Below are 56,036 nucleotides of genomic sequence, written 5' to 3'. Positions count from 1 at the left end.
TAAAGATGGGCATAGGAATGCGCCATGCTTTCAGTCGCTTTCTTGGTCGCCGCGTAAAAGGACATCTGCGTGTCGACCTTATCCGCTTCCTTGTATGGCATCTGGCTGTTTGCCCCAAAAATGGAAGAGCTTGAGGCCAGCAACATATGGGCGGGCGGGAATGCGCGCGCAGCTTCGAGCAGTTCAAAGGTGCCGATAATATTGGCATCCACATAGGCGCGGGGCACGTCGATGGAGTGCCGCACACCTGCCTGCGCAGCCAGATGGATCACCACCTCGGGGCGGTGTTCTTTGAAAAGAGACATCAGCGCTTGAGGCGTTTCCAATTTTTCGTTCACGACAGTGAACTCAGCATACGCGCTAAGCTGCGATTGACGCTGCAGTTTTAGATTGGTGTCATAGTAGTCTGACAGGCTGTCGATGCCGATGACACGCCACCCGGATCTAAGAAGCGTCAGAGAAACAAAATACCCAATGAACCCGGACGACCCTGTGACAATTGCGGTCCTCATTCAAAGCCCCTTTTTGCGGAGAATTTGGGAGCTTTGGATATGTGATAGATGAAGGGCATGACCTGTGAGGACTTCCATGTCACGGGGGGTTGGCAGGGTGAGCAGGATACGGTGTGCACCCGATAGAGTGGTACTTATAGAGCGGCAGAAAGGCAACTGGGTGCGAACCTGTAAAAGCTTAGCCTTGATGTCCCGCCATACGGAGTAGGTCAGGTCTGCCCTCCCCGTTGCACTTTTGAAGGGAAACAGCCAACCTCAACTCACGCGAACGCAAATGGGAGGAATTTTGATGAGACAGATTATCACTGGCGCGGTATGCCTGACGATGTCGGCTGCCCCCGCGCTTCATGCCCAAGAAGCAGCGATTTTTTCTGGGAATGACCGTGTTCACCCCGTCTATGCCGAGAACGGGATGGTGTCGGCCCAAGAAGCCGTAGCGGCCCAGATCGGGCTCGATATTCTCAAAGCTGGCGGCAATGCTGTGGACGCGGGAGTCGCCGTGGCATTTGCGCTGGCTGTAACCTTGCCGCGCGCGGGCAATATCGGCGGTGGCGGTTTCATGATTGTCCATGACGCTGAGAGCGGCGAGACCAAGGCGATCGACTACCGCGAAATGGCGCCTGCTTCTGCTGAGAGGGATATGTACCTCGACGCCGAGGGCAATGCCGACAGCGAGCTTTCGCGGTTCACCGGGCTGGCCGTCGGCGTGCCGGGAACGGTGGCGGGCATGCAGATGGCGCTGGAGAATTACGGCAGCATGTCGCTTGCCGAAGTATTAGAGCCAGCCATTGCTCTTGCTCGCGAAGGTATCGCGGTCACGCCCGGCCTTGCTGACAGCCTGAAAGGTCTTGAGGATCGGCTAAAGAAATGGCCGACCTCTGAAAGCATCTTTTTTAAAGAGGGCGGCGGTTTTTATGAGCCGGGCGAAACTCTCGTTCAGGCGGACTTAGCCAATACATTGCAAAAGATTGCTGACGCAGGAACAGACGGCTTTTACAAAGGAGAAACGGCAACAAAAATTGCGGATGCGGTACAAGCTGCCGGGGGCCGGATCACGGTCGAAGATATGGCCAATTACAAGCCGGTTCTGCGTGATCCGGTGCGCGGTACCTACCGCGGTTATGAGATCGTCTCTATGCCGCCGCCCAGTTCGGGTGGTGCGCATATCATTCAAATCCTCAACGTTCTTGAAGATTACCCGATTTCTTTCCTTGGCCATAACACGGCCGACACGATCCACCTTATGGCCGAAGCGATGAAGCGAGCCTATGCGGATCGTTCGGAATACCTTGGCGATAGTGATTTTGTAGATGTGCCTTTGAGTGAGGTTACTTCAAAGGCCTATGCCGAGGATATTCGGGGGGAAATCAGCCTGAACGCGGCAACACCATCCAGCAGCATCAAGCCGGGGGAACTTGCGCCGTATGAGTCCGATCAGACGACGCATTTTTCGATCGTGGATAAAGATGGAAACGCCGTTTCCAACACCTATACGATCAACTTTTCCTATGGGTCCGGTATGGTTGCCGATGGCACTGGCATTCTTATGAACAATGAAATGGATGATTTCGCCGCCAAACCCGGTGTGCCCAATGCCTATGGGTTGATTGGCGGCGATGCCAACGCTGTCGAGGGCGGAAAGCGACCGCTTTCTTCGATGTCACCTACAATTGTGATGAAGGACGGAGAGGTCTTCATGGTGACGGGTTCGCCCGGCGGATCGCGCATCATCACCACCACCTTGCAGGTCATTATGAATGTCATTGATCACGGGATGAACATCGCCGAAGCCTCTTTCGCACCGCGTATCCACCACCAGTGGTTGCCTGATGAGATCCGCGTCGAAGAGGGGGTCAACCTCGACACGGTGGGGTTACTTGAGCAGCGCGGTCATAAGGTCAGCGAAAAGTCGGTCATGGGCTCGACCCAGTCGATCCTCGTAGACAAAGAAAGCGGCTATCTGTTCGGCGCGTCCGACCCTCGGCGCGTAGATGCGGCGACCTTGGGACACTGACTTTAAAGAAGTAACTCCGGTGTTGTTGCCGGGGTTACTTGCCTCATCTCGCTTAAGGCAGCCCAACATATTACCGATCGACCCTAAGCATGGGTAGGCCCACGCCGGTCCCGTCAAATCCACCGTCAGAGGCGTTTAACTGTCCCGTAACATAGCTTGCGCACTCGCTGCAAAGGAAGCAGATACCGTCGGCGAAACCGGGTGATTTCTCGCACTTTGAATGGTCAGAAACCCGAAAAAACCATGTCGAGAGCGGCGCGAATTTCATAATCGAATTCGGAAAGATCAGCGACAGGTGCCCCTTTGAGCAGCGCAGACGGGATCGCGGCCATTTCAGCCGTGTGGAGCGCGTACGCCATGCCTTGAATGTTAAAGATCGGCTCCAGCCGGCCAATGGGCTTTGGCCCGGATGCTAGTGAGACCAGTGGAGCAACCACGCGGGAGCCAGTCTCGATCAGGTCGGTCTGGAGGTCGAGGACGAACCGATCACCCGCGATACGATAAACTTGAAATTGCGCCATTAGTCGGTCTTCAGAACCTGAAGATCAGTCAGAGGGGTTCCATTAGCTTCGATCCAGGCGCGACGCTCTGCGATGGCTGCGGCGTTCTGCTCAGTCCAAGCTTTCGTTTTTGCCATCCTCACAGCCTCTGCGACCGCAGCGTCACTAATTGCCGAAACATTGAGCCCCAGTTCCCGTGCGGCAGCTAGGTTTGCCTTAGTCAGCGTAACGTTCGTGCGCTTTTTTTCTACTGTGGCCTGATACATTGTACCCTCCATTTGAATATGGAGTATACACATGAAGAGTGTGGTTCGCAATAAACCCGCTTTACGTAATCGGGAACGGTATGGGTGGCGTGAAGTAGAGGTGTTCCAAAGTGTACTGACGCGAACAAGGCTTTGTAGCCCAAAGATTTAATATCGGTTGGCTGAGAAATGTTGCGGGGGCCAGCGGAAAAGGTGATGTCCCCCAGAAATCAGAAGGGTGCTACCGCCATCAGAATAGGCAGCTCGCCGCTCCGACCTTCCCATTTCCCGGCAGAGGAACCGGTGCGTTGGGGGGCCTAGTTGAACACGGCATCCTACGGCCAAGCGGCGTAAGAAGGGCGGCTAATCTCTAGCTTCAGTTCTCGACGTTTGTGGTTTGGGGACTGCCCGGTGATGCGCTTATAAAAACGACTGAAATAGGCGGGATCGGTGAAGCCGAGCTCTTCGGCGATCTCAGAAATCTGAAGGGTCGAGGCATCCAGCAAGGCCTCCGCTTCCAAAATAATCCGGGCGTGGATGAGTGCCATAGGCGGGCGGCCCGTCGTGCGCCGCATCGTTGCATTCAAACGGTCCGGCGTTACGCCAATCTCTGCAGCGTATTGCGCGACGCTCCAGTGATCGCGCAGGTGCAATTCAACTGACTGTAAAAACTGTAGTGCGATTGTGCGGGGTAGGGGCTGGGCCTCGCGTTGGGCGGGGCCGGACAACCGCCAAATGCGAATAAACATCAATGCTAGAAGGTGTTTTACACTCTCCTGCGCGCCGCTTTCGCCGCTTTCTATTTCTTCGGAGATGGTTTCCATCGACTGAGCAACACGTTGTGCCAGTTTTGGATCAATGCGCGGTTTTACGAGGGGTTCGCTTAGAATGCTGCGTATCTGCGAGGCCACAGGGCCGACAGATACAGCTTGTGCAATCCCCACTTCGGTCACCGACAAAGACATGCCGCGGCTGCCTGCGTTCAATACCAATCTTTCGGCAGTTCTTGAAGGCAGCCAGATTAGGCAGGGCGCATTGAAAGCCAGATCACCATGCTCAAGCACCACGCGCCCCTCGCCAGCAAGTAGCACAACGCAGCGGTGTGTTCGCTCGTGAATAGACCACTCTATGGCCCCCAACTGGCTTTTGATTTGCGTCACCTCGGCGTCCGGGGGGGCCACAAGATCGCTGAACTGACTCGCAAGTCGCATGGGTCGCCTTTTCATTCACTCCGTGAATAGTACAATTCTTGTCTGTATATGTCCATTCCTATGGAGAAGGATGCTTTGTAAGCTTTTTCTCGCGCTGACCGGCACAGGGGAGGAGACCCATGCAGGCTGCGTGAAACGCCGTGGCGCGGGAAACCTGTTCGCGCAGGCTATGGGAGGATATAAAATGATTAACAGACGCCATATTCTTGTTGGCGGCGCAGCCGCCGTTGCGATGCCAGCTTACTTGCGCAAAGCTTGGGCGCAATCGCCCGAAGTCGAACTGAAACTCCACCATTTTTTGGGGCCGAAAGCCCCCGCACACAGCCAGATGCTGGAACCGTGGGCACAGCGGATCATGGAACAATCGGACGGCCGGATCAAAATTGAGCTTTATCCCGCCATGTCCCTTGGGGGCGCACCGCCGCAGTTGTTCCGTCAGGTGGCCGAAGGCGTAGTGGATATTGTCTGGACGGTAAACGGCTACACGCCCGGCCTGTTCCCGCGATCCGAAGTGTTCGAACTGCCCACCGTTTTCACCAACGATATTACGGCGACGAACCTTGCGATGCGGGACGTCTTTGAAGAGCATCTGGCCGAAGATTTTGCCGATGTTGAGGTGCTGTTCATGCATGTTCATGCGGGGCAGGGGCTTCAGATGGCGAACAAACTCGTCCGTTCCCCAGCGGATGCGAATGGCCTGAAACTGCGGGTGCCGGGACCGACGGGCAACGCTGTTGTCGAAGCTTTGGGCGCAACGCCTGTGACGATGCCCGTGCCCGATCTACCGCAAGCGCTTAGCACAAGCGGCGTAGACGGTGCTCTGATCCCTTGGGAGATCATTCCGCCGTTGCAACTGTTTGAATCCACGCAATATCAGATCGAAGGGCCAGACCAGAACCGCTTTGGGACAACCACGTTCCAAGTGTCGATGAACAAGGCCCGTTGGGAAGGCTTGCCAGACGATCTCAAACAGGTCTTTACGGATAACAGCGGTGAAGATTGGCTGCGTGAGGTGGCGGATATCTGGCGCAATGCGGATGATTTCGGAATCAATATGGCCAAAGAAAACGGCAATGAACATGTTGTGTTGACCGAAGACGAAATGGCGGCCTTCAACGATGCGCTTTCCCCCGTCGTGGACCGCTGGGTTGGAGAACAATCCGGCTTTGATGGGGCGCAGATCGTAGAGGCGGCACGCAACGCTATCGCGGCCCGTAAACCGTGAGCGATACGCCAAATTTAGCGGCAAGTGGTGAACCCCCTGCCGCCGAAACGAAAACCCTCATCGGCGCATGGATTGTAAAATTCGTGCGCTGGTGGGCGTTGCTGGGCGGCATCGTGACTTTGGGTCTTGCATTGATGACTGCGGGCAGCGCCCTGTCAAATATCTTTGTCGGACGCCCTTTGCCTGCGGACTACGAGTTGGTCAAACACATCGTCGCCATCGCCATCTTTATGTTCCTACCCTACTGCCAGATCACCGGGTCAAACATCGCGGTCGATATTTTTACCGAAGGTTTGGCAGAGCGGCGCAAAGCGCTGCTGGACGTTCTGGCTTCGGTATTCGCCTTGGGGTTTGCGATTTTGATGTTCGTTCAGATGTCGGGCGGCATGCAAAGCTATCTTAAATATCGTGAGATTACGCCGGTGCTGAAACTGCCGTTATGGACAGCCTTTCCACCTATTTTGTTCTCGCTTGTCCTGTTGGGCCTTGCCGCCTGTGTGACCCTTGCGGCGCAGGTCCGCGCTTATCATGCCCTCTCAACCAAACGTGGCCCCCTATGACAGAAGAATTCCTGATCGGCATCGGCGGGCTATTTGGCCTGCTGGCCTTGATCGTTATCCGCGTGCCCATTGCCTATGCGATGATCTTGGTCGCGTTGGTTGGCATCATTTTGCAATCCGGCCCGACGATTATCCTGAATCAGCTCAAAGACCTCGCTTATGGGCAGTTCTCAAATTACGATCTGTCGGTCTTACCGATGTTCATTTTGATGGGCGGGCTGGCCGCGCGATGTGGATTGTCGAGCGATATCTTCCGGGGCGCGAATGCATGGCTAGGCCGGTTTCGGGGCGGGGTTGCGATGGCAGCCATCGCGGCTTGTGCGGGATTCGGCGCAGTTTGCGGCTCTTCCACGGCGACCGCCTCTACGATGGGTAAGGTCGCGATCCCTGAGTTGCGCAAATACAAATACTCCGGCGCGTTGGCGACCGGGTGCATCGCCGCCGGCGGCACCCTGGGGATCTTGATCCCGCCGTCTATCGTGCTGATTGTCTATGCAATCATTGTTGAGGTGAACATTATCAAAATGTTCGCCGCCGCCCTGATCCCCGGCCTGTTGGCAACCTTGATGTTCATCGGAACGATCGGGCTTTACGTGCGCTTTGCACCCGGTTCTGGCCCAAAGGCCATTCCCGTCACCGCACGCGAACTTGGCCAAGCAACGCTGGCGATGTGCCCTGTGCTTATCATTTTTGGTGTGGTCATCGGGGGCATTTACGCGGGCATTTACAGCCCCACGGCGGCGGCGTCGATCGGCGTGGTCATGGTGTTGATCTATGGCGGGGTACGGCGGCGGTTGACGTTCGCCGATACCCTCGACGCCTTACTTGAAACCGCACGGACGAGTGCGATGATCTTTCTTATCGTCTTTGGGGCGGAACTGCTAAAAATCTTCATGTCCCGCGCCGGGGTGCCGCAGGCCGCCGCTGAAATGTTGCAAAACAGCGGGCTTGCGCCCATGACGATACTAATTCTGATCATCGTTACATTCCTGATCCTCGGTTGCCTGATGGACAGCCTGTCTATGGTGATCCTCGCGATTCCGTTTTTCTGGCCGGTTGTGGCGGGCCTCGACTTTGGGTTGTCGCCGGATGAAACCAAATTGTGGTTCGGGATCATCATTTTGGTGGTGGTTGAACTGGGTCTGATCACGCCCCCGGTCGGACTGAACGTATTTGTTATTAACGCGGTCGCGCCTGATGTTCCCATGCGCGAAACCTTTAAAGGCGTCATGCCCTTTTTCGCGACCGAGATCGTGCGCGTGACCTTGTTGATTTTGCTTCCGGGTATCGCCCTCTTTCTTCCCCGGCTGCTGTCATGAAGGAAAACGTAATGAAACATGAGACCCCCACTGCCAGTATGACAGCCGGAGGCGCGCTTTTGGCCCGTCTGAAATCCGTCGGGGTGGACTATATTTTTGCCAACTCCGGCACAGATTTTCCGCCCGTCATCGAAGGCTTGGCCGAAGCCGAAGCAAAAAGCATCGACCTGCCCGAGGCGATCATCATCCCGCATGAAGCGGCAGCAATGGGCATGGCGCACGGCTATTACCTTGCCACGGGGCGGTCGCAGGCGGTGATGGCCCACACGAATGTCGGGCTTGCGAATTGTTCAATCGGCGCGATTAACGCGGCGATGGAGAACGTGCCTGTGCTGCTGTTCTCAGGGCGCACACCTACGGTCGAAAAGGACCGCTTTGGCGCGCGCACGGTGCCAATCGGCTGGGGGCAGGAAATGCGCGACCAGACGGCGCTGGTCCGCGAGGCAAGCAAATGGGACTATGAGTTGCGCTTTCCCGAGCAAGTGGCCGAGATTACGGACCGCGCGTGGGCCATCGCCAATTCGACCCCGCGTGGGCCTGTCTACGTCAGCCTGCCGCGCGAAGTCTTGTGCGAAACGACACCGACAGCAGGCCTGTCTAACCCGCCGAGTATGCAGCCCACGGTACAGCACGCCAGCGCAACACAGATCGAACAGGTAGCAGATGTTCTTGCCCGCGCTAAGAACCCCGTAATCTTTGCCCAACACGGTGCGGGCAGCCCCGAAGGTTTTGCCGCCCTATCGCAGCTGGCCTACGACTGGGGCATTCCGGTCTGTCAGTATTGGGCCGTTGCTCTTGCGATTCCGACAGATCACCCCATGGCGACGGGGCCTGATCCGGCGCCACTTTTGGAAAATGCGGATGCTGTTTTGGTGCTGGATGCATTGGCCCCTTGGGCGCCGGACAGCCATACCCCTGCGCCGGATTGCACGGTCATTCAGATGGGGCCTGACCCGCTGAAGGCGCGCACGCCGGTCCGGAACTTTCGCTCTGATATCACGGTCAGTTCCGAGTTGGCGCAGGGGATTCCTGCGCTTAAGGCCGCAATGGATGCACGTTTGCCCAAAGGCAAAAGCGCGGTGATCGACCGCCGCGCTAAAGTTGAAAAGAGCAATGCCCAGACCCGCAAAGAAACGCGCGATCGTGCCAATGCGGGCCGGGATGGGCAGATGACGAAAGAGTGGGTGAGCCTATGCCTGTCTCGTGCGATTGAAGGGACCAAATCCACGATCCTTTCGGAACTTGGTTGCCCGATGGCACCGATGTCGCTGGACCATCACCAAGCATGGTATCAAGAACCCCACGCCGGCGGTTTGGGCTGGTCATTCCCAGCAGCACTTGGGATGCAGTTGGCCGACCGTGACAGGCTGATCGTCGCGACCATGGGGGATGGATCTTACATGTTCTCCAACCCCGTGGCCTGTCATCAAATCGCAGAGGCGATGGAATTGCCGCTGTTGTTGGTGATCGTTAACAACGCCGAATGGGGCGCTGTGCGGCAATCGGTGCTGGGCATTTATCCCGACGGCTACGCATCGCGGACGAACCGGATGCCACTCACTCAGCTCTCACCGGTACCGGATTTTTGCAAGGTCGCCGAAGCCAGCCGCGCATGGGCACGTCGCGTGGAAACCGGACCAGAGCTGCCGGACGCATTGGGTGCTGCGCTTGAACATATCGCGACAAATCGTAGCCTCGCGCTGCTTGATGTGCGCGTTCGCCCCTAACCGAAGAGGACAAACCATGGCCGAGAAACCTACCAATGAATTCTGGCGTGACCTTAAGCCGATCACCAACGTATTCCGTCCCGACGCCAAGCCAGAAGTCTACATACCAGATGCCGCCACAGAAGATGAGCGTTATTACGTGCCGTTCACGGAAACGGTTTCGTCCCGGCCGCTTTGGATTTCCCCGGATCAAAACAGATGGGCCGATATCCTGATGGCGAAAGAGGCGGGCGTGGTGAACCGCCACTACCACCCTCATGAAGTCTTTGCCTATACGATCTCAGGCAAATGGGGCTATCTGGAGCACGATTGGACTGCCACCGCAGGCGATTTCATCTTTGAAAGTCCGGGTGAGGGGCATACGCTTGTCGCATATGAACACGAAGACCCGATGAGAGCGTTTTTCATCGTGACGGGTCCATTGGTCTGGCTTGATGAGGACGGTGAGCCGGAGGGATATTTCGACGTTCACAACTACATCGAAATGTGCCGCGCCCATTACGAAAAGGTCGGTCTGGGCGCAGACTACGTCGATACGCTATTTCGCTAAACGCTCATTCCGCCATCAACCATAAGGGTTGATCCTGTGACAAAACTGGAATCGTCGCCTGCGAGGTAAAGCACCGAGCGGGCGATCTCCTCTGCCGACCCATGCCGCCCAAGCGGGATCATCTGGTTGAATAACTCGGTGCCGTCAACACCCATCGCTTTGCCCAAGCCGTCTTCGACCGCAAGTTGGAAGCCATTATCTACAGGACCGGGGTGCACGGTGTTGACGCGAATGCCACGGGGGCCAAGCTCTTTGGCGAGGCAGCGCATCAGTCCCACCTGCGCATGTTTGGCGGTGATATAGGCATAGACACCTGCATCTCCGCGCACACCCGCCACGCTGGAGGTGATGATGATAGAGCAATCTTTGGTCATGTGCGGGGCGGCGTGTTTGGCCGCCAGAAACGCGCCCCGCACGTGGCCGGCCAGAACGCTGTCGAAGACATCGATAGGGTAATCCGCAATTTGCGCGACCGTCCCGAAGTTGCCAGCGTTGGAAAACAGCACATCAATTGCGTCGAAACGGTCCAATGTCGCGGCGACATAAGCGGCAGTGTCCACCTCGTCTGACACGTCTGCCACGCAGGTGGCGACCTGATCTGCGGGCAATTCGCCTGCCACAACGTTCAACGCATCGGCTTCGCGATCCACCAACATCACTCGTGCGCCATTCTGAATGAACAACCGCGCAGTAGCAGCGCCGAGGCTTCCGCCGCCGCCTGTGATGATGGCCACTTTTCCATCAAGCTTTAGCATCACAGTTCCTTAGATTGGGTAATGGATCGGACCATCTTGCATCGTGATCCAGCGCAGCTCAGTGAACTCTTGAATGCTGGCCTTGCCGCCGAACCGCCCAAACCCGGAGTCCTTGGTGCCGCCGAAGGGCATTTGCGCCTCGTCATGCACGGTTGGTCCGTTGATGTGGCAGATGCCCGATTCAATGCGCCGCGCCACGGACATCGCCCGCATGGTGTCACGCCCAAAGACCGCCGACGATAGCCCATATTCAGTATCATTGGCGATAGAGACAGCCTCGTCCACACTGCCAACTCGCGAGATGGCGAGGACGGGGCCAAAGGATTCTTGAGAGTAGATTTTCATGGAGGGGGTGACGTTATCGAGCACGATCGCCGAAATGATCGTGCCGTCAAAACCGCCTCCTGCGACAAGGGTCGCTCCCTTGTTGATTGCGTCTTTAACCAGCATGTCAATACGGTTTGCCGCCGTCATATCGACAACAGAGCCGAGCGGGGCTTTGCCCTCAGAAGGATCACCAGCCTTCAGACTGTTCGCTTTGATGGCAAGGGCTGCGACGAATTCATCGGCGATGCTGTTGTCGACGATCAGCCGTTCGGTGGCCATGCAGATCTGACCTTGGTTCATGAACGCGCCAAAGCCTGCCGCTGCAACGGCGGCGTCGATGTCGGCATCGTCCAGTACCACTAACGGGGCCTTGCCGCCCAATTCCATCAACGACGGTTTCAGATGGCGCCCGCATAGTTCGGCAATAATCCGGCCCACGCGGGTGGAGCCTGTAAAATTCACCCGGCGCACAGCGTTTTGCGAGATCAGGGTTTCGACAATTTCCGGCGCGTCATCAGGATCGTTTGAAATGGCATTCAAGACCCCAGCGGGCAACCCAGCCTCGTTCAGCGCGTCGATGATTAACCGGTGCGTGCGTGGGCATATTTCAGAGGTTTTCATGACCACGGTGTTGCCGCAGGCGATCGGCATCGCGAGGGATCGAACGCCGAGGATAACGGGGGCATTCCACGGTGCCATTGATAGGACAACACCCGCCGGTTGGCGGATTGCCATCGCCAGCGAACCGGGGCGGTTGGATGGGACCACGTCCCCGGTGATCTGTGTCGTCATCGCGCCCGCCTCGCGCAGCATGTCGGATGCCAGCGTAACGTTGAAACCCACCCAGCCAGCAGTCGCACCGATTTCTGCGGCCATAGCTTCAATAAACAAAGGCATCTTTTCCAACAGGATATCAGCCGCCTTGTTCAAAATAGTCCGCCGCTCTTTTGGGGAAGCGCGCGACCATTCCGGAAAGGCAGCGGCCGCGGCATCGACAGCGGCGATCGCATCATCGCTGGTTGCGGCGGCGGCTTTGGTCGCCACCTCGTTGGTGATCGGATTGTTGCGCTCGAACGTGGCACCATTTGATGCGGCAACGTCGCTTCCGTTGATCATAAGGTCTAGCGTTTGCATGTGAGTACTCCCCTTTAGGATTAGGCCGCGCTGCCCAGAAATGCATTCTGGACGGCAGGGTCACTTTTCAATTTTTCTGCAGTGTCATGTCCGACGATCCGGCCCGCTTCGAGCAGGTAACCGCGATCGGCGATCGAGAGGCTGATTTTGACGTTCTGTTCGACAATCAGCAGGCCAACGCCGCTGTCGCGGATTTTTGTTAGCGACTGGAACAGCTCGCCTACAAGGACAGGTGCCAGACCAAGGCTCGGCTCGTCGAGCAACAAGCAACGTGGTTCCGACATCAAAGCGCGGCCAATGGCGACCATCTGTTGTTCACCACCCGACATTGTTGAAACCATCTGCTGTTCCCGTTCCGCAAGCCGCGGAAACAGGCTCCTTACCTTGTCGAGGTTGGCGGGCTCACTGGCGCGCGCACGGGCGGGTAGGGCACCGAGCAGCAGGTTTTCACGTACGGTCAAATCACCGAAAATGCCGCGCCCCTCGGGAACCACCGCAATGCCGGTATCAACGACCTTATGTTGCGGCAAACCGATGAGGCTCTGACCATCCATCGACGCGGCAGACCCGGTGCTGGGCGCCACCAAACCGGCGATGGATTTCAACAGGGAAGATTTGCCCGCACCGTTCGCCCCAAGGATCACGACAACCTCGTCGTTTTCCATAGACAGAGTCACATTTTGCAGGGCTTTGTGTTTGCCATAAGCAACCGAAAGGTTGTCGATTTTAAGCATCTTCATTCCCTAGATAGGCGCGAATAACTTCGGGTTCTTTCAAGACGGCAGCTGTGGGGCCATCGGCGATCTTTTGGCCAGCACTCATCACGACACTGCGTTCGCAAAGCGCGCGCACGGCCTCCATCACATGTTCGACCAGCAGAACCGTCATGCCGCTGGCGCGCAGCTTTGCGATGATGTCGATGCCGACGCGCAACTCGGTCGGGTTCAATCCGGCGAGCCATTCGTCCAGCAGTAGAAGCCGCGGTTTTGCTGCCAAAGCACGGGCGAGCTCGACACGCTTTTGATCGATGTAGGTGAGGTTTTCGACCATCTCCTCGCCACGACCTGCCAACCCAGCATGAGCCAACAACCGATCGGCTTCGTCATGGGCGGCGGTGCCCCAGATGTGATCCTGCCGGTAGGCCAATGCCGCGACGGTGTTCTCGCGCACGTTGAGCGATGGGAGAACTTTTACCAGTTGGAATGTACGCGCGATGCCTTTGGCGGCGATCTTATGGGGCGGTAAGCCGGTGATCGACGTTCCATCAAGTTTGATTTGCCCGCTTCCAGCTACCAATGCGCCCGATATGATGTTCATCATCGTGGTCTTTCCTGACCCGTTCGGCCCCAACAGTGCCAAAACCTCGCCCTCGTTCACGTTGAACGACAGGTTATTCACCGCTGTCAGCCCACCGAACCGTTTGGTAATGCCAGACACTTCCAGTAGGGCGCTCATTCAAGTTGCTCCTTGGGTGCGGATGGCTTGGGGTTGCTTTGAAGCAAGTCTTCGAACAGTCCCACGACGCCGCGCGGCAACAAAAAGACGATCAGGATGAACAGGATCCCTAAGAGGATCGAATAGTGGTCGGGGAAATTGGCTGACAACCATTCGAACAATAAGAACAATGGGATCGCGCCCAAAGCAGGCCCCCACAAGCGGCCCGCGCCCCCGAACAGCGCCATGATCAGCGTCATGAAGGACACCGTTGGGTTAAATACAATGTTGGGTTCGATATAGGTCCAACGGGGCGCTTGGATGGCGCCAACAAGGGTGATGATCGTTGCACTTACTGCGAAAAGCGCGATTTTCGTCCACGAGATGCTTATGCCGATATGGGCCGCGACGGTTTCGTCGTCGGCGATCACCTTCAGCGCCAATCCGAGCCGCGAGCGGCCGATCCATGCCGTCAACCCAATCGTCACCACGGCAAGTGCAAGCAATTGCCAATAGATATGTTCTGGCCCCAGCGGCAGAAAGATATAGCGCCCCAAGGTCGCGTTGATGGTTGTTTCAAACCACGTCACCAATTGGCGCACCAGTTCGGCCAGCCCGAAAGAAAAGATGACGAAATAGACACCTGCCAAGCGCAGCGTGGCCAAACCGACGAGCAGCGCCACTAAAAGGCCGATCCCTGCGGCGATGAGAAGAACCAGAGCATAGGGCAGCTTCTCGCTCAGTACCGCGACGGTATAGGCACCAATTCCGAAGAAAGCGACCGTGGCGAGAGAGACGTAGCCCGTGCGCCCCGAAAATAGCGCCCAAGCAGAGGCTAATGTCACATAGCCCGCCAAGCCAATTAATAGGCCAAGCCAATAAGGGCCAACATAGAATGGCGCACAGGCCAGAAGGATGAGGACTGCCAGACCGCCCCCCCAAAGCAAGACGGGTTTCATCGGCTTACCTTTCCAAACAGGCCTTGAGGGCGCCACAGAAGGACCGCAAGGAAGATCAGATAGACCGAAGCAATGGTCAGGCCGGGACTGATGTAGGTCGCCACGAACGTCTCAGCGAGGCCCAGCAACAGACCCGCAAGAATCGCGCCAGCAAGGTTTCCGACACCGCCCATGATCACCACGATGAGCGCCTTCATGGTAAATTCAACGCCCGATGACGCGGTGAAGGTCTGATACATAGAGATCGCCACACCACCGCTTGCGGCTAGTCCTCCGCCAAGGGCAAAGGCAAAGCGCGCGGCACGGTTGGCGTCGATGCCGACCAGTGGTGCTGCGGCGGGGTTCACCGCGACTGCTCGCAGGGCCGTGCCCCAGCGGGTGCGGGTCAGCACCAAGTAGAGCCCGCCACCCACGGTGACCGCAAGAAATAGTGCCAACAGTCGGTTCGCGGCGACGCGGGTGCCAAGTACATCGACCCCGTAATTCATGAAATTATAGCTGGTGTAGTTGCCGCCAAAGATGACCAGCATCACGCCTTGCACGACGAAGAGCAGGCCAAAGGTTGCAAGGATCGAATTGATCTCAAGCGCGGCGGTGTTTTTAGACCGCGCCACCAGCGGGCGAAGCAAGAGGCCATAAACTATCCAGCCAAATGCAAATCCAATGGGGGCGATGATCGTCAGCCCCAAAATAGGGCTGACCCCAAGTACATTATAAATCAGATAGGCAGCGAACGCCCCTGCTATTGTGACCTCGCCATAGGCCAAATTCATGGTGCGCGCGATCCCGTACTGGATCGTGAGCCCCATTGCGACGAGGGCATAAGTCCCCCCCAGCACAAGCCCTGCGACAAGTGTCGACATCAGCATAAACGTTCTCCGCTTTTTAGCTGTGGGGTTACTGGCTTTGCCATTCTGGTTTTGGCAGCATGACAGTGCTTGCTCCCTCACGATCGGCAGGGGCTATGGCCACGAACTGCCCGTCCTGCCACTGGCCTGTGAACCACAGATTGCGAAGTTGGTTGTCTTCGAGCGTGATCTCACCCGCCGCTGTTTGGAAGGTGCCCGTGGACAACTCTTCAGCGACGGCTTCGCGATCCAGCCCCACCCGCTTGATGGATTCCTGCAACATTTGCAGGCTGGAGAAGGTGATCACAGAACCCCAAAGATCGGGCGCTTGGCCGGTTACTTCTTCGTGGCGGGCGCGGTAGGCCATGGTCTCGTCGTTGCTGTAATCAATACCGCCAAGGCTCATGATGCCCTCTGCGTTTGCGCCATTATTGGCCCCGTAGACAGGAAACCCGGTGCCAACGCCGAGATATAGAACCGATGGATTAAAGTCGGCAACCTGTATCTGTTGGGTGAGTGCGAAGGTTTCCGGAGGGTAGGAAAAGGCAACAAAGCTATCCGCGCCACTTGCGGCGGCTTCATTGATGATCGACGTGAAATCGGATGTGCCCGCGGGGTAGGTCTGGTCGAACACGATCTCAATGCCTGCCTCTTCCATTGCGGGGCGGGCGGCATTCACGAGGTCGATGCCAAAGCCATCGGCCACGGAAATCATCGCGACTTGGCTGTTGATGGTGCCGTCCGCGGACGCGGCCCCAAGCACATCCGCCAAAGCATTGGCATAGTCATGTCCGCCGCCCAGCAGCCAGAAACTTTTGTCCCAGCGTTTTACGAAATCAGGCGCGCGGTCTGTTACTGCCGACACGGCAAGTTGCGGATATCCGTAGCGGTCATAAAGCGGTGCGACCGCAAGATTAAAGCCGGTGCCCCAAGGCGGCAGCATAAAATCAACTTCATCCTGCGTGGCCATACGCTCGGTCGCACGCACGACTTCTTCTGCAGAGGAACGGTCATCATATTCAATCAAATCAATCGGAAGGCGCGTGCCGTCGGGTAATTCCAACCCGCCAGCTTCGTTCACCTCATTGACCCAAAGCTCGTAGTTCGGGATCGTTGTAATACCCGCGCCACCGGCATTCGGCCCGGTTTTTGAAACGGCATAACCAATTGTAACAGATGTGCGGTCTTGGGCGGTTACGGCAAGAGGTGCGGCGCCCATAAGCAGCGCTGCGGCAACACCTGTAAGACGCAGGGCAAGCCTGCGGTTCATATTAATCATTTTCTCTCTCCCTATGGTGTCAGGGACTATGCGTCCCGACAACTCGAGCAATTGTGCAGGCCTCCTCACCCGAACGAATGGCTCGTCAGACTACGCTAGAAGCGATAGCGAGAAAGCGGAATGGACATATTGGTGGATGATTTGCACTTTACACGGCATACTAAGGGACAGATTGGTTGCTGCGGTTTAGCTTGGGGAACTCTCGCCAATAAAAAATGGTACATACGTTAGGATCGCCCACGAGAACCAGCGCGGCGGTCTTACGTGGCTGTTTCGGAGATAGGGTTTGAAGGCACTGAAAAGTTGGTCGAGATGCGCTATCAGATGCGAGCATTTGGCCGATTTGGCGGCCTGCTGCCAAAAGCTCCGCAGCCTTTTCATCGCAGAAACGCCTGCCCAGCCAAGGGCGGTAAGAACTGCCGGTTATGTCAGTTCCCTGCGCATCTTTTTGATGGCATCTGCCAAAGTGCAGGGGGCTTCAATGCAAGGCAGGTGGCCGCAGTTGTCAATCTCTTGATGCCGCGCGTTCGGGATCGTCTGGGCGAGCGCTTTGACCAGTTCAGGGGGCGTGGCAAGGTCATCAGTCCCCGCGATGCAGAGGGTGGGCACGCCTATATTGGAATTCACTAGGGTAAAGTCACTGTCACGGATCGCTCCGCAGACGCCAGCACAGCCTTTGGCAGAGGTCCGCGTCAGCATGTTGCGGTAGCCTGAAAGATCGGCCTTACGATCTTGACGGAAGCTTATGGAAAACCAGCGTTCAAGTATGGCGTCCGGACATAGAGGCGATGCCGCTGGTTTGGGTCGTTTCAATACGGGCATTCCACCCCTCTGCATCGCCGATCCTTGAGCCCGTGCAGCACAACACAAGCGCAGAGATAAGATCAGGCCGCGCGGTCGCGAGGCCCTGAGCGATCAAACCCCCAACCGACACACCACAAATCAGCGCGCCTTTCACATCAAGATGATCCATCAACGCAGCCACGTCGCCTACGAGATCGTCCATTGTGATAGGGCCATCATCACTTAAACCGTGCCCACGTTTGTCCATGCATAAAATGGGGGGTTGCCCGTCCAGATGGTTAATTACCTCCTCCCAAATGCGGAAATCGGTCCCAAGGGAATTGAGGAACACGATAGGCGTGCCGACCCCCGCGCGAAAGCGGTAGTGATGCGTGACCCCGTTGAACGTGACAAACGCCATCAAACGATCTTTCGCAATCCTAGGATCTCTCGGGCCTCGGCCCAAGATGCGACGGGGCGTTCATATTTCTCGCAAATCTCGACGGTACGTTGCACGAGGGCCGCATTAGACGGCGCAAGGGTATCGCGATCAAGCCGGACATTGTCCTCTAGACCCGTGCGCGCATGGCCACCGGACGAAATGGCCCAGTCGTTCAAGACGATTTGATTAGGGCCAATCCCCGCCGCACACCATGGTGCATCCGCGCCAAACAGGCGATGAACGGTGTGAATATAATAGTCAAATACGTCGCGATCGACAGGCATGGCGTTTTTCACGCCCATCACGAATTGCACGTATGGCGTTGTTTTGATCTGGCCCTTGCCAAACATCTCTTTGGCTTTGAGGATGTGGCTCAGGTCAAAGGCCTCAACTTCGGGCTTCACGTCATGGACGATCATCTCTGCGGCGAGCCAGTCCACCAGATCGGGCGCGTTTTCATAAACCCGAGCAGGGAAGTTGGTTGAGCCGACTGATATGGACGCCATATCGGGCGAAAGGTTCAACATAGCACCACGTTCGCGCCCCGCACCTGACCGCCCGCCTGTAGACAATTGGATGATCATGCCGGGGCAATGGGTCTCTAGGCCCTCTTTCAAACGTGCGTAGCGTTCGGGATCAGCCGTCGGTTTGCCTGCGTCATCACGGACATGGCAATGCGCAATACTTGCACCAGCCTCGAACGCCTCTTGAGTGCTTTCGATCTGTTCAGAAATGCTGATTGGCACCGCCGGGTTATTGTCTTTGGTCGGGAGCGAACCTGTGATTGCGACGCAGATAATGCAGGGATTGGTCATTTGGCCCTCAGATATCGAAGAAGACGGTCTCATTCGGACCTTGAAGATGAATGTCGAACCGATAGGCGCCGGTGCCGGTTTTCTTGGCCAGCAATGTCGGAATGCGGTTCTGATGTTCAATGCGGGACAGGATCGGATCGGCGGCATTGGCGTCATCTTCGTCCGCAAAATAGATCCGCGTGTGCAGACCGATGTTGATCCCGCGCGCGACGATCCATGCGGTGATATGCGGGGCCTGCATCCGGCCATCGGGCCACGGCACAGCGCCCGGCTTCACCGTCTCAAACCGGAACTCGCCAGTCTCCATATCACCGGGAGATCGCCCCCAGCCGGTAAAATTCGGATCAGGCGTGCCGCGTGTTTCATTGGCTGATGGGAAAAGACCTGCCGCATCCGGCTGCCAGATTTCAATCATCGCATCACGCAGCGGCGCATCGGTGCCATCGTATACCACCCCGGTGACCGTGATTTCCTGCCCTTGAACGGGGCCGGTTTTCATCGTGGTGCCCAAATCACCGCCATAAATGTCGATGCCGGTGAAATTCGGCGTGCAGCCAATGTGAACGTAGGGGCCTGCTGTTTGACTGGGGCTTTCGCGGAGGTAGTTCAGCTTCTGTACCATGATTAAAGTCCCTCCTTGCGGTTCTCAAAATAGGTTTGGCGCTGTCCGCGAAGAACAATGTCAAATTTGAACGCGCGGCTGTTCATTGGAACAGTGCGGTGCATGTCCAAGGGGGCCGTGAGCGCGTCAATTGCTTCTTGGGACTTGAGGATGCCCACGATCGGGCAAAGCGGAATATGCGGATCACCTTCAAAGTACATCTGAGTAATTAGGCGTTGGGCAAAGCCGTGTCCGAAGATGGAGAAATGGATATGCGCAGGGCGCCAGTCATTCATGCCATTGGGCCAAGGGTAGGGGCCGGGCTGGATGGTGGCAAATTCGTATGTTCCGTCATCGCTGGTAATGGTGCGGCCGCAGCCACCAAAGTTCGGGTCCAGCGCGGCAAGGTAACCCTCTTTTTTATGGCGGTATCGTCCGCCCGCGTTAGCCTGCCAAAATTCCAGCAACGCCCCCGGAACGCCGCGCCCCATTTCATCCAGTACACGCCCATGCACGATGATGCGCGGCCCGATGGCGGATTGCCCGTCAGCAGCAAAGTTGTGGATCAGATCGTTATCAAGCGCGCCCAGCATACTGTGGCCGAAAACGGGCGAGGTTTCCTCGGAAAGGGATGTCGGGAAAGACAACAGCGCCGCCTGCGGGCTGCGTTTGACACTGGTCTTGTAGGCTGGCGTCAAGGCTTCTGGCTGCCAGTCACGATCACGCGGAACGAAGCCGCCCAGCTTTGGTGGGGTGCTGTGGTTCATATATCAACTCCCAGTTCTGCGTAGGTCTGTTTGGCAAGCTTTATCGCATGATTGGCCTTTGGCACCCCGGCGTAAACAGCAACATGCATGAATGCCTGCAGCACGTCCTGAGGGGTGGCTCCGGTATTCTGGGTGGCGCGGATATGCATCGGGATTTCTTCGAAGTTGCCCGTCGCTGCCAGCAGGGCAAGGGTCAGCATAGAGCGTTCACGGTGGGGGATCGTATCGTCAGACCAAAGAGTACCCCAAGCACCTTCGGTGATCATCGATTGGAAGGGCGCGTCGAAGGTCGCTTTGCTGGCCTCTGCCTTGTCGACATGGGCGTCGCCCAAAACTTTGCGACGTGTCTGCATTCCGATATCGTATCTGTTTCCCATCGTATCCTCCATCAGTAAGGCAGCCCCACATAGTTTTCGGCCATAGCCTTTTGCGCAGCTGTGTTGCTGCGCAGGAATTCCAATTCAGCAATCTGAATTTTATGGTCAAAGTCTGTTTGATCCGGATAGCGATGCATGAGCGATGAGAACCACCAGCTGAACCGTTCCGCTTTCCAGACCCGCGCGAGCGCCTTGGTGGAATAGGCATCAATGCCAGCGCAGCTGTTCTTTTCGTAAAATTCACGCAGGCCGTTGAACAGATAGTGCACATCGGACGCCGCGGTGTTCAGCCCTTTTGCCCCGGTTGGAGGCACAATATGAGCAGCATCGCCGCATAGGAACAAGCGACCCCAACGCATCGGTTCTGTCACAAAGGACCGCAAAGGCGCGATGGATTTCTCGATGCTTGGGCCGGTCACCAATTTTTCGGCTTGATCGGCGGGGATACGTTTTTTGAACTCGGCCCAAAATGCTTCGTCAGACCAATCTTCAGGTTTGTCATTCAAGGAACACTGGATGTAATAGCGGCACAGGTTTTCATTGCGCATGGAGGCCAAAGCAAACCCACGCGGCGAGTTTGCGTAGATCAGTTCGTGGTTCACGGGGGGTGTTTCGCTGAGTATGCCCAGCCATCCGAATGGATAGATTTTTTCGTATTCGCGCCGTACATCGTCGGGGATCGTCTTGCGACTGACGCCGTGAAACCCATCACATCCGGCAACGAAATCGCAGTCGATCCGGCGGTCCTCGTTATTCACCGAATAGGTGAGGTATGGCGCATCACCATCTGCGTCGTGGATCACCACGTCCTCAACGTTGAACTCAACCAGCCCGCCCGCCTTTTCTCGGGCCTCATAAAGGTCGCGGGTCACTTCTGTCTGGCCGTAAACCATGACCGGCGTCCCGGTGTGTTCTTTGAAATCTACGCGAAACATCTCGTTGCCGTAAGACAGCAGCGTTCCATCATGGGGATAGCCTTCGGCATGCAACCGTTCTGCACAGCCTGCTTCTTCCATCAGGCCGACAAGCCCTTGTTCCAGAACGCCAGCCCGGATGCGGCCAAGAACATAGTCCTTGGTTTTGCGTTCCAACACGACACTTTCAATTCCGCGGGTATGTAGAAGTTGCGACAGCAGCAGCCCGGACGGACCGCCGCCAATGATTGCAACCTGAGTCCTCAGCGCTTTGGTTCGACTCATGCAGTGACACTCCAACAATCATTTTGGTTTGGCATCATTCTGATGCTTCTTTTTGAGAAGTAAATTGATAGTCTGTCAGGGTTTGTTGCCCAAAATGGAAAGAAAAATGGACCGCAGGATCAAGTTTCGACACCTCGAAGCGTTCGTGTCGATCGCACGCGCCAAGCGGTTAAAACGTGCGGCACAGCAAATGAACCTAACCCAACCGGCAATCTCAAAAACCCTGCGGGATCTCGAAGTTATCCTTGGGGTCTCATTAATGGAGCGTGACCGCGCGGGCGTGCGGCTCACTCCCGAGGGACATGTTTTTTTGCAATATGCCGAACAAAGCACCGCCGCGCTGCAACAGGGTATCAGCAGTATCGCAAGCCTAAGTGATGCAGGTGGCGCTGTGCTGAAAATCGGTGCGTTGCCCAGCGTTTCAGCACAGGTCTTGCCGACCGCCATTGAACGGTTTCGGCAGGAGTCTCCGAATACGATACTGCATATCGAAGAAGGAGCGCATGGGTTGTTGACTGATAGGTTGCGCAGCGGAGATCTGGACCTTGTGATCGGGCGATTGGGAGCCGCCGACACCATGCGCGGCCTGTCATTCACGGCGCTTTATAACGAGCGGGTCGTGGCGGTGGTGGCACCGGATCATTCCGCACGCGATGCGACCCAATTGAATCAGATCGAAAATGAGTTGGTGATTTATCCGCCCGAAACTTCTGCTATTCGCCCTTTGATGGCGCGTCTTATGCTATCGCGGGGCTTGCCGTTGTTTGCGGACCGGATCGAATGTGTCTCGGGTGCGTTCGGGCGGGCGATGACACTTGGCCCACTAATGCCCGTTTGGTTTATTTCCCGCGGGGTCGTCGCGGATGACCTGAACGCGGGTCGGCTTGTCGCGTTGGATATCGACATGGGCCCGACCGACGGTGCCGTCGGCATCATGGCGCGTTCCGAAGAGAACTTGTCTCCGCTCGTAGGGCTCTTCAGCAGGGCAGTTTCGCAAGATGCCTCTTCGCTCCGCCGAGAAACTTCATTGGAACGGGACTGATGCTATATGACTTATTCTCGGAATTTCCGACGCTGATGTAAGCTGCCATTTGTAGTCTGTTGTGATAGCCCCCAAAGTCTTTATGAAAAAGCTGTCAAGCGCATGAGGCTTCCGGCGACATTCGTGACTGACACCGCGCAGACCAATCGCCGCGTCATGCGTTTTCGATCAATTCGAACCACAGAGAAACCCACTGGGGTTCAACCGTGATCCAAGCTGATATCGGTGATGGTACGCCCTGCTCATTATCAAACTAGGCAAGACGATGTCGCTGGCGGCGGCAGCCTGCAGAAGGGCTTTGCGCATGGTCGTGTCGTCGTCCCACAGGCGGCGTCGAATATTGGTGTCGAAGGACACGCTGCTACCCGCATTTCGGACGCGGGTAAGGGCATCAAACAGACGTTCCCGGCCCGCCGGGGGGCAGGATCGCGACGGTGATCCCGGAGAAATGCACGTGGCGCGCAGTGCTCAGCGTAACTTCCAGTCATCGGATAACGTCGGCCAGAAAGCGCGCCGCGGAGGTGTCGCGCAATAGGTAAAGCTGTGTTCGCCCCAGTCGAGCGAGATCATATAAAGGCCGGGGGTCCGCCCAACCACGCGGCGCAGCGTCGTCGTATCGATATCTTCCGATGCCATGAACGCCTTCATCTCGTCTGACACGGCATCGTCGCCGATGCAGTTTGTGTTCCCCCTGTGAACTCACGTTGAAGCGCAATTTCTGTTTGATCAGTTTATCAGGGTGACGTCACCCTTTCCATCAGGTTCAATCGGAAGACTTCAGCGGGCGTTTGATACCCCAGACACTTGCGCGGCGTGCTGTTGAGACGGTCGCAGATCGACCTTAAATATCGATCTGTGAACACCGTGGGATCAGCCTTTCGCGGAAGGTAGCGGCGTAGACGGTTGTTGGTGTTTTCGACCGTACCCTTCTGCCAAGGCGATTGGGGGTCGCAGAACCAAGCGTCGACACCAAGCCCAGCTTTCAAATGCCGCCAGGCAGTGAACTCTGTGCCGCGATCAAATGTGATGCTGCGACGGGCTTCAGCGGGCAGGGGAGATAAGCTATCAATCAGGCCTTCCATCACCGGCTTTGACTGACGATCTGGGTTCTTTAAAACGACAGCGAACCGGCTCACGCGTTCGACCAACGAAGTCACATTCGCTTTCCCAAACTCCTTGCGGAACATCACCAGATCGCACTCCCATGTGTGGATGCCCGCTTTGATGCAAGAGATAATTTGACGGTTTAAACATGTGATCGGGTACGGTCATGTGTCAGGCCTCAATTTGCGACGTTTCACATGCCGCGGGCCGGTATGGCGATGCGAAGGTTGGGTCCATATCAATGACACGAGCGCGGAGCTCTCTGGGAGTGCCTGGTTTTCCTAACCTCGATCTGGTCGATCATTTGTCCTTACTGTCTCAATGTCCTTCTCACATCATACCGAGCGTTGCAGGCTTACGCCGTCGCGATCGGATCTCGATAATCTTCATGCTTCGTCATCATTGCCCAAATGGTTCGGGCTGTTTTGTTAGCCAACGCGATTGCGACCAACATACGTGGTTTGCGTTCTAACATTTGCTCAAGCCACGACCCTTTAGGTGGTCCATTTTTGATCGCCCATCTGATCCGGGTCATGGCGCCGATGATCAGCAGTCGTCGGATGTCGCGTTGCCCCATCTTTGATGTTCGCCCCAACACTTGCCGCCCACCTGTTGATTTCTGAACCGGGACCAGACCCAGCCATGCCGCAAAATCCCGACCGCGTTTGAAGCCTTCTAGCGGCGGGGAGAATGCCTTGATCGCCATTGCACTCACAGGTCCGACCCCCGGCGCAGTTTGCAATCGGATCGTTTCTGGGTCGGATTTCGATTCTTCTTTCAGGCGCCGCTCTATCGCAACTATTTTGTCAGTAATGATACTTAGCTGATCCAAGTGTATATGGCTGAGTTCAATAACAATTGAAGGCAGGTCACAATCCGGGCTATCAATCTGTTCAGCTAACTTCTTTACAAAGTTCCGACCGGGAGGGGCGATGATCCCGTATTCCATCAAATGACCACGCAGCGCATTGATGATGGAGTTACGTTGCCGAACAAACAAATCCCGTGTCTTGAAGACCATCGAACGGGATTGTTGTTCAGCCGATTTGACAGGAACAAATCGCATTGTGGGCCTGACTGCCGCTTCCGCAATGGCCTCGGCGTCGTTTGCGTCATTCTTCTGGCGCTTAACGAATGGCTTCACATAGATAGGTGGGATCAAGCGGACGTCATGGCCCAACTTCATGATCTCGCGACCCCAGTAGTGCGATGACGCACATGCCTCCATTGCGACCACGCAAGAGGGCTGTTCGCCCAAGAACTTCAGGAACTGACCCCGAGTTAGTTTCTTGCGGAACATTGGCTCACCAGTAGCCGTCGCGCCGTGTGCCTGGAAAACGGACTTTGCCAAGTCGACGCCGATCATTGTAACTTCATTCATGGATGCTTCCTCCAATTTGGTGCTTTCAACATCACCATTATGGCACACTTTGATGCCGCTTCAGGGGTGGGGCATCCACACCATCAATGCCCGAATTGGCTACGTTCGGCTATCGCTTCGGGGCGATGGGCTATGGCAATTTCATCAAGAAATCTGCGCCCATGATGCCTGCGGGTTCCGCGTGGCCTGCGGCGTCGGCGATGCTCTGGTAAATGGCGATAGAACTTCTCAGCACGGCCGTCTTTGGAGTAAGCATAACGATAGATCGTCTCATGGCTGACGCGCATGGGATGGCACTCTTGCCGCATGCGTCCCGCGATCTGTTCAGGCGACCAACCCGCATCAAGTCCGTCGCGGACTGCCGCCATGATGTCAGGATATCGGATCAACTTACGATGCACCGCGCGGCGTTGTTCGTATCTGTCCTGCGCGTTCACAGCGTGGTAGCCGTTCAGCTGTGGCAGTTCTTCGTCATGATAGAAGTTCCGCCTGATCTCGCGGTAGATTGTTGAGGGCGCGCGACGCAGATTGTCGGCGATCTCTTTGATTGGTATCTTCGCATCAAGCCATTTGGCCAGCTTGCGGCGTTCTTCGAGGTTTAGGTGAGGGTAGCAGCGTCCCATTGATCAACTCCATGCAAGGTCCTGTATTGATACAGAATTCGCACTTCATTTGTGAATCCACCCCCGAACCGCAGGAACATCCAATAATGCTAATTATGTAATAAAAAGCTGTTCTAGCCTTCCAGAAACCCGCCCGCGCCACACTGAGACCGCACCCTCCGCTTGCCGCTTAAGCCCACCGACCTAAATCCGGTTTAGCCAATAGCCGGAGGGTTTCGTCCTCTGGCCCCATTTAGCCAAAGGAATTTGCCGTGGAAACCAATCTGACAATCAATGGCACCGAGCAGCGGTTGGACCTTGATCCGCGCACCACGCTTTTGGATGCGCTGCGCCACCATCTTGGGCTGACCGGCAGCAAAAAGGGCTGCGATCATGGGCAATGCGGGGCCTGTACCGTCATGGTGAACGGCCGCCGGATCAATGCCTGCCTGACGCTGGCGTGTATGCATGACGGCGATGACGTCACCACCATCGAAGGACTGGGCCAGCCGGGCAATCTAAGCCCCCTCCAAGAAGCATTCGTCAACGAAGACGGTTTTCAATGCGGCTATTGCACCCCCGGTCAAATCTGTTCGGCCACTGCGATGCTCAAAGAGATCTCTGACGGGTGGCCCAGCCATGTGACCGATGATCTGGACGGCAAAGCCAGGTTGACAGCCGAGGAAATTTCAGAACGGATGAGCGGCAATCTCTGCCGTTGCTCGGCCTATCCCAACATCGTCGAAGCGATCCGCAAAGCGGCGGGAGAGAACGCATGAGACCATTCGATTATACCCGTGCCGACACCTCCGAAGCCGCAGCGCGGCAGGCCGCCAGCGGTGGCACTTTCATCGCCGGAGGCACCAATCTGCTAGACCTGATGAAACTAGAGGTCATGGCACCCGAGGCGTTAATTGATATCAATCGCCTAGACTTGGGAGAGATTGAAGAGACGGATGATGGCGGGCTGCGTATCGGTGCGCTAGTCAGCAACAGTGATCTGGCAAATGACACCCGTATTCGCAAAGGCTGGCCAGTGCTGAGCCGCGCTTTGCTCGCCGGGGCCAGCGGTCAGCTCCGCAATAAGGCGACCACTGGCGGCAATCTATTACAACGAACGCGCTGCCTGTATTTCTATGACCGCGCCATGCCCTGCAACAAACGCGAGCCGGGCACAGGGTGTTCGGCGAAAGACGGGTTCAACCGCATTCTGGCGGTGCTCGGCACGTCGGAACATTGTATTGCGACCCATCCCAGTGACATGGCCGTGGCCATGCGTGCGCTCGGAGCCGAGGTGGAAACGTTAAAAGAAAACGGCAGCACGCGCCGTCTTACGCTTGATGACGTCTATCTGCTGCCGGGCGACCGACCAGATCAAGAAACCGTGCTGGAACCGGGCGAGTTAATCACCGCCGTGGTATTGCCCGCCCCCGTGGATGGAAAACAAACCTACCGCAAGGTGCGCGATAGGGCGTCTTATGCCTTTGCTTTGGTGTCGGTCGCCGGGATCGCCAAACTGGAAGAGGGGCGGATTGCCCGTGCCAATCTGGCCTTTGGCGGGCTTGCCCCGAAACCGTGGCGCAATGCCGAGGTTGAAGCCTTGTTGACCGGCGAAGCCCCATCGGAAGACCTGTTTAACAAAGCCGCTGATCTGCTGCTTGCCGACGCTCAAGGCTATGGCGCGAATGATTTCAAAATCCCCCTCGCCCGCCGCACATTGGTGTCGGTGCTAAACGAACTGACACAGGAGGCACAGCAATGACCGAGCAGTTTAAAATGGACGCCCCTGCCAAAGCACGCAGGCTTGATGACATGGCCCAAGGTCTTGTCGGTGCGCCGCTTAACCGACCTGAAGGGCCATTGAAAGTGACGGGTACCGCGACCTACGCTAATGAATGGCAAGTTGAAGGGATGGTGCATGGTGTCATGGTCCGCGCGCCCGGCAACAGTGGGCGGGTGGTTTTGGCAAACCGTGATGCCGTAGAAAAAATGCCCGGCGTACTGGCCGTGATCCAAGATGAACGTCTGCTGCGCAATCCCGCGCAGGGCACGGCGAACAAAGCACCGATCCAAGGGCCGCAACACGCAGCTTACCTTGGTCAACTGATCGCCGTGGTGGTGGCCGAAGGTTTTGAACAGGCCCGCCATGCGGCACAGTCCTTGCAGGTGCAGCTTGAAAACGGCGAGGTCATGCCCGTCGACCCCGCCACCGCAGCGGTGGAGCCGCAAGAGGCGAAAACGCTGGATCAAGGCGATTTGGATGGCGCTATGAAAGACGCAACATTCTCGGTCGATGTGACTTATACCACGCCGTCGCATTCCAGCTCCCCCATGGAACCGCATGCCTCTATTGCGTCATGGGAAGGCGATAACCTGACCCTGCGCGGCAGCTATCAGATGTTGAAATACAACCGGAATGAGCTGTCTGACGCGCTTGGCATTCACCCCGACCGGCTCCGCATCCTGTCGCCCTATGTCGGCGGCGGCTTTGGCTCGAAACTTGGGATCGCGCCCGAGGCGGTCGCGGCGGCAATTGCAGCGAAACAGGTGGGCCGCCCCGTGTCGGTCGCTTTGCAGCGTCCGCAGGTCTATGAGGCGACGATGCGCCGCTCTGAAACTACACAGCGAGTACGTCTCGCCGCCGATGCAGAGGGGCGTTTGACCGGGCTCGGCCATGATGCGCGCGTCTCGAACCTCCCCGGAGAGACTTTTGCCGAACCGGTTTTGCAGGCGTCACATTTTCTCTATGCCGGGGAGAGCCGCAAAATGTCGATGGATCTGGCGCGGGTGCACCGCCTCTGCGCAGGGTCTGTCCGCGCGCCGGGCGAAGCGGTCGGCGTCACCGTTTTTGAGGGGGCGATGGACGAATTAGCCGTCCAGATCGGCATGGACCCGGTTGAGCTTCGCCGCCGCAACATTCCTGAAAAAGACCCCGAAAGCGGGAAGAAGTTTTCATCCCGCCGTTTCCTCGAAGCGCTCGACAGCGGTGCCGAAACATTTGGCTGGGCCGACCGCCCCGGCGTCAAAGAACGGCGCGAGGGGGAATGGTTGATCGGCTACGGCATGGCTTCGGCAGCACGGATCAACGTACTGATGGAAAGCCAAGCGCGGGTGACCTTGACCCCCGAAGGCCGTGCGCGGGTTGAGACGGATATGACCGACATCGGCACGGGCACCTATGCGATCCTTGGTCAGATTACCGGCGACATGCTGGGCCTGCCGCGTGATGCTGTGGACGTGGTGCTGGGCGATACCACCCTGCCCCCGGCCTCTGGTTCGGGCGGGTCTTGGGGAGCGGCGTCAAGCGGCACCTCCGTTTATTTGGCCTGCGAAGCGATCCGAAAACAGTTGGCCGAACGGTTGGAGGTGAGCCAAAGCGACCTCACGCTGAAAGATGGTATGGCCACTTCTGACAACCAAACCCGCCCGCTGACCGAGATCCTAAACGGTGATGAGATCGCCAAACTGGGTCATGTGCAGCCGGGTGATACGTCTGAGGCGGTCCGGCAGGCGACATTTGGCGCCTATTTCGCCGAAGTCGCAGTGCATGCCGCCTCGGGTGAGACGCGGGTGCGGCGGATGCATGGCACCTTTGCAGCAGGGCGGATCTTGAACGCGAAAACGGCACGTTCGCAGTGTTTGGGCGGTATGACTTTCGGCATCGGCATCGCGCTGACCGAAGAGATGGCCTTTGACCCGCGCGACGGACATGTGGCCAACCACAACTTGGCCGAATACCATATCCCGGTGAACGCGGACGTACCGCAGCTGACCGTCGATCTATTGGAAGAGCGCGACGATTGGGCCAATCCCCTACAAGCCAAGGGCATCGGCGAGTTGGGCATCTGCGGGGCCGCCGCAGCGATCACCAACGCGATCTATAATGCCACCGGCGTGCGGGTGCGCGATTATCCCGCCACTTTGGATAAGGTCATCGCGGGCATGTAAATAGAATGGGGCGGTCTAATCCGCTGCCCCATTCTCTGCCAGCAGATGTGTCAGATCACAGCGGGCCACAGCTGCGTGCAACTCCTGCGCCGCGGCGTCGAGTATCGCCCCTTCGTCCAGCGCCGTTCGGCGATTCTGCATACGGATTTCGCCGTTCACGATTACCGTATCCACATCTGCTGCGTTGGCGAATTGCGCCACCGTGGTCAGCGGCATCATCGGTGGATAAAGATGCGGCTTGCGTCGATCCAGCATGACGATATCAGCCTTTTTGCCCACTTCAAGCGAGCCGAGTTCACCCTCCAGCCCAATCGCTTTGGCCGCGTCGATCGTACACATTTCCAACACGTCGAGCGGCATCATCACCTCGGGGTTTCGGAAGTGACGGCGGTGATAGTGTAGGCATTGGGCCATATGGCGAAACATGTCATAGCCCCGATCCGGCGCCGCCGCGTCAGAGCCAAGTGCAACGTTCACGCCCATTTCGCGCAGTTCTGGCGCGGGGCAGCGGCCCAACACTGACATTATAGCCGACGGATTGTGCACAATAGACGCGCCACTGCGTTTTGCGGCCTCCATATCATCGGCGGTCAGGTCAACCGAATGCGATAGATAGGCCCAGGGACCGAGGATGCCAAAGCTTTCAGCAAGCGCAATCGAACCGTCGCGGTGCCCGTCTTGGGTAAAGCGCAGGCCGTGCTTTTCGCGCAAGTCCATGGCCGCGTCGCACATCTGGCGGATCTCGTCGGGGTCTTGCGTGGCCTCCGCGGGGGAGTAGACGGGCATGATCAGGCAGATGCCGGTCCGGCTTTCCAGCAGATCGTTGTGCTTTTGCGCCAACTCACCGCAAACCGCCATTTGATCCTCGAATGACAGCATGATGTCACGCGTCAGATCAAGGCTTTTGTAACGCTTTGGGAAAGGCCGCCGGTTCAGACCGACAGCAAGCATCGTTCTAATGCCAATCTCACGCGTGGCGGCGCAGTGCAGATCGCCCGCTTCGGTCGTATCGGTGCGGTAATGATCCGCCCCGCCGCCAAGCAGCATGGTGCAGGTGGTGATCCCGGCCTTCAACCGCTCCAACCCAGACAGCCGCGCCTCGGCCTGCCAGAAACCGGGGGTAGAGCCGCGGGTATAGATGTCTTCGCAGGCCTGAAACCACGCATCGCCATCCCCGCCACCAAGGTTGCGGGTCAGCCCGTGGCCCGCATGGGCATGACTGTCAATCAGTCCCGGCAGCGTTATCATATCCTCGCCCGCGATCCGTTCAGCCTTGATCGGCACACTGATCTCTGAGGCAGGGCCAACGGCGGTAATCCGGTCCGCCTCCATTAGGATTGTTGCGTTCTCGATGACGCGGCGGGCGGGGTCCATCGTGATTGCAGTGGTGTTAGTTATCGCGCGTGTGGTCATCACAGTTCCTTGCTCAATGCGGCGCCAAGCACATCGTCCTGCGGGCCGGTGCCATCGCCTGAAGCCTCAAGCTCCAGCAGTCGCTCAGCTTCTATTAGATGCGCGTCCATCGCGGTTTTGGCGGTATCGAAATCGCCTGCTGCCAGTGCTGCGACGATTGCAGCGTGTTCATCCGGACCGCATTGTGCGTCGCATTTGGGTTGGAACACTGCTGTGACCAGCGTGCTTTTTGATACAAGGTCGCGCAGAATATCGGCCAGATGCGGAGAAGCGGCAAGTTCGGCCAAAAGCATGTGGAACGCCCCCGAAAGACGGATGATCCGCGCGGTGTCCCCCTCGGCCAACGCTTCGCGCTCTTCGGCGATATGCGTCTCTAGCGCCGCCAGTTTATCTTGGGCGCCGTGTTTTTGAAGAGCCTCAATCACGCCCCGCTCCACCACTCGGCGGGTAAAGAAAACATCGCGGGCCTCGTCAACCGAAGGTGTCGTGACAAAGGCACCCCGGTTGGGGATGTGACTGACCAATCCATCATGGGTCAACTGATCCAGCGCCCGGCGAATGCGCGGACGGCTAACGCCGAAAATCTCGCACAGGCGCTCTTCTTTCAGTCGCGTGCCGGGCGGCAAGCGGCGCTCGGCGATGGATTTCCAGATCCGTTCGTAAATCTGCTTTTCCGTAAGCTTTGCTTCCGTCACCTGCCGACCCCTTATAAAATGTTCTTTTCTGAATCTGCCGCAATTGTCGTCGAAATGCCCGATATTGTGCAAGCAATTTGTGTGTTCAAATATTGTTAACAATAATTGTAGACAGAAAATCGGAATCGTGCCAGCCTGCCTTTAGTCGCTGTATTGCAGGCCCGCTATGCCCGCTTGGCAGCATGAACAGGGAGATAATAATGAAACCGCGCAACCTTCTATTAACCTCGGCACTGGCGCTGACCTGCGCCGGCACCGTACAGGCCGAAACCTTCCGGCTGGGCACGAATGGCGATCTTTACGGCCTTGACCCGCACTCGATGACCGACAGCTTTACTGTGTCGTTCCTTAACCACGTCTATGAAGCGCTGGTGCGCTATGATGCTGACCTCAAGATCGAACCGGCCCTTGCAACGGGTTGGGAGCAGATCGACGAGACCACCGTGCGCTACACCCTGCGTGAAGGGATCAAGTTCCACGATGGGCAGGACTTCTCGGCCGAGGATGTGGTGGCATCCGTCAAACGCGCGGCACATGAGGACTCGCCCATTCGCGGCAATATCGCCGGGCTGGTCGATGCCAAGATGGTCGATGAGATGACCGTTGATCTGATGCTCGACGGGCCGAACCCGCTGCTCAACAACTTTCTAACAAACGTTCTGATCTTCGACAGCAGCTGGCTGGAAGAGCATAACGCGCTAGACCCGATTGACGCGCAAAAGGGCGAAGAGGGTTACACCACCTCAAACGCCAATGGCACCGGACCCTTCCGGTTTGAATCCCGCACACCCGACGCGCAGACAGTGCTGGCGGTGAACAACGATTGGTGGGACGAACCGCAACACAACCTGACCCGAATTGAGCTGAACCCGATCAACTCCGACGCGACCCGCGTAGCGGCGATGCTGTCTGGCGAACTCGACATGATCTTCCCCTCCCCCCTACAGGACGCCAAGCGCATTGAATCCACCGACGGCATGCATGTGCTCGAAGCGCCGGGCCTGCGCGCGATCATGATGGGCATCAACATGTCCGACAAATCCAACAACCCCAATCAGGACGGCAATCCGCTGCAAAAGGTCGAGGTCCGTCAGGCGCTGGTCCATGCCATCAGCTATGACCTGCTGCGCGACAAGATCATGCGCGGCAAGTCCCGCAATCTAGGTGGGCTGGTCGCCCCGCAAGTGCCGGGTTTTGACGAAGGTGTCGATGCGATCCCCGCCTATGACCCCGAGAAGGCCAAGCAGATGCTGGTCGATGCGGGCTATCCCGAAGGCTTTAGCTTTAACATGAACTGCCCCAATGACCGCTACGTCAACGACACGGCGATCTGTCAGGCGCTGGCCGCAATGTTCGCGCGGGTTGGTGTGAAGGCGGACCTCACGGCAGAGACCAAGGCGATCCATTTCGAACGCGCCCGCGCCAATGAAACGGATATGTTCATGCTCGGCTGGGCAACCCTTCCAATGCTTGACGGCTACTCGGTCCTCTCAGCTATGCTGCACACCCCCGGCGGGCAGATGGGCACATGGAATCCCGGCGGCTATTCCAACCCCGAGGTCGACCGCCTGACCAAAGCCGTGGCCACCGAGCTTGACGCCGAAAAACGGCAAGAGATGATGGTCGAAGCCTTCCGCATCGCGGACGATGAAGTGGCATGGTTGCCGCTGCACGCGCAGCCCCTATCTTGGGCAGCCCGCGATGCGGTGAAAATCCCCCAGACCGCAGACGATAAACCGCGCCTCTGGCTCGCCCGGATCGAGTAACTTACCCCGGCGGGCGACCTCCCCACGCCCGCCACCCTTTCCTTGCCAGCCGGAGGCCAGCATGTTTGCCTTTCTTATCCGCCGTATCATTCAGGCCGCGCTGGTGATGCTCGTCGTCGCCTCGATCGCCTTTCTGATGTTTCGCTTTCTGGGCGACCCGATTTCCAACCTTCTGCCCGAAGATGCCACCGTTCAGGACCGCGCCGAGATGCGCGAGAAGATGGGGCTGAACGACCCCGTTCTTGTACAATACGGGCGCTTTATCGTCGATGCCGCCCAAGGCGACTTCGGCCAATCCTACCGCAACAACCGCCCCGTCTCGGACCTTCTGGCCGAACGCTTCCCTGCCACCGCCGAACTGGTGCTGGTAGCGGCAAGCCTCGCGCTGGCGCTTGGCATCCCCTTGGGCATCTATACCGCGCTAAACCCGCGCGGCTGGCTGAGCCAGGGGTTGCAGGTGGTCTCTCTCTTGGGCATCTCAGTGCCGACCTTCGTCACAGGCATCCTACTCATCCTCGTTTTTTCCGTCACCTTGGGCTGGCTGCCCAGCTTCGGGCGCGGCACGGTGGTTGATCTGGGCTGGTGGACGACGGGTTTCCTCACCACTTCGGGCCTCAAAGCACTGATCCTGCCCGCGATCATGTTGGCGCTGTTCCAAATGACGCTGATCATGCGGCTGGTGCGCGCTGAGATGCTGGAGGTGCTGCGCGCCGACTACATCAAATTCGCCAAGGCGCGGGGCATTCCCAACCGGATGCTGCATTTTAAATATGCGTTGAAGAACACGCTGATCCCGGTCATGACGATCTTTGGCCTGCAACTGGGTGGCCTTATCGCCTTTGCCATCATCACCGAGACTGTCTTCCAATGGCCGGGCATGGGGTTCCTGTTCATTCAGGCGGTGAACTTCACCGACGTCCCCGTCATGGCCGCCTATCTGGTGCTGGTGTCCTTCATCTTTGTCGTCATCAACACGCTGGTCGATCTTTTGTACAACGTCGCCGACCCGCGCTTGCGGGCCGAAAGAACGCCCGCCCGCGGCGTCTGAGGAGCAGATTATGTCAAACTTCATGCCCATGCTGTACGCCTTCTGGGACAGCGATATCACCTACAGTTTCCGCAAATCGCGGGTGGCTGTCATCTCGGCGCTGGTGCTGCTGGCGATGTTCCTCACCGCGATCTTCGCCCCAAGCCTCGCGCCACAGGATCCGTTCAACATCGCAGAGCTGGACCTCTTCGACAGCGAATTGCCCCCGTTCTGGGTCGAGGGCGGCAGCAACGCTTATCTCCTCGGCACCGACACGCAGGCCCGTGATGTGCTGTCGTCGATCATGCATGGAATGCGGATTTCGCTGCTGGTCGGTTTCGCCAGTGTCATCCTCGCCGCTGTGATGGGGGTGGCGCTTGGTCTTCTGGGTGGCTTTCTCGGCGGGATCGTCGATGCGGTGCTGATGCGGATCGCCGATGTTCTGCTGAGCTTCCCGCCGATCCTCGTGGCGCTGCTAATCAATGGCATCCTACGCGGTGCCCTGCCCAGTTCGGCGCAGGCAGAGTCGGCGCTGATCGTGTTGATCCTGTCGATCGGCCTGACCAACTGGGTACAATACGCCCGCACCGTGCGCGGCTCGACCATGGTGGAACGCCGCAAGGAATATATCGAGGCGGCCCGCACCCTCGGCACCGGCAAGCTGGCGATTATGATGAAGCATATCCTGCCCAATGTGCTTGGCCCAGTGCTGGTGATCGCCACCATCAACCTTGGCATGGCGGTGCTAACCGAAGCGACGCTGAGCTTTCTGGGTGTCGGCATGCCGCCCACCCAACCCTCGCTCGGCACGCTGATCCAGATCGGCAATGAATTCCTGTTCTCCGGCATCTGGTGGGTCGTCGTCTTCCCTGCCGCGGCACTGGCGATCCTCGTGCTGGCGGTGAACCTGCTGGGCGACTGGCTGCGCGATGCGCTTAACCCCAAACTGCGGTGAGGTACCCCAATGTCACTTCTTGAACTGGACAATATCGTTGTCGAATTCCCCACCCGCCGTGGTCCGCTGGAAGCGGTCAAAGGGCTAAGCCTCGATCTCGATGAGGGTGAAATTCTAGGGCTGGTCGGTGAATCCGGTGCGGGCAAATCGATCACGGGTGCTGCGATCACCGGGCTGATCGAACCACCCGGCCTGATCCGCTCGGGCGAGGTGCGACTACGTGGGGAGCGGATCGACAACCTGCCCCCCGAAAAGATGCGCCGCATTCGAGGCAAGGAGATCGGCGCGATCTTCCAAGACCCGCTGACCAGCCTCAACCCGGTTTATACCGTGGGCGAGCAGTTGATCGACACGATGCGCGTGCATCTGGGGTTTGACCAGAAGACGGCTCGCCAACGCGCCATCGACTGGCTGGCCGAAGTCGGCATCCCCGCCCCCGAGGCACGGCTCGACCAGTATCCACACCAATTCTCTGGGGGGATGCGGCAACGGGTGGTGATCGCGCTGGCGCTTTGTGCTGAACCAAAGTTGATCATCGCGGATGAGCCGACCACGGCGCTTGATGTGAGCGTGCAGGCGCAGATCCTCGCCTTGCTGAAACGGCTCTGCCGCGAGAATGGCACGGCGGTGGTGCTGGTGACCCACGACATGGGCGTGATAGCCGAGACCGCCGACCGCGTCGCGGTGATGTACGCCGGGCGGCTGGTTGAAATTGGCGACGTCAAACAGGTCATCGAAGAGCCGCTGCACCCCTATACGCGGGGCCTCATGGCCTCGATTCCGCAGATCGGCAACCGCGACCGCCGCCTCACGCAGATCGAAGGCGCCATGCCCGGCCTGCGCAACCCCGCGCCCGGCTGCGCCTTTGCGCCCCGTTGTCCCCGGGCGATGGAACATTGCCACAGCATCCGCCCCGCGCCGCAAGACGCCGGCACCGGCCAAGTTGCCTGCCACCTTTATGGAGAGACAGCATGACCCCTCAAATCGCCCCCGATGACATCCTGAGCGTGCAGAACATCTCCAAACGCTTTGACGTGTCCGAACCCTTTCTTAACCGGCTGCTGGAGCGCCGTCCGCGCCGTATCCTGACGGCGGTGAACGACATCAGCTTTGACGTGCCGCGCGGCAAGACCTTTGCCGTGGTGGGCGAATCCGGCTGCGGCAAGTCCACCGTAGCGCGGTTGCTGATGGGGCTGCACACCCCAAGCGCGGGCGCAATCCGCTTTGAGGGGACAGACATCACCCATATGCCCCCCGGCAATCCCCCCGAACTGCGCCGTCGGATGCAGATGATCTTTCAAGACCCCTATGCCTCGCTCAACCCGCGCTGGCGGGTGCGCGACATCATTGGCGAGCCGCTGAAGAACTTTGGTATATGTAAGACCCGCGCCGAGGTGACCCGCGAGGTGGAAAAACTGCTGAGCCAAGTGGGGCTGAACCCTGCCGACGCCAAGAAGTTTCCGCATGAGTTTTCGGGCGGCCAGCGCCAGCGCCTCTCAATTGCCCGTGCGCTTACCACACGGCCCGAACTGCTGATCTGCGACGAGCCGACCTCGGCGCTGGATGTGAGTGTGCAGAGCCAGATCCTCAACTTGATGAAAGATCTGCAGGATGAGTTCAACATGAGCTACATCTTTATCAGCCACGATCTGGCGGTGGTCTGGTACATGGCCGATGTGCTGGCGGTAATGTATCTGGGCAAGATCGTCGAGGTCGGCCCGAAGGAACAGATTTTCGAGAACCCGCAGCACCCCTATACCCGGCTGCTGATGGAAACCGTGCCTAAACTCACCGTTGGCGGGACTGAGCGTGCCCCGGTGGCGGGCGAAGTGCCAAACCCGATTTCGCCCCCGCCCGGCTGCGCCTTTCACCCACGTTGTCCGTTGGCAAATGACATCTGCCGCAGCGTGTCACCTGAGTTGAACCTTCGGGCGGGCGGACAGAAATCTGCCTGCCACGCAGCGGACGAAGGGCGCCTGCCCGCATGGCTCAGACTGGCGGCGGAGTAACGCAATGGAGTTTGATTTCACTACCCTGCCCGAGCGCGACCGCTATCGCTTGCTGTCTAGCTTCGTCGCCCCGCGCCCCATCGCGCTGGTCACGACGCTTTGCCCCGATGGGGTGGCCAATGCCGCGCCCATGAGCTTTTTCAACGTCTTCTCACAAGAGCCGCCCATCGTGATCCTTGGCATCCAGACCCGGCCAGATGGCACGGTCAAAGACACGGTGAACAACATCAACGCCCGGCAGAGTTTCTGCATCAACATGGTCGACATGGCGCTGGCGCAAGCGATGATCACCTGCGGCATCAGTTATGAGCCGGACGTGGACGAGATCGCCACCGCCGGGCTGACCATGACGCCCGCCAGCCAGATCGAAGGGGGTTGGATCGCGGAAAGCCCCTGCGCCATGGAATGTGTGGTGGCCGAGACCATCCGCTACGAGCGGCGCGAGATCATTCTGGGTCGGGTCGTACAGATGCATATCCGCGACAATTGTCTTGATGACGCAGGCCGCTATGTGAGGCCCGAAAATTACCAACCTATCGCGCGGCTCCATGCCGACAATTACATCACCTCTGACAGACAGTTTGAACTGAAAGTCCCCACCCAGCATCCCACTGGCGTGAAACGGAAAGCCGTGCCATGAAAATTCACCTGATTAATCCAAACTCGACACCGGGCATGACCGATGCCATCGCTCGCACCGCCCGCGCCCATGCCGGGCCGGGGATCGAGATCATGGCTGCCACTGCACGTGGCACGCCGCCCAGCATCGAAGGCTACGCCGACGAGGCCCGCGCCGTGCCCGCCATGCTCGATGCCATTCTCGCCGCCGAGGCGCAGGGGGCGGTGGCCCATGTAATCGCATGTTTTGACGATCCGGGCCTTGATGCCGCGCGCGCCGTGGCAATGGGGCCGGTGATTGGACTGTGCGAGGCCGCGTTGATCGCAGCTGGCCGAATTACCAAGCGCTTTTCCGTGGTCACAACCCTACCCCGCGCCGTGCCGATCATCGAAGACCTTGGTGATCGCTACGGCTGCGGTCGCGGGCTTTGTGCGGTACACGCTGCCGATATCCCCGTGTTGGACCTTGAATTTGCGCCCGTGCAAACACTACCGCTGATCGCCCGCAAGATCCGCCAATCTGTCGAAGAAGACCGCGCCGAAGCGGTCGTGCTTGGCTGTGCTGGGATGAGCGCGCATCTGGAGCAACTGGGCCGCGACGCAGGCGTGCCGGTGATCGACGGCGTGGGCTTTGCCATCCGCATGGCCGCAGCGCTTGCCGCCACCGGATTGGTCACCGCCAAAACCGGTGCCTATGCCCTGCCCCGCGTCAAGCAACCCGCTGAACCGCAGCCGCGCGTCGCACCCCTTTCGTGATAAGACAGGACACCCCATGACCAAGCCCTTGCTGCTAAAAAATCTGCGTCTGATGGGCGCGGCCCAGACCGATGTCCTGATCGAGGGCGGGCGTTTCACCCGTATTGCCCCTCAGATCACCCCAAGCGGTAATATCACCATCGAAGACTGCGGCGGCGCGCTGGCCTTGCCGGGTCTTGTCGATGCCCATGCTCATCTGGACAAAACACTTTGGGGCATGCCGTGGCACCCTCACCAACAAGGCAAAAGCCTGCAACAGATGATCGACACCGAGCGCACGCTGCGCCATGAGCTTGACATGGACCCCGCCCGCCAATCGACGCGGCAGGTGGCGTTGGCGCTCTCGAAAGGCACCACCGCGATCCGCAGCCATGTAGATATCGATACAGATCACGGGCTGAGCTTGTTTGAAGGCGTTGCAGCGACACGTGAACGCTATGCCGAAGTGATGCAGATCGAAATCGTCGCTTTCCCGCAATCGGGTCTGATGATCCGCCCCGGCACGGTAGAGTTAATGGACCAAGCCTTGCGCAACGGGGCCGAGATTGTCGGCGGGTTGGACCCTTGCGGCATTGACCGTGACCCTAAGGGTCAGCTTGATGCGGTGTTTGGCTTGGCCGAAAAACACGGCAAACAGATCGACATTCATCTGCACGAGCCGGGTGAAATGGGCGCATTCAGCCTTGAGATGATCCTCGACCGGGCCGAGGCGCTGGCGATGCAGGGCAAGGTGACCGTGAGCCACGCCTTCTGCCTTGGCATGAACGATCAGGCGCGGGTGGCGGGATTGCTTGACCGGATCGCCGCGTTGGAAATCTCGCTGGCCACCACCGCGCCTGCTTCGCGCCCGGTGCCTTCGGTCGCGGCCTGCCGCGAACGGGGCATCGCGATCTGTGCGGGTAATGATGGCATCCGTGATACGTGGACGCCTTACGGCAACGCCTGCATGCTGGAACGCGCGATGCTTGTCGGCCTGCGCAACAATTTCCGCGCCGATGTTGAGGTCGCCTGGGCGCTCGACACCTGCACCACTGACGGCGCGCGGGTGATGGGGCTGGAGGGCTACGGCCTCACCAAAGGCAGCCGGGCCGATCTGGTGCTGGTGGATGTTGAGGCGGTGTCGGAAGCGATCACCCTGCGCCCGCCGCGCAGGTTGGTCATTTCCGGTGGGCAGATCGTGGCCCGTGATGGCGTGACGGAGGCGGCATGGCAAACGGCGTGAAGCGCACGGCTCTGACCGCCGCTTGGGTCGTCGGCCACGCAGACGGTCAGCACCGCCTCTACCGCAACGGTACAGTCGTCGTTGAAGGCGAGAAAGTACTCCACGTCGGCCATGACTTCGACGGCGAGGTGGCAGAAACCATAGATTTTGGAGAGACGCTGATCGGGCCGGGGTTCATCGACCTAGACGCGCTGGCTGACCTCGATACCACGGTGTTGGGCTATGACAACCATCCACCCGAACTCAAAGGTCGGGTTTGGCCAGAAAGCTACATGCAGGCTGGCCCGCGCGAGATGTACTCGCCCGAGGAACTGGCATTTCAAAAACGTTACGCCTTCACACGGCTTATTCGCAACGGCATCACCACCGCACTGCCCATCGCTTCGCTATTCTACCGTGCATGGGGAGAGACTGCGGAAGAATTCGACGCCGCAGCGGATGCAGCAGCAGACCTCGGGCTGCGGGTTTACCTCGGCCCCGCCTATCGCAGCGGCAATCTAGTGGTGAATGCGGAGCGGCAGATCGGTTTTCACTATGACGAAGCGCGGGGATTTCAGGGGCTTGCCGATGCCGAAGCCTTCATCACCCGCCATGAGAACACCCACAGCGGCCTGATCCGCACGATGCTGACGCCCGACCGGATCGAGACCTGTACGCCCGACCTACTGGCCCGAAGCGGTGCCGCCGCACGCGCCCATGACGTGCCGATCCGGTTGCATTGCTGCCAGTCCCGGCTGGAATACGATCTGGTGTTGCAACAGCACGGCAAAAGCCCGCTGGAATTGCTGCGGGACACCGCCTTCTTCGCCCCCGCAACGATCCTGCCACATGGGTTGTTCCTGTCGGGCATCAACGGGATCACCCATGGCGCGCCGGACCATGACATTCTGCGCCAATCGGGTGCGGCATTGGTGCATTGCCCGCTGGTAATGGCGCGGGGCGGTAAGGTGATGCGGTCCTTTCCACGCTTCCGCGACCTTGGGGTGACCATTGGCATGGGCACCGATACGCATCCGGCGGATATGATCCAGAATATGGCGCTAGGGGTGATGACCGCGCGCATTGCCGAAGGTAATCCGACCTGTGTGAGCGCTGCTGATTTCTACGATGCGGCGACCTTGGGCGGAGCGGAGGCGTTGAACAGGCCAGATCTGGGGCGGCTCGCCCCCGGTGCTGCGGCAGATTTGAATGTTATCCGGCTTGATAATCCTGCCATCGGGCAGCTCATTGATCCAATCCAGACCCTGTTGCTAAATGGCTCTGGAAGGGATGTGTCGGACGTGATGATTGCTGGCCAGTTTGTCATGCGAGATGGCATCATCCCCGGCGTTGACGAGGCGGATTTTCACCGCCGCACGCAGGCGCAGTTCGATGCGATGGTAGCCCAATACCCGGATCGGACGCTGTTCCATCCGCCGGTCGAGGAAATTTTCCCCACAAGCTATCCTCTAGGCTGACGCGCTGTCCCATGCTGTGCGGAAGGCCGCATACCTTTCGGCATAGGCCTCTTTGAGCGCAGGATTGGGCGCGATACTTTTGTTGATCTGGGGCGGTCGAATTACCTCTGCCTTCGCGGCATCGCCGCTGCCCAGTTTCGCAAGGCGCGCCGCCCCAAGGGCGGCGCCCTGTGCGCCGCTTTCCGGCACGTCGAGCGTCAAGCCAGTGATATCCGCGATCATTTGTAACCAAGTTTCAGACTGGCTGCCGCCGCCCGCAACGCAAACCCGTTCTGGCAAAGAGCCGCATTGCGCAAGCGCGCGACAGCAATCGGCAAAGGCGAAGCCGACCCCTTCCATCACGGCTTGGACCATATCGGGCAGCTCATGCGCGCGGCGCAGACCGTGGAAGGCACCGGTGGCATCCGGCGCGTTATGTGGGGTTCGTTCGCCAGAAAGATAGGGCAAAAAGGTGATCGGCGAGGGTTGGGTCACGTCTCGAACCATCCCCGCAAGCACCGCAGGCTTTTGCCCGGCGATCTGCCCCAGCCATGCCAGCGCATCCGTGGCCGACAGGATCACGCCCATCTGATGCCAAGTGTCGGGAACCGCGTGGCAGAAACTATGCACAGCGCTCTCGGTATTGCTCGCGAAACGGTCGGTTACGGAAAAGAGCACCCCCGATGTGCCGAGTGACAGAAACCCCTGCCCCGGTTCCACTAGCCCCAGCCCCACGGCGGTGGCCGCGTTGTCGCCCGCGCCACCCGCAACCGCGACGTTGCCGACGCCCCACTCTGTGGCAAGCTCAGCCCGAAGTCCTCCGGCCCGCGCGCTGCCTTCGACCAATCTGGGCATATGATCGCGGGTGAGGTCCGTGGCGGCGAGCAATGCATCAGACCAATCGCGCTTTGCCACATCAAGCCAAAGCGTGCCCGCCGCGTCAGACATCTCAGACACATGTTCGCCCGTCAACCAAAGGCCGACATAGTCTTTGGGCAGCAAGACTTTGCGAACCTGCGCGAAAACCTCAGGCTCATGTTTTTGCACCCACCGCAGCTTGGGCGCGGTGAAACCTGCCATGACGATATTGCCGCCTAGCCCGCGAAAATCGGCGCGTGCTTCCAGCTCCGCGCATTCGGCGTGGGCGCGGCCATCGTTCCACAAGATTGCCGGGCGCAGGGGTCGGTCGTTTGCGTCAAGCAAGGTTGCCCCGTGCATCTGGCCCGACACAGCAATGCCGCGCAGCGCTGCGAAGTGCACAGGGGCCGCCGTGCGGACCTGCGCAATCGCGGCCTCGCAGGCGGTGATCCATGATTGGGGGTCCTGCTCGCTCCACATCGGGTGCGGGCGCTGGACCTCCAACGGGGCATGACCCTCGGCCAAGGCCCTTTGGCCTTCGTCGATCAAAAGCGCTTTGACGCCCGAGGTGCCTAGGTCCAAGCCGAGATAGGTCATGCGGTACTCATTACTTCACAAGTGGGAAATTGCCACCGGCAGCCTGCCGGTGGCGCTGTTCATCAGAACGGGCTGTCGGGATAGTAGAAATCCATCGCGTTCTCTTGCGTCACCAACACCGAGCCGATCACGAATGTGCCCGACACCGGCGCGTTGGAGGTGAGGCCCACGGCGGTCAGTTCAATCGCGGTGGCGATCATCGACGGCGGATAGGTCACATTGGCCGGGATCATCGCGTCGCCATCGGCTGTGCGTTTGATCATCTCTTTCATACCAGCACCGCCGAGCACGAATTTCACGTCATCGCGCCCCGCGGCTTCGATCGCGGCCAGAACACCAATCGCCATGTCATCGTCCGAAGCCCACACCGCGTCGATGTTGGGATACTTCGACAGGAAATCCTGCATCACGGTAAAGCTGTCGTCGCGGTTCCAGTTGCCGTGCTCCATATCGAGCACGTTGATCCCGGCGCCTTCGATGGCAGTGTTGAACCCCTCGACGCGCTCGTTATCGATGGTGGTGGGGATGCCGCGCAGCACGACGATGTCGCCGCCGTCGGGCATCTGCTGGGCCATGAACTCACCCGAGACCTTGCCAAAGCCGCTGTTGTCACCCGCAACATAGAGGTCTTGGATCCCCTCGACCGAGAGACCACGGTCGACCACCGTCACCCATGCACCGCCTTCGGCCACAGCCTGCACCGGCGGGGTCAGCGGGTCGGATTCGAACGGCAGCACCACCAGCGCGTCGATGTTGCGCGTGGCGACCATATCTTCGATATCATTCACCTGCTTGCCGGGGTCCGACGCGGTGGCGAGGACGAAGTCGAGATCGGGATAGACCTCTTCCAGCCGCTCGACGGTTTCCTTGGCGTGGAAGTTCATGCCCCCCGCCCAGCCGTGGGTCGCCGCCGGGATCGAGACGCCGATGACTTTGGTCTCTTGGGCAAAGGCGCCCGTACCGACAGCCGTGGCCAGCGCGGTGGCAATGAATGTTTTGGTAAATGTCATTTTTGCTCCTCCCATGAAGCGTTCAACTACGGCTTAAAGCGCCGTCTTCCTTTCGCGCTGTAGGATCACAGCGAGAATGATGATAATCCCTTGGATCGCCCCGTTGAGATATGGCGATACGAAATCGGTGAGGTTCAGAATATTGCCGATGAGGCTTAGGATCAGCACGCCGATGACCGTGCCCCAGACCCGACCGAAACCGCCCTTGAGCACGGTGCCGCCGATGATCACAGCGGCAATCGCCTCCAGCTCCCACAGCACCCCGGTCGAGGCCGAAGCCGAGCCGAGGCGCGGCACATACATGATCGTGGCGATGCCCACCAAAATGCCCAGAGCGGCATAAGAGATCAGCCGCGTGCGGTTAACGTTCACATTGGAATAATGCGCGACATGTTCGTTGGAGCCCGTGGCGGCGCAGTGGCGGCCATAAACGGTGCGCGACATGATGATCTCACCAATGATGACCACCAGCGCAAAGACGATGATCGGCCAACTGATCCCGAGGATGCCGTCGAAATACACGGGCCGATAGAAACTGCGCAGCCCGAAATCGAGCGACAGGGTGCCGCCATCGGCCAGCCACGTCACCAGCGAACGGTAGATGCCCATGGAGCCAAGCGTGACGATGAAGGCCTCAATGCCAAGGGCGGTGATCAAAAAGCCGTTCAACAACCCCGCCAGCAGCCCCGCGACGATGGCCGTGAACATCCCCAACAAGATGATCGGCACGCCAATCCCAAGGCTGGGCAGCGCCGCGTTCATCACCAAGATCATCAGCCCCGCGATAAAGGCCGCCATCGACCCGACAGAGAGGTCAAGCCCCCCGGCGGTGATGACAAAGGTCATGCCCACCGCAATGATCCCGATGAAGGCCGAGCGCGCAAGCACGTTGGTGATATTCGCCGCACTCAGGAAGTTGGAGTTCATCAGCGCGCCGATGACCAAAAGGACGATCAGCGCGATGATTGGCCCGAGGACGGACATCGACGGCATCCGGAAGCTTTTGGTGTGAGGTGTGGTTACATCTGTCATCTTCGGTTTCCTTAGGCCGTCATCGGCATTTGTTCGGCGCGCAGCCCCATCGAGAGGCGCACAATCGCGTCTTCCGTGATTTCATCCGCGTTCAGCGTGCCGCTGACCTCGCCCAACCGCATGACCATCACACGGTCGGCAAGGCCGATGAGTTCGGGCATTTCAGAGGTGATCACGATGATCGCATGACCCTGATCGGCCAAATTGCGCAGGAAGGCATAGATTTGCTGTTTGGTGCCGATGTCGATGCCGCGTGTGGGTTCATCGACGATCAGGATGCGCGGCTCAGAGAGCATGATTTTCGCCAGCAGCAGTTTCTGTTGGTTGCCGCCAGACATATTGCCGACGCGCACATCACGGCTGCCCGCGCGAATGTCGAATTCGCTGATCGCATGGGTTAGCGCCGCTTCCTCGGCACCTCGGTCGATCAGGAAACCGCCGAATTTATGGAGGTTCTGCAGCGTCAGGTTCTCGCGCATGCCGCGTTCCAACAGCAGCCCGCGCAGTTTGCGGTCTTCGGTGAGGTAGCACAGCCCGGCCTGCTGCGCGTCGCTGGGTTGTTTGAAATGTACTGGCTTGTCAAAGAGCGTCACGCGATCAAAGCGCGCCGGGCGCAGACCCGCGAGGCCTTCCATCAGTTCCGTCCGGCCCGAGCCGATCAGCCCGCCGACGCCCAAAATTTCCCCACGGCGGAGCGAAAAGGACACGTTGTTGGCACAGCCCGGCACGCTCAGGTTTTCGACCGACAGCACCTCTGGCGCGTCTGCGGCGACACCGGGCTTCGCCGGATAAAGGTCGGACACATCACGGCCCACCATGGCGGTGGCCATTTCGTCTTCGGTGATGTCTGAGGTTGGTCCCGAATGCACCACCGCCCCGTCGCGCATGATGGTCACATGGTCCGAGATCTCGGCCACTTCATCGAGTTTATGCGACGTAAACAGTACCGCCGTGCCCGCCGCGCGCAGCGCCGCGACCTGTTTGAACAGCACATCGGTCTCGCGCTTGGTCAGCACCGCCGTCGGCTCATCCATGATCAGCACCCGCGCATCGCGCGATAGGGCTTTGGCGATCTCAACCATCTGTTTGTCAGAGTTCGACAGGCCCGACACCAGCGCGTCGGGGGAAACGTTGCAGGCCACCCGATCAAGATAGTCGCGCGTGCGCCGCCGCATCTCGGCCTTGTCGAGTAGCGGCCCACGTTTCAATTCGCGCCCCAGAAAGATGTTCTGCTCGACCGTCAACTGTTCGGCCAGATTGAACTCTTGATGGATCATCACGATCCCGGCCATCTCGCCTTCGTGCAGGCTGTTGAACCGCACCGGCGCGCCGTCGAGTTGTACATCGCCCCTGCTGGGCAATTGATAGCCCGCCATGATTTTCATCGTGGTGGATTTGCCCGCCCCGTTCTCACCAATGAGCGCATGAACTGTTCCCGGCTCCAGCGCGAGGGTCACGCCGTGCAGCACCTCGATCGAGCCGAAGCTTTTGCTCACGTCGCGCAGGGCAAGAACGGGGCTGTTGCTCATAGTTTTGTCCACGCCGCATCATTCGCCGAAGAGGTCACGCAGGCGTTGATGAAGCGCATTCCGTACATCCCCGCCGCGATGCCGGGGAGCACGCCCATAGCGCTTTCGCGGGACGCCCCGCCCTGTACCGCGCGGATCGCATCGGCGGCCTCATTATAGATTGTCGCGAACCCTTCAAGGTAGCCTTCGGGGTGGCCACCGGGAATGCGACTCACGGATTGCGATGCCTCCGACGCCCCTGCCCCGTTGCGGGTGATCAGACGCTTCGGCTCTCCCAAGGGCGTGAACCACAGGTAGTTGGGATCCTCCTGCGACCATTCCATGCCGCCCTTGTCGCCATAGATCCGCAATTTCAGCGCGTTCTCGTTGCCCGGGGCCACTTGGCTTGACCACAGCATACCCCGCGCGCCACCAGCAAAACGCAGCATCATATGCGCATTGTCGTCCAGCTTGCGCCCCTTCCCCCAGCTTTGCAGATCGGCGGCAAGGCTTTCGACCTGCAAGCCACTGACGAAACAGGCGAGGTTATGGGCATGGGTGCCGATGTCCCCCACCGAGCCGCCGGCGCCCGACCGCGCGGGATCGGTGCGCCATTCGGCTTGTTTGACGCCTTCGTTTTCCATCGGCGCGGTTAGCCAATCCTGCGGGTACTCTGCCTGAACGATGCGGATATCGCCCAGATCACCTGCTTCGACCATCGCCCGCGCTTGGCGGATCATGGGATAGCCGGTGTAGTTATGGGTGAGAATGAAAAGCGCGTCGGCCTCGGCCACCGTGGTTTCCAGTGCCTCTGCATCCTCCAGCGTGGAGGTCAGGGGCTTGTCGCAGATCACATGGATGCCCTTGGCCAAAAACGCCTTTGCAGCAGCGGCATGAACGTGGTTGGGGGTGACGATCGAAACCGCCTCAATCCCGTCCTCGCGGGCGGCTTCGGCCTCGGCCATTTCCTCAAAACTGCCGTAGGACCGTGGAATGCCCAAAGCCTCTGCACTGGCGGCGGATTTTTCGGGGGTCGAAGACAGCGCGCCCGCGACCAGATCGAACCGGTCGTCGATGCGCGAGGCGATGCGGTGCACTCCGCCGATAAAGGCGTCATTGCCGCCGCCCACCATGCCAAGTCGAATACGTGCCATCAGTCGATCCCCAGCATCTTGCGGTTTGCCGCCTCATCGGTGCCGCCATCGGCGAAGTCGTCAAAGGCTTTGTCGGTTACGCGGATGATGTGATCGGAGACGAACTGCGCCCCCTCGCGCGCGCCGTCTTCGGGGTGTTTCAGGCAGCATTCCCATTCCACCACGGCCCAACCATCGAAATCATTCGCCGCCATTTTGGAAAAGACAGCGCCGAAATCAACTTGACCATCGCCAAGCGACCGGAACCGCCCGGCACGGTCAGTCCAGCTTTGGTAGCCTGAATAGACCCCCTGACGACCCGTCGGATTGAACTCCGCATCCTTGACGTGGAACATCTTGATCCGGTCTTTATAGATGTCGATGTTATCAATATAATCAAGGCATTGCAGCACATAGTGGCTGGGATCATAGAGCATGTTGGCCCGCGCGTGATTGCCCGTGCGCTCCAGAAACATCTCATAGGTGATGCCGTCATGCAGGTCTTCGCCGGGGTGGATCTCATAGCAGATATCGACACCGCAGTCCTCGGCGTGGTTGAGGATCGGCAGCCAACGCGCAGCCAACTCATCAAAAGCCGTTTCGATCAACCCCGCAGGGCGCTGTGGCCATGGGTAGACATAGGGCCAAGCCAGCGCGCCCGAGAAGGTCGCATGTGCGCCGATGCCCATGTTCTTTGAGGCCGAAAGCGCCATCTTCACCTGCTCGACCGCCCATTCCTGTCGCGCCTTCGGATTGCCGCGTACTTCTTCGACAGCGAAACCGTCAAAGGCGGTATCATAGGCCGGGTGCACCGCGACCAATTGGCCCTGAAGGTGGGTCGAAAGTTCGGTGACCTCTACGCCGTTCTCGACTGCCTTGCCCTTGAACTCGTCGCAGTAATCCTTGCTCGACGCCGCTTTGGCCAAGTCGATCAGCCGCGCGTCCCAACTGGGCACCTGCACGCCTTTGTACCCACAATCGGCAGCCCATTTGGTGATGCTGTCCCAAGAGTTGAACGGCGCTTCGTCGCCTGCAAACTGCGCCAGAAACAGCGCTGGTCCCTTGATCGTCTTCATTATGTTCCTCCCTTTCCCCGGCTCAAACGAACCGGTTCACGATATTCTCCAGAATTTCCTGCCGGCCCGAGCGGGGTTGCGGGTTGATGCCGTCCTTGGCGACCTGCGCCGCGATGCTGGCCAGATCCCCCTCCAACATCGCCTTCGCCTCGGGCGTCTCCCACCCCGCGTAGCGCTCATCACGCATGGCTTCGAGCGTCCCATCCTCCAGCATCGCGGCGGCGGCTTTGAAGCCCCGCGCGCAGACATCCATCGCGCCTGCATGGGCCGCGATCAGATCGACCGGATCAAGCGATTGCCGCCGCAGCTTGGCGTCAAAATTGGTGCCGCCAGTGGTGAACCCGCCCGCTTTAAGCACTTCGTAATAGGCCAGCGCGACCTCGGGGACGTTGTTGGGGAACTGGTCCGTGTCCCAGCCCGATTGGTAGTCGTTGCGGTTCATGTCGATGGACCCGAAAATCCCGAGCGAGGATGCCAGCGCCAATTCATGTTCGAACGAATGGCCCGCAAGGATCGCGTGGCCTTGTTCGATGTTCATCTGAACCTCACCCTCCAGCCCGAACTCCTTAAGGAAACCGTAAACGGTGGCGACGTCGAAATCATATTGATGCTTAGTCGGCTCCTGCGGCTTCGGCTCGACCAGAATAGCGCCCTTGAAGCCGATCTCGTGTTTATACTCTACCGCCATCTGCAAAAAACGTCCCGCCTGCTGGCGTTCGCGTTTCAGGTCGGTGTTCAGCAGGGTTTCATAGCCCTCGCGCCCGCCCCAAAGCACATAGTTTTGCCCGTCCAGCTTGTGGGTCGCATCCATACAGGCTTTGACTGTTGCCGCCGACCAGGCAAAAACCTCCGGGTCAGGGTTGGTGGCTGCACCTGACATAAAGCGCCGATTGCCAAAAAGGTTCGCCGTGCCCCAAAGCAGTTTGGTTTTTGAGCTTTCCATCTTGGTGCCGAGGTAATCGATAATCTCTTCGAAATTGCGCAGGCTCTCGGCGAAGGTATCGCCCTCGGGGCGGATATCGGCGTCGTGCCAGCAAAAGTAGGGCGCGTTCAACAGATCGAACATCTCAAACGCCACATCAGCTTTTAGGCGCGCCAATTCCATCGTCTCGCCAAACCACGGGCGGTCGAAGGTTTGCCCGCCAAAGGGATCGCCGCCGGGCCAAGCGAAGGAATGCCAATAGGCCACGGCAAAGCGCAGGTGGTCTTCCATCCGCTTGCCCATAAACACTTCGTCGGGGTTGTAGTGGCGAAAGCCCAGATCAGAGCCGTCTGGATCATAGGAAAGTGGCTTAATATCTTTAAAAAAATCACTCATGTGTCTTGGGCCTTCATCTTATCGGTCAATGTGTCGGCGGGCAGATTGTCCCGCACATAAATCGTCGGCACGAGGTCCGGCATCGGTGGCAAATCTTTCGCGTCAATCAGGGCGCGCAGGACGGTAAAGGCGCGGTTGATTTCCACGTCTGGGCGTTGGTCGATGACCAGATCAATCTGTCGTGCCATCAGCGCTTGGCGGGAATGGGCGACAAGTTCATGCACCACGCAAAAGGGGCGTGTTCCCTGCCCGCCGCGAAGGGCGGCGATCAGGCCGCTGTTGCCTGCGCCAACATTGTAAAGCGCCGTCAGCCCTTGCTGGATCAGCGCCTCTTGCGTCTGCGCCTGAAGCACCTGCGCATCGTCCTTGGTCATGATCGGATCGAGCAGCGTAATCTGCGGAAAATCAGCGTTGAGCACTTCGCGAAATCCGGCGAGGCGCTCTGCGTGGTCACGCGCGTTGAGCGAACCTGCAAAAGTTTGCACCTTCCCACCCTGCCCGCCGTGGGCAAGACCCACCATCCGCCCAGCGGTGCGCCCGGCGGCGATGTTGTCGATGCCGATATAGGCCGCGCGGGCGGCGTGGGGCAGGTCGGAGACAAGGCCCACCACGGCCACCCCTTTGGCGCGCAATTCGGCCAAAGGTACCTCAAGCGCGGCGCTTTGCAGCCCGACGATGGCGACACCGTCGAATTCACGCATAAGCAGGTCTGTGATGCTGTCTTGCAACCCGTCTACTGCGAAGGCGGCGACTTCTATCACCTCGGCGCTGACCCGTTCGGAGGCCTGATGATTTGCGGTGTGCTCGATGTGCTGGCGGATACGGTTGAAGAAAGCGTTGGAACCGCGTGGGATCAGAAATGCGAGCCGGTAGATGCGACCCCGCGACAGGTTGGCCGCCGCGACATTGCGCACATATCCAAGCGCCGAAACAGCTTCGCGCACCTTGGAAATGGACTTCTCAGCCACATTTCCGCGGTTGTTGATCACCCGGTCTGCGGTGGCATAGCTCACCCCAGCAGCACGTGCGACATCGCTCAGCGTCGGACTTGTCATGATCCCTCCCCCATCGCGCCAACCCTCCCAAGCGGCGCGTCTTGACCCTATCTATAAGGATATTTTGATATACGTCAATCATTTTTGATAGACGTATATCATTTTCTTGGGATGACACGGCACCGACCGGCTCTAAGGCTTTATTATAAAGGGATTTAAAGCGGCAGCAGGGCGTCAGCGCCCTCCTGTCATTTCGTTTTCCAGCATCGGGCCGGGATGGATGCAAGCCACCTGATGCACATCGCTGCCCGGCTCTGGCACCACCTCGGCGCAATCTGCCTGCGCACGGGGGCAGCGGCCACGGAAGACACAGCCCGAAGGCGGGTTCATCGGTGACGGCATATCGCCAGTCATCGGCACAATCTTTTTGGCGCGTTCAGCCACCGGATCGGGGATCGGCACGGCGGACAGCAAGGCCTGTGTATAGGGGTGCTGCGGATTGTCGTAGAGCTGCGCCTTGGGGGCCTTTTCCATGATGCGGCCGAGATAGAGCACCATAACCTCGTCCGAAATGTTTTTCACCACACTTAGGTCATGGGCGATAAAGATCATCGCCAGCCCCAAATCGCGCTGCAACTCTTTGAGCAGTTCAATCACCTGCGCTTGGATCGATACATCAAGGGCCGAGACCGGTTCGTCGCAGATAAGCAACTTCGGCTCCACGATCAGGGCACGGGCGATGCCAATGCGTTGGCACTGGCCGCCCGAGAACTCATGCGGATAGCGGTTGATCATCTGCGGCAGCAGACCCACGCGCTCCATCATCTGCGCCACGCGGGCGCGGCGTTCCTTGGCAGAGATCTCGGGCCGGTGCGTGCGCAGCGGCTCGGCGATGATCTGGCCCAGCGTCATGCGGGGGTTGAGCGAGGCCAGAGGGTCTTGAAACACCATCTGGATCTCAGAACGGTAGGGCTTCATCCGGCGGGGTGAAAGTGACAGCAGGTCCGTCTCTCCGCGCCAGTTCACCTGCCCCGTCGCCGGGACCATCTGGATCAAACCCCGCGCAAGGGTGGATTTACCACAGCCGGATTCGCCGACCACGCCAAGCGTTTTGCCCGGCTCCAGATCAAAGCTCACCCCGTTCACAGCATGTAGGAAACGCGGCTTCGTCCAAGGCATATCGCCAGCGCGGGTGATGGGGAAACGAACGTGCAGATCGCGAACAGACAGAAGCGGGCTCATGCGGTGACCTCCGCAATCGGGCGGTGGCAGGCACGGGCGCGGCCTTGGGCAAAAGGCGCAAGTGGCGGCATCACGCGGCAATCTTCGCCGGCGTAGGTGCAGCGCGGGCGGAAGGGGCAGCCTTCGGGCGGGGCGGCCATGTTGGGCGGGTTGCCGGGGATCGCCTTCATGGTGGCGTCTTGGTCATCGACCCGCGGCACGGCGGCCAAAAGGCCACGGGTATAGGGGTGCGTCGGCTCGGCAAAGAGCGGCTCGGTCGGGCCCTGCTCCATCACTCGACCACCGTACATCACCAACACCCGCTCGCAGAAGCCCGCGACGACGCCAAGGTCATGGGTGATGAGGATCGTGGCCATGCCGAAATCCTTTTGCAGATCGCCCAATAGGTCCATAATCTGCGCCTGCACCGTTACATCAAGCGCGGTGGTTGGCTCATCCGCGATCAGCAGGTCGGGCTTGCACAGCAGCGACATTGCGATCATCACCCGCTGGCGCATCCCGCCCGAAAATTCATGCGGGAAGAGACGAATGCGCTCTTTGGCTGCGGGGATTTTCACCGCGTCCAGCATCCGCACCGATTCCGCCAGTGCCGCGCGTTTCGACATGCCGTGGTGCAGGGTCAGCACCTCGGTCATCTGATCGGCGATGCGCATATAGGGATTGAGCGATGTCATCGGGTCTTGGAAGATCATCGCGATCCGCTCGGCCCGGAGTTTGTTCAGCACCTTGGGTTTGGCGCCCAAAATCTCTTGCCTGTCAAACCGGACCGAGCCAGCGGTGCGCCCGTTCGGCGCGAGCAGGCCCATAATCGAGAAGGCGGTCTGGCTCTTGCCCGAGCCGCTTTCGCCGACGATGCCCAAGGTTTCGCCCCGGCTGATCGACAGCGACAGGTCGTTGACCGCATGCACGGGGCCATCTTCGCCGTCGAAGGTGACAGAGAGCTTGTCGATTTCCAGCAGAGACATCAGCGATCCTTGGGGTCGAGGGCGTCACGCAATCCGTCGCCGATAAAGAACAGGCCAAAGAGCGTGAGACAGAAGAACAGCAGTGGGAAACCCAACTGCCAGGTAGTGCCATAGGCGATGGTCCCCGCCCCTTCGGAGATCAGCGCCCCGAGGGAGGTCAGCGGTTCCTGAATGCCAAGGCCAAGGAACGAAATGAAGCTTTCCGTCAGGATCATCAGCGGGACCAGCAGTGTAGCGTAAACGGCGATCACGCCCAGCAGGTTGGGCACGATATGGCGCAGGATGATGACCGGGGCCGAAACGCCCGTGGCGCGGGCGGCTTCGACGAATTCGCGGCCCTTGATGGTCAGGGTTTGGCCGCGCACGATGCGGGCCATCTCCATCCATGAAATCAGACCAACACCGGCAAAGAGGATGGTGATCGAGCGGCCATACATCACCAAGAGCAGGATCAGCACGAACATATAGGGCACGGCCATGAAGATATCGACGAGCCGCATCATGATGCTGTCGGTACGCCCGCCGAAGTAACCCGCCACCGCGCCGTAGAGCGTGCCGACGACGCAGGCGATCAGCGCCCCGACAAGGCCCACAGCGAGGCTGATCTGCGTGCCTTGCACGGTCCGTGCGAACAGATCGCGCCCCAGATCATCGGTGCCAAAGTAATGGCCGCTTTCAATCGACGGCCCACCCAGTTCGACGATCTGGCCCATGACGTTGTAGTCCAATTCCTCGTTAGACCATTGCGCGAGGCTGTTGCCGAAAAGCGCAAAGGCCACGACGAAGCCGAGGATCACCAGACCCATCAGCGCCGCCTTGTTGCGGAAGAACCGCCGCCGTGCGTCGGCCCAAGGGGAACGCCCCTTGCCCGCAAGCTCGCTGGCTTCGACCCGTTGTTCGGATGTCATCACCATGTCAGTACCGGATCTTGGGGTCGATCCACCCGTAAAGGATATCGACCACGAGGTTGAAGAAGATGGTCAGCGCCCCAACGAGGATCGTCACGCCCATCATCACCGCGTAATCGCGGTTGAGCGCTGAATCGACGAAAGCCTTGCCGATGCCGCCGGTGGAGAAGTAAATATCGACCACCACAGAGCCGGTGATCATCGCCACGAAGGCCGGTCCCAGATATGAAATCACCGGCAGCATCGCGGGTTTCAGCGCATGGCGCAGGATCACCCGGCGTTCGGGCAGCCCCTTGGCCCGCGCGGTGCGGATGTGGTTCGAGGTCAGCACCTCAAGCATCGACGAGCGGGTGATCCGAGCAATCGAGGCCATGAAAGAAGTCGACAGCGCAATCACCGGCATGATCCAGTATTCCGGCCCCTGCCAGCCACCACCGGGCAACCAACCAAGCCAGAGCGTAAAGACCAGCACCAAGATCGGCGCCATGACGAAATTCGGCAAGACCTGCGCCCCGATGGAAACCCCAACCGCGACATAATCGAGCAGTGAGTTGTGCCGCACCGCTGCGGCCACGCCAAGGCCAACGCCGACGATCACCGCCACGGCAAAGGACAACAGCCCATAGGTCAGCGTGATCGGGAAACCTTGGGCGATGATCTCATTCACCGAACGGTCTTTGTAGACAAAGCTCGGCCCGAAATCGAAGTCAGAAACAATGCCCCAGACATAGCTGCCGATCTGTTTCCACAACGGATCATCCAACCCGTATTTCGCGTTGAGGTTGGCCAGCACCTGCGGCGGTAATTCCCGCTCGGATGTGAACGGCCCGCCGGGGGCGGAATGCATCAGCAGGAAGGAAATCACGATCAACACCAAAAGTGTCGGGATCGCAATCGCAAGGCGCTTGAGAATGTAGCTGAGCAAGAGGCGTGCGCTCCGGATACGGGGGTTGTGGGGGTATAGAATAGAATCGGGCAGCCCGTGCCTTAACCGCCGGGCTGCCCGAATGTCGAGAGGTTACTCTGCGGTACGATAGAGGTCTTTGCCGTACCACGTGTTGTTCACGTTGTTCTCGGGCAGACCTTCGATGTCTTCCGCGATCATGTCGACGTTAGCATAGTGGTAGATCGGAATGATCGGCATTTCCTCAGCCAAGATGCGCTCCGCGTCTTTGTAAAGCGGCTGCGGGTCTTCGGCGGTTTTGCTGTCCTTCATGAGCTTGTCATAGGCGTCATTATAGAACTCGCCGTTGTTGTGGCCCGAATAAGAGGTCAGCAGATCGAGGTAGGTCGACGCTTCGTTGTAGTCCCCGCACCACGCATAGCGCGCCATATCGTAGTCCTGGTTCTGCATCCGGTCGGTGTGGACCTTCCACTCGTAGTTATCCAGCGTGAGGTTCACGCCGATCTGCTTGAGCATCTGCGAGGCCGCGATGGCGATCTTTTTGTGATCTTCCGACGTGTTATATTGCAGCGTCAGATCAAGTGGATTGTCGGGGCCATAGCCTGCTTCGGCCAGCAATTCCTTGGCTTTCTCCACGCGCTGCGCTTGATCCATATTGTCGGCCCAATCCAACTCGGGACGTTCGAAATCCGCAATCGCCCAATGGGTCCAGTTGTAAGACGGCTTTTGCCCGCCTTGCAAAATACGCTCCACGATAATGTCGCGGTCGATGGCATAAGCCAATGCTTTGCGCACATTGACGTTTTTCAACGCCTCCGGCCCCTTCTCGCCCACGTTCAGCATATAGATGTAAGAGCAGTTATAGGGGGTTGAGACCGCCTGTTCGGGGTACTCTTTCTTCAGGCGCGGGTACTGCCCGGCGGGGATATCCAC

General features: G+C 58.7%; 54 protein-coding genes and 3 pseudogenes (2 of these 57 running past the window's edge). 19 read left to right on the top strand and 38 right to left on the bottom strand.

The features are described 5' to 3' along the window. Window positions 1-512, bottom strand: the 5' portion of a protein-coding gene (locus tag DSM110093_RS20275; RefSeq protein ID WP_243268177.1) for an SDR family NAD(P)-dependent oxidoreductase. 490 nt of this gene lie to the left of the window's left edge; the window shows 512 of its 1,002 coding nt (coding positions 1-512); it begins with the start codon at window positions 510-512; its stop codon lies beyond the left edge, outside the window. 289 nt (window positions 513-801) lie between these two features. On the opposite strand from DSM110093_RS20275, the gene ggt reads away from it, so the two are divergent. Then, on the top strand, window positions 802-2,526 hold the full coding sequence (gene ggt / locus DSM110093_RS20270) for a gamma-glutamyltransferase (RefSeq protein WP_243268175.1): 1,725 nt from the start codon (window positions 802-804) through the stop codon (window positions 2,524-2,526). A 70-nt stretch (window positions 2,527-2,596) separates the two neighbouring features. On the opposite strand, the pseudogene DSM110093_RS20265 reads toward ggt, so the two are convergent. From DSM110093_RS20265 to DSM110093_RS20250, 4 genes and pseudogenes are all read right to left on the bottom strand, one after another. After that, window positions 2,597-2,719 (bottom strand): annotated as a pseudogene (locus DSM110093_RS20265) (3-oxoacyl-ACP reductase); the annotation flags it as partial. Window positions 2,720-2,750: 31 nt separating this feature from the next. Beyond that, window positions 2,751-3,047, bottom strand: a complete 297-nt coding sequence (locus tag DSM110093_RS20260; RefSeq protein WP_243268174.1) for a CcdB family protein — start codon at window positions 3,045-3,047, stop codon at window positions 2,751-2,753. Further along, entirely contained in the window at window positions 3,047-3,292 is a 246-nt protein-coding gene (locus DSM110093_RS20255) for a type II toxin-antitoxin system CcdA family antitoxin (protein WP_243268172.1), read from the bottom strand. The genes DSM110093_RS20260 and DSM110093_RS20255 overlap by 1 nt, the downstream gene beginning before the upstream one ends. Window positions 3,293-3,606: 314 nt before the next feature. Continuing rightward, window positions 3,607-4,482 (bottom strand): helix-turn-helix domain-containing protein, encoded by an 876-nt coding sequence (locus tag DSM110093_RS20250; protein WP_243268170.1) that lies wholly within the window; start codon window positions 4,480-4,482, stop codon window positions 3,607-3,609. A 184-nt stretch (window positions 4,483-4,666) separates the two neighbouring features. On the opposite strand from DSM110093_RS20250, the gene DSM110093_RS20245 reads away from it, so the two are divergent. From DSM110093_RS20245 to DSM110093_RS20225, 5 genes are read left to right on the top strand one after another with little or no spacing between them, the layout of a single operon-like run. Continuing rightward, entirely contained in the window at window positions 4,667-5,707 is a 1,041-nt protein-coding gene (locus DSM110093_RS20245; protein WP_243268168.1) for a TRAP transporter substrate-binding protein, read from the top strand. After that, the gene (locus tag DSM110093_RS20240) at window positions 5,704-6,267 is read left to right on the top strand and encodes a TRAP transporter small permease (protein ID WP_243268167.1); all 564 of its coding nucleotides are present in this window, start codon (window positions 5,704-5,706) and stop codon (window positions 6,265-6,267) included. Before DSM110093_RS20245 ends, DSM110093_RS20240 begins: the two co-directional genes overlap by 4 nt. After that, the gene (locus DSM110093_RS20235; protein WP_243268165.1) at window positions 6,264-7,586 is read left to right on the top strand and encodes a TRAP transporter large permease; all 1,323 of its coding nucleotides are present in this window, start codon (window positions 6,264-6,266) and stop codon (window positions 7,584-7,586) included. The genes DSM110093_RS20240 and DSM110093_RS20235 overlap by 4 nt, the downstream gene beginning before the upstream one ends. Before the next feature lie 11 nt (window positions 7,587-7,597). Then, entirely contained in the window at window positions 7,598-9,313 is a 1,716-nt protein-coding gene (locus tag DSM110093_RS20230; RefSeq protein WP_243268164.1) for a thiamine pyrophosphate-requiring protein, read from the top strand. Window positions 9,314-9,329: 16 nt separating this feature from the next. Then, window positions 9,330-9,863 (top strand): 2,4'-dihydroxyacetophenone dioxygenase family protein, encoded by a 534-nt coding sequence (locus DSM110093_RS20225; RefSeq protein WP_243268162.1) that lies wholly within the window; start codon window positions 9,330-9,332, stop codon window positions 9,861-9,863. Here the strand turns inward: DSM110093_RS20225 and DSM110093_RS20220 are convergent. The 14 genes from DSM110093_RS20220 to pobA form a co-directional block, all read right to left on the bottom strand. Beyond that, window positions 9,860-10,618, bottom strand: a complete 759-nt coding sequence (locus tag DSM110093_RS20220) for an SDR family NAD(P)-dependent oxidoreductase (protein ID WP_243268161.1) — start codon at window positions 10,616-10,618, stop codon at window positions 9,860-9,862. The genes DSM110093_RS20225 and DSM110093_RS20220 overlap by 4 nt on opposite strands. A 9-nt stretch (window positions 10,619-10,627) precedes the next feature. Continuing rightward, window positions 10,628-12,079: an aldehyde dehydrogenase gene (locus DSM110093_RS20215; RefSeq protein WP_243268159.1), complete on the bottom strand. Its 1,452-nt coding sequence runs from the start codon at window positions 12,077-12,079 to the stop codon at window positions 10,628-10,630. Window positions 12,080-12,099: 20 nt separating this feature from the next. Then, entirely contained in the window at window positions 12,100-12,813 is a 714-nt protein-coding gene (locus DSM110093_RS20210; protein ID WP_243268157.1) for an ABC transporter ATP-binding protein, read from the bottom strand. Next, entirely contained in the window at window positions 12,806-13,534 is a 729-nt protein-coding gene (locus DSM110093_RS20205) for an ABC transporter ATP-binding protein (RefSeq protein WP_243268155.1), read from the bottom strand. The genes DSM110093_RS20210 and DSM110093_RS20205 overlap by 8 nt, the downstream gene beginning before the upstream one ends. Further along, window positions 13,531-14,472, bottom strand: coding sequence for a branched-chain amino acid ABC transporter permease (locus tag DSM110093_RS20200; protein ID WP_243268152.1), 942 nt, complete (start codon window positions 14,470-14,472; stop codon window positions 13,531-13,533). The genes DSM110093_RS20205 and DSM110093_RS20200 overlap by 4 nt, the downstream gene beginning before the upstream one ends. Then, a complete protein-coding gene (locus DSM110093_RS20195) occupies window positions 14,469-15,341 on the bottom strand; it encodes a branched-chain amino acid ABC transporter permease (protein WP_243268150.1) in 873 nt (290 codons plus the stop codon). The genes DSM110093_RS20200 and DSM110093_RS20195 overlap by 4 nt, the downstream gene beginning before the upstream one ends. A 28-nt stretch (window positions 15,342-15,369) precedes the next feature. Continuing rightward, on the bottom strand, window positions 15,370-16,599 hold the full coding sequence (locus tag DSM110093_RS20190) for an amino acid ABC transporter substrate-binding protein (RefSeq protein ID WP_243268148.1): 1,230 nt from the start codon (window positions 16,597-16,599) through the stop codon (window positions 15,370-15,372). 423 nt (window positions 16,600-17,022) lie between these two features. Next, window positions 17,023-17,298 (bottom strand): alpha/beta fold hydrolase, encoded by a 276-nt coding sequence (locus DSM110093_RS20185; RefSeq protein ID WP_243268147.1) that lies wholly within the window; start codon window positions 17,296-17,298, stop codon window positions 17,023-17,025. Between the two features lie 61 nt (window positions 17,299-17,359). Beyond that, window positions 17,360-17,803, bottom strand: a complete 444-nt coding sequence (locus tag DSM110093_RS20180; protein ID WP_243268146.1) for an alpha/beta fold hydrolase — start codon at window positions 17,801-17,803, stop codon at window positions 17,360-17,362. Next, a complete protein-coding gene (locus DSM110093_RS20175; protein WP_243268145.1) occupies window positions 17,803-18,639 on the bottom strand; it encodes a 3-keto-5-aminohexanoate cleavage protein in 837 nt (278 codons plus the stop codon). Before DSM110093_RS20175 ends, DSM110093_RS20180 begins: the two co-directional genes overlap by 1 nt. A gap of 7 nt (window positions 18,640-18,646) precedes the next feature. After that, a complete protein-coding gene (gene pcaG / locus DSM110093_RS20170) occupies window positions 18,647-19,261 on the bottom strand; it encodes a protocatechuate 3,4-dioxygenase subunit alpha (protein ID WP_243268144.1) in 615 nt (204 codons plus the stop codon). Window positions 19,262-19,263: 2 nt separating this feature from the next. Then, window positions 19,264-20,007: a protocatechuate 3,4-dioxygenase subunit beta gene (gene pcaH, locus DSM110093_RS20165; RefSeq protein ID WP_243268143.1), complete on the bottom strand. Its 744-nt coding sequence runs from the start codon at window positions 20,005-20,007 to the stop codon at window positions 19,264-19,266. Next, on the bottom strand, window positions 20,004-20,384 hold the full coding sequence (gene pcaC, locus DSM110093_RS20160; protein ID WP_243268141.1) for a 4-carboxymuconolactone decarboxylase: 381 nt from the start codon (window positions 20,382-20,384) through the stop codon (window positions 20,004-20,006). Before pcaC ends, pcaH begins: the two co-directional genes overlap by 4 nt. A gap of 11 nt (window positions 20,385-20,395) precedes the next feature. Next, complete coding sequence (gene pobA / locus DSM110093_RS20155; protein WP_243268515.1) at window positions 20,396-21,565, bottom strand: 4-hydroxybenzoate 3-monooxygenase; 1,170 nt, start codon at window positions 21,563-21,565, stop codon at window positions 20,396-20,398. A 124-nt stretch (window positions 21,566-21,689) separates the two neighbouring features. Here pobA and pcaQ point away from each other — a divergent pair, with 124 nt between their 5' ends. Further along, window positions 21,690-22,625, top strand: coding sequence for a pca operon transcription factor PcaQ (gene pcaQ, locus DSM110093_RS20150; RefSeq protein WP_243268139.1), 936 nt, complete (start codon window positions 21,690-21,692; stop codon window positions 22,623-22,625). 468 nt (window positions 22,626-23,093) lie between these two features. Here the strand turns inward: pcaQ and DSM110093_RS20145 are convergent, their stop codons facing one another. The 4 genes and pseudogenes from DSM110093_RS20145 to DSM110093_RS20130 all read right to left on the bottom strand — a co-directional run. After that, a complete protein-coding gene (locus DSM110093_RS20145; RefSeq protein WP_243268138.1) occupies window positions 23,094-23,261 on the bottom strand; it encodes a hypothetical protein in 168 nt (55 codons plus the stop codon). Between the two features lie 98 nt (window positions 23,262-23,359). Continuing rightward, a pseudogene (locus DSM110093_RS20140) lies at window positions 23,360-23,830 on the bottom strand (IS30 family transposase); the annotation flags it as partial. Between the two features lie 254 nt (window positions 23,831-24,084). Beyond that, entirely contained in the window at window positions 24,085-25,110 is a 1,026-nt protein-coding gene (locus DSM110093_RS20135) for an IS110 family transposase (protein WP_243264639.1), read from the bottom strand. Beyond that, window positions 25,110-25,733: pseudogene (locus DSM110093_RS20130) on the bottom strand (IS30 family transposase); the annotation flags it as partial. The gene DSM110093_RS20135 and the pseudogene DSM110093_RS20130, both read right to left, overlap by 1 nt. A gap of 251 nt (window positions 25,734-25,984) precedes the next feature. On the opposite strand from DSM110093_RS20130, the gene DSM110093_RS20125 reads away from it, so the two are divergent. The 3 genes from DSM110093_RS20125 to DSM110093_RS20115 are packed head-to-tail and all read left to right on the top strand — an operon-like array spanning window position 25,985 to window position 29,660. Then, window positions 25,985-26,491 carry a 2Fe-2S iron-sulfur cluster-binding protein gene (locus DSM110093_RS20125; RefSeq protein WP_243268136.1) on the top strand — a complete coding sequence of 169 codons (507 nt, stop codon included), beginning with the start codon at window positions 25,985-25,987 and terminating at the stop codon, window positions 26,489-26,491. Beyond that, window positions 26,488-27,474 (top strand): xanthine dehydrogenase family protein subunit M, encoded by a 987-nt coding sequence (locus DSM110093_RS20120; protein WP_243268134.1) that lies wholly within the window; start codon window positions 26,488-26,490, stop codon window positions 27,472-27,474. Before DSM110093_RS20125 ends, DSM110093_RS20120 begins: the two co-directional genes overlap by 4 nt. Continuing rightward, a complete protein-coding gene (locus DSM110093_RS20115) occupies window positions 27,471-29,660 on the top strand; it encodes a xanthine dehydrogenase family protein molybdopterin-binding subunit (RefSeq protein WP_243268132.1) in 2,190 nt (729 codons plus the stop codon). The genes DSM110093_RS20120 and DSM110093_RS20115 overlap by 4 nt, the downstream gene beginning before the upstream one ends. A gap of 15 nt (window positions 29,661-29,675) precedes the next feature. On the opposite strand, the gene DSM110093_RS20110 is transcribed toward DSM110093_RS20115, so the two are convergent. Both DSM110093_RS20110 and DSM110093_RS20105 read right to left on the bottom strand, forming a co-directional pair. Next, window positions 29,676-31,073, bottom strand: coding sequence for an amidohydrolase family protein (locus DSM110093_RS20110; protein ID WP_243268130.1), 1,398 nt, complete (start codon window positions 31,071-31,073; stop codon window positions 29,676-29,678). Then, entirely contained in the window at window positions 31,073-31,768 is a 696-nt protein-coding gene (locus DSM110093_RS20105) for a GntR family transcriptional regulator (RefSeq protein WP_243268128.1), read from the bottom strand. The genes DSM110093_RS20110 and DSM110093_RS20105 overlap by 1 nt, the downstream gene beginning before the upstream one ends. Before the next feature lie 200 nt (window positions 31,769-31,968). Between DSM110093_RS20105 and DSM110093_RS20100 the strand changes: the two genes are divergently transcribed. The 9 genes from DSM110093_RS20100 (at window position 31,969) to DSM110093_RS20060 (ending at window position 41,578) form a co-directional block, all read left to right on the top strand. Beyond that, a complete protein-coding gene (locus DSM110093_RS20100) occupies window positions 31,969-33,534 on the top strand; it encodes an ABC transporter substrate-binding protein (protein ID WP_243268126.1) in 1,566 nt (521 codons plus the stop codon). A gap of 61 nt (window positions 33,535-33,595) precedes the next feature. Then, window positions 33,596-34,582: an ABC transporter permease gene (locus tag DSM110093_RS20095; protein WP_093928663.1), complete on the top strand. Its 987-nt coding sequence runs from the start codon at window positions 33,596-33,598 to the stop codon at window positions 34,580-34,582. 10 nt (window positions 34,583-34,592) lie between these two features. After that, window positions 34,593-35,516: an ABC transporter permease gene (locus DSM110093_RS20090; RefSeq protein ID WP_243268124.1), complete on the top strand. Its 924-nt coding sequence runs from the start codon at window positions 34,593-34,595 to the stop codon at window positions 35,514-35,516. A 9-nt stretch (window positions 35,517-35,525) separates the two neighbouring features. After that, entirely contained in the window at window positions 35,526-36,491 is a 966-nt protein-coding gene (locus DSM110093_RS20085) for an ABC transporter ATP-binding protein (protein ID WP_243268122.1), read from the top strand. Then, window positions 36,488-37,525 (top strand): oligopeptide/dipeptide ABC transporter ATP-binding protein, encoded by a 1,038-nt coding sequence (locus tag DSM110093_RS20080; RefSeq protein WP_243268505.1) that lies wholly within the window; start codon window positions 36,488-36,490, stop codon window positions 37,523-37,525. The genes DSM110093_RS20085 and DSM110093_RS20080 overlap by 4 nt, the downstream gene beginning before the upstream one ends. 4 nt (window positions 37,526-37,529) lie before the next feature. Beyond that, a complete protein-coding gene (locus DSM110093_RS20075; RefSeq protein WP_243268503.1) occupies window positions 37,530-38,165 on the top strand; it encodes a flavin reductase family protein in 636 nt (211 codons plus the stop codon). Next, window positions 38,162-38,899, top strand: a complete 738-nt coding sequence (locus DSM110093_RS20070) for an aspartate/glutamate racemase family protein (protein WP_243268500.1) — start codon at window positions 38,162-38,164, stop codon at window positions 38,897-38,899. Before DSM110093_RS20075 ends, DSM110093_RS20070 begins: the two co-directional genes overlap by 4 nt. 16 nt (window positions 38,900-38,915) lie before the next feature. Then, complete coding sequence (locus DSM110093_RS20065) at window positions 38,916-40,121, top strand: amidohydrolase family protein (RefSeq protein ID WP_243268499.1); 1,206 nt, start codon at window positions 38,916-38,918, stop codon at window positions 40,119-40,121. After that, entirely contained in the window at window positions 40,106-41,578 is a 1,473-nt protein-coding gene (locus DSM110093_RS20060; protein ID WP_243268498.1) for an amidohydrolase family protein, read from the top strand. Before DSM110093_RS20065 ends, DSM110093_RS20060 begins: the two co-directional genes overlap by 16 nt. Here DSM110093_RS20060 and xylB read toward each other — a convergent pair. The 13 genes from xylB to DSM110093_RS19995 form a co-directional block, all read right to left on the bottom strand. Continuing rightward, window positions 41,570-43,012: a xylulokinase gene (xylB, locus tag DSM110093_RS20055; RefSeq protein WP_243268496.1), complete on the bottom strand. Its 1,443-nt coding sequence runs from the start codon at window positions 43,010-43,012 to the stop codon at window positions 41,570-41,572. The two genes, DSM110093_RS20060 and xylB, sit on opposite strands and share 9 nt — an antisense overlap. Before the next feature lie 62 nt (window positions 43,013-43,074). Then, window positions 43,075-44,022 carry an ABC transporter substrate-binding protein gene (locus DSM110093_RS20050; RefSeq protein ID WP_243268493.1) on the bottom strand — a complete coding sequence of 316 codons (948 nt, stop codon included), beginning with the start codon at window positions 44,020-44,022 and terminating at the stop codon, window positions 43,075-43,077. A gap of 33 nt (window positions 44,023-44,055) precedes the next feature. After that, window positions 44,056-45,054, bottom strand: coding sequence for an ABC transporter permease (locus DSM110093_RS20045; RefSeq protein WP_243268491.1), 999 nt, complete (start codon window positions 45,052-45,054; stop codon window positions 44,056-44,058). Between the two features lie 11 nt (window positions 45,055-45,065). Continuing rightward, the gene (locus DSM110093_RS20040; RefSeq protein WP_243268488.1) at window positions 45,066-46,583 is read right to left on the bottom strand and encodes a sugar ABC transporter ATP-binding protein; all 1,518 of its coding nucleotides are present in this window, start codon (window positions 46,581-46,583) and stop codon (window positions 45,066-45,068) included. Continuing rightward, window positions 46,580-47,716, bottom strand: a complete 1,137-nt coding sequence (locus DSM110093_RS20035; protein ID WP_243268486.1) for a Gfo/Idh/MocA family oxidoreductase — start codon at window positions 47,714-47,716, stop codon at window positions 46,580-46,582. Before DSM110093_RS20035 ends, DSM110093_RS20040 begins: the two co-directional genes overlap by 4 nt. Further along, entirely contained in the window at window positions 47,716-48,771 is a 1,056-nt protein-coding gene (locus DSM110093_RS20030; protein WP_243268485.1) for a sugar phosphate isomerase/epimerase, read from the bottom strand. The genes DSM110093_RS20035 and DSM110093_RS20030 overlap by 1 nt, the downstream gene beginning before the upstream one ends. A 22-nt stretch (window positions 48,772-48,793) precedes the next feature. After that, entirely contained in the window at window positions 48,794-50,089 is a 1,296-nt protein-coding gene (xylA, locus tag DSM110093_RS20025; protein WP_243268483.1) for a xylose isomerase, read from the bottom strand. Continuing rightward, a complete protein-coding gene (locus DSM110093_RS20020; protein ID WP_243268482.1) occupies window positions 50,086-51,144 on the bottom strand; it encodes a LacI family DNA-binding transcriptional regulator in 1,059 nt (352 codons plus the stop codon). The genes xylA and DSM110093_RS20020 overlap by 4 nt, the downstream gene beginning before the upstream one ends. A gap of 174 nt (window positions 51,145-51,318) precedes the next feature. Beyond that, a complete protein-coding gene (locus tag DSM110093_RS20015; protein WP_243268481.1) occupies window positions 51,319-52,326 on the bottom strand; it encodes an oligopeptide/dipeptide ABC transporter ATP-binding protein in 1,008 nt (335 codons plus the stop codon). Next, a complete protein-coding gene (locus DSM110093_RS20010) occupies window positions 52,323-53,291 on the bottom strand; it encodes an oligopeptide/dipeptide ABC transporter ATP-binding protein (RefSeq protein ID WP_243268479.1) in 969 nt (322 codons plus the stop codon). The genes DSM110093_RS20015 and DSM110093_RS20010 overlap by 4 nt, the downstream gene beginning before the upstream one ends. Then, a complete protein-coding gene (locus DSM110093_RS20005; RefSeq protein ID WP_243268477.1) occupies window positions 53,291-54,205 on the bottom strand; it encodes an ABC transporter permease subunit in 915 nt (304 codons plus the stop codon). Before DSM110093_RS20005 ends, DSM110093_RS20010 begins: the two co-directional genes overlap by 1 nt. A 1-nt stretch (window position 54,206) precedes the next feature. Continuing rightward, window positions 54,207-55,124, bottom strand: a complete 918-nt coding sequence (oppB, locus tag DSM110093_RS20000) for an oligopeptide ABC transporter permease OppB (RefSeq protein WP_093928645.1) — start codon at window positions 55,122-55,124, stop codon at window positions 54,207-54,209. Window positions 55,125-55,217: 93 nt separating this feature from the next. Further along, window positions 55,218-56,036 carry the 3' portion of a peptide ABC transporter substrate-binding protein gene (locus tag DSM110093_RS19995; protein ID WP_243268475.1) on the bottom strand. The gene runs 798 nt beyond the window's last position, so only the last 819 of its 1,617 coding nucleotides appear in the window; its start codon lies off the right edge, out of view; the stop codon is at window positions 55,218-55,220.

Source organism: Sulfitobacter sp. DSM 110093 (assembly GCF_022788715.1).
Taxonomy (GTDB): Bacteria; Pseudomonadota; Alphaproteobacteria; order Rhodobacterales; family Rhodobacteraceae; genus Sulfitobacter.
Note: the sequence above shows the minus strand (reverse complement) of the source record. Positions and strands in the feature narration are given on the sequence as shown.

What these genes read in the sequence shown, in the direction of transcription:
- ggt (WP_243268175.1), top strand. Translation starts at nt 802, where the DNA reads ATGAGACAGATTATCACTGGCGCGGTATGCCTGACGATGTCGGCTGCC.
- DSM110093_RS20260 (WP_243268174.1), bottom strand. Translation starts at nt 3,047, where the DNA reads ATGGCGCAATTTCAAGTTTATCGTATCGCGGGTGATCGGTTCGTCCTC.
- DSM110093_RS20255 (WP_243268172.1), bottom strand. Translation starts at nt 3,292, where the DNA reads ATGTATCAGGCCACAGTAGAAAAAAAGCGCACGAACGTTACGCTGACT.
- DSM110093_RS20250 (WP_243268170.1), bottom strand. Translation starts at nt 4,482, where the DNA reads ATGCGACTTGCGAGTCAGTTCAGCGATCTTGTGGCCCCCCCGGACGCC.
- DSM110093_RS20245 (WP_243268168.1), top strand. Translation starts at nt 4,667, where the DNA reads ATGATTAACAGACGCCATATTCTTGTTGGCGGCGCAGCCGCCGTTGCG.
- DSM110093_RS20235 (WP_243268165.1), top strand. Translation starts at nt 6,264, where the DNA reads ATGACAGAAGAATTCCTGATCGGCATCGGCGGGCTATTTGGCCTGCTG.
- DSM110093_RS20230 (WP_243268164.1), top strand. Translation starts at nt 7,598, where the DNA reads ATGAAACATGAGACCCCCACTGCCAGTATGACAGCCGGAGGCGCGCTT.
- DSM110093_RS20225 (WP_243268162.1), top strand. Translation starts at nt 9,330, where the DNA reads ATGGCCGAGAAACCTACCAATGAATTCTGGCGTGACCTTAAGCCGATC.
- DSM110093_RS20220 (WP_243268161.1), bottom strand. Translation starts at nt 10,618, where the DNA reads ATGCTAAAGCTTGATGGAAAAGTGGCCATCATCACAGGCGGCGGCGGA.
- DSM110093_RS20215 (WP_243268159.1), bottom strand. Translation starts at nt 12,079, where the DNA reads ATGCAAACGCTAGACCTTATGATCAACGGAAGCGACGTTGCCGCATCA.
- DSM110093_RS20210 (WP_243268157.1), bottom strand. Translation starts at nt 12,813, where the DNA reads ATGCTTAAAATCGACAACCTTTCGGTTGCTTATGGCAAACACAAAGCC.
- DSM110093_RS20205 (WP_243268155.1), bottom strand. Translation starts at nt 13,534, where the DNA reads ATGAGCGCCCTACTGGAAGTGTCTGGCATTACCAAACGGTTCGGTGGG.
- DSM110093_RS20200 (WP_243268152.1), bottom strand. Translation starts at nt 14,472, where the DNA reads ATGAAACCCGTCTTGCTTTGGGGGGGCGGTCTGGCAGTCCTCATCCTT.
- DSM110093_RS20195 (WP_243268150.1), bottom strand. Translation starts at nt 15,341, where the DNA reads ATGCTGATGTCGACACTTGTCGCAGGGCTTGTGCTGGGGGGGACTTAT.
- DSM110093_RS20190 (WP_243268148.1), bottom strand. Translation starts at nt 16,599, where the DNA reads ATGATTAATATGAACCGCAGGCTTGCCCTGCGTCTTACAGGTGTTGCC.
- DSM110093_RS20185 (WP_243268147.1), bottom strand. Translation starts at nt 17,298, where the DNA reads ATGCTGACGCGGACCTCTGCCAAAGGCTGTGCTGGCGTCTGCGGAGCG.
- DSM110093_RS20180 (WP_243268146.1), bottom strand. Translation starts at nt 17,803, where the DNA reads ATGGCGTTTGTCACGTTCAACGGGGTCACGCATCACTACCGCTTTCGC.
- DSM110093_RS20175 (WP_243268145.1), bottom strand. Translation starts at nt 18,639, where the DNA reads ATGACCAATCCCTGCATTATCTGCGTCGCAATCACAGGTTCGCTCCCG.
- pcaG (WP_243268144.1), bottom strand. Translation starts at nt 19,261, where the DNA reads ATGGTACAGAAGCTGAACTACCTCCGCGAAAGCCCCAGTCAAACAGCA.
- pcaH (WP_243268143.1), bottom strand. Translation starts at nt 20,007, where the DNA reads ATGAACCACAGCACCCCACCAAAGCTGGGCGGCTTCGTTCCGCGTGAT.
- pcaC (WP_243268141.1), bottom strand. Translation starts at nt 20,384, where the DNA reads ATGGGAAACAGATACGATATCGGAATGCAGACACGTCGCAAAGTTTTG.
- pcaQ (WP_243268139.1), top strand. Translation starts at nt 21,690, where the DNA reads ATGGACCGCAGGATCAAGTTTCGACACCTCGAAGCGTTCGTGTCGATC.
- DSM110093_RS20145 (WP_243268138.1), bottom strand. Translation starts at nt 23,261, where the DNA reads ATGGCATCGGAAGATATCGATACGACGACGCTGCGCCGCGTGGTTGGG.
- DSM110093_RS20135 (WP_243264639.1), bottom strand. Translation starts at nt 25,110, where the DNA reads ATGAATGAAGTTACAATGATCGGCGTCGACTTGGCAAAGTCCGTTTTC.
- DSM110093_RS20120 (WP_243268134.1), top strand. Translation starts at nt 26,488, where the DNA reads ATGAGACCATTCGATTATACCCGTGCCGACACCTCCGAAGCCGCAGCG.
- DSM110093_RS20115 (WP_243268132.1), top strand. Translation starts at nt 27,471, where the DNA reads ATGACCGAGCAGTTTAAAATGGACGCCCCTGCCAAAGCACGCAGGCTT.
- DSM110093_RS20110 (WP_243268130.1), bottom strand. Translation starts at nt 31,073, where the DNA reads ATGACCACACGCGCGATAACTAACACCACTGCAATCACGATGGACCCC.
- DSM110093_RS20100 (WP_243268126.1), top strand. Translation starts at nt 31,969, where the DNA reads ATGAAACCGCGCAACCTTCTATTAACCTCGGCACTGGCGCTGACCTGC.
- DSM110093_RS20095 (WP_093928663.1), top strand. Translation starts at nt 33,596, where the DNA reads ATGTTTGCCTTTCTTATCCGCCGTATCATTCAGGCCGCGCTGGTGATG.
- DSM110093_RS20090 (WP_243268124.1), top strand. Translation starts at nt 34,593, where the DNA reads ATGTCAAACTTCATGCCCATGCTGTACGCCTTCTGGGACAGCGATATC.
- DSM110093_RS20085 (WP_243268122.1), top strand. Translation starts at nt 35,526, where the DNA reads ATGTCACTTCTTGAACTGGACAATATCGTTGTCGAATTCCCCACCCGC.
- DSM110093_RS20080 (WP_243268505.1), top strand. Translation starts at nt 36,488, where the DNA reads ATGACCCCTCAAATCGCCCCCGATGACATCCTGAGCGTGCAGAACATC.
- DSM110093_RS20075 (WP_243268503.1), top strand. Translation starts at nt 37,530, where the DNA reads ATGGAGTTTGATTTCACTACCCTGCCCGAGCGCGACCGCTATCGCTTG.
- DSM110093_RS20070 (WP_243268500.1), top strand. Translation starts at nt 38,162, where the DNA reads ATGAAAATTCACCTGATTAATCCAAACTCGACACCGGGCATGACCGAT.
- DSM110093_RS20065 (WP_243268499.1), top strand. Translation starts at nt 38,916, where the DNA reads ATGACCAAGCCCTTGCTGCTAAAAAATCTGCGTCTGATGGGCGCGGCC.
- DSM110093_RS20060 (WP_243268498.1), top strand. Translation starts at nt 40,106, where the DNA reads ATGGCAAACGGCGTGAAGCGCACGGCTCTGACCGCCGCTTGGGTCGTC.
- xylB (WP_243268496.1), bottom strand. Translation starts at nt 43,012, where the DNA reads ATGACCTATCTCGGCTTGGACCTAGGCACCTCGGGCGTCAAAGCGCTT.
- DSM110093_RS20050 (WP_243268493.1), bottom strand. Translation starts at nt 44,022, where the DNA reads ATGACATTTACCAAAACATTCATTGCCACCGCGCTGGCCACGGCTGTC.
- DSM110093_RS20045 (WP_243268491.1), bottom strand. Translation starts at nt 45,054, where the DNA reads ATGACAGATGTAACCACACCTCACACCAAAAGCTTCCGGATGCCGTCG.
- DSM110093_RS20040 (WP_243268488.1), bottom strand. Translation starts at nt 46,583, where the DNA reads ATGAGCAACAGCCCCGTTCTTGCCCTGCGCGACGTGAGCAAAAGCTTC.
- DSM110093_RS20035 (WP_243268486.1), bottom strand. Translation starts at nt 47,716, where the DNA reads ATGGCACGTATTCGACTTGGCATGGTGGGCGGCGGCAATGACGCCTTT.
- DSM110093_RS20030 (WP_243268485.1), bottom strand. Translation starts at nt 48,771, where the DNA reads ATGAAGACGATCAAGGGACCAGCGCTGTTTCTGGCGCAGTTTGCAGGC.
- xylA (WP_243268483.1), bottom strand. Translation starts at nt 50,089, where the DNA reads ATGAGTGATTTTTTTAAAGATATTAAGCCACTTTCCTATGATCCAGAC.
- DSM110093_RS20020 (WP_243268482.1), bottom strand. Translation starts at nt 51,144, where the DNA reads ATGACAAGTCCGACGCTGAGCGATGTCGCACGTGCTGCTGGGGTGAGC.
- DSM110093_RS20015 (WP_243268481.1), bottom strand. Translation starts at nt 52,326, where the DNA reads ATGAGCCCGCTTCTGTCTGTTCGCGATCTGCACGTTCGTTTCCCCATC.
- DSM110093_RS20010 (WP_243268479.1), bottom strand. Translation starts at nt 53,291, where the DNA reads ATGTCTCTGCTGGAAATCGACAAGCTCTCTGTCACCTTCGACGGCGAA.
- DSM110093_RS20005 (WP_243268477.1), bottom strand. Translation starts at nt 54,205, where the DNA reads ATGGTGATGACATCCGAACAACGGGTCGAAGCCAGCGAGCTTGCGGGC.